Here is a 56746-nt window from a genome sequence, read left to right as displayed (position 1 = left end):
TCCTCGTCCAGCCACCAGCCAAATCCGCGCGCATCCAAGCCCTGGAAGCGCCACCGGCGCAACTCGCCACTGCACAGGCGGATGACATAGGTGCTGCCGCTGACGGGTTCCATGCTGTCGAAGTCCTCGCAATCGCCAGGCCCGCGCGGATGGCGCGCCCTGAACGAATGATAGCCGCGGACGTCCGCCACGTCAGCGCGGCGCCCCTGCAGAAGACCATCGAGGCGCCGCGTCGCACCTGCAGGTGCTTTCCCAGGCGCGGCGGACGTCGGTGGAAGCGATACACGTCGCGCCCCCAAAGGGGGAATCGCACGGCTTGACTATATAGTACCTTTTCAGTACTCTTAATCACGACACCTCCCCAGCGAGCACGCTCCCATGCTGCGCATCAGCAAACTCACCGACTACGGCACCCTGATCCTGACCCACATGGCCGGACACCCGGATCGCCTGCACAGCGCCGCCGGCCTGGCCGAAGCGCTCGGGCTCGGACTGCCCACGGTCAGCAAGGTGCTCAAGACCCTCGGCCGCCACGAGCTGGTGAGCAGCCAGCGCGGTGCGCATGGCGGCTATGCGCTCGCCCGCTCGGCAGACCACATCACCGTGGCGGACGTGATCGACGCCCTCGAGGAGCAGGCCTTCGGGCTCACCGAATGCAGCTCGAGCAGCGGCGTCTGCGCGATCGAGTCCGACTGCCGCATCCGCGAGAACTGGATGCGCATCAATATCGTGGTGCGCCAGGCGCTGCAGGCGGTCAACATCGCCGACATGGTGCACCCCGGCCACGGCCCCGCCTTCCCCGCCCCGCACGCCACCGAACACCGCATGCATGGCCCAGCGCGCAGCACCGCGGCCTGCCTTCCTGCCGCGCGCGCAGACGAACAGGAGACTTGAAGATGAACGCCCCCACCCCAGCCACCGCCACCTTCCCAGCCGCCGCCCCCTCCCCGGCCAGCCGCAGCGACGCCATTGGCGCCTTCCTGGAACAGGACTACGCCGCCGGCTTCGTCACCACGCTCGAGACCGACACCGTGCCCAAGGGCCTGTCGGAAGACGTCATCCGCGCGATTTCGGCGCGCAAGGGCGAGCCCGACTGGCTGCTCGACTGGCGCCTGCAGGCCTACCGCCACTGGCTGACGATGACGCCACCGAAGTGGGCCGCGGTGGAGTTTCCCGCGATCGACTTCCAGGACATCGTCTATTACTCCGCGCCCAAGTCGAAGAAGGACGGTCCCAAGAGCCTGGACGAGGTCGACCCCGAACTGCTGCGCACCTTCGAGAAGCTCGGCGTGCCACTGCACGAGCGCGCCCGCCTGGCCGGCGTGGCGGTGGATGCGGTGTTCGACTCGGTGAGCGTGGCCACCACCTTCAAGAAGGAGCTGGGCGAGCACGGCGTGATCTTCTGTTCGTTCTCCGAGGCGGTGAAGGAACACCCGGAACTGGTGCGCCAGTACCTCGGCACGGTGGTGCCGCCGGGCGACAACTTCTACGCAGCGTTGAATTCCGCGGTGTTCTCCGACGGCTCCTTCGTCTTCATCCCCAAGGGCGTGAAGTGCCCGATGGAGCTGTCCACCTACTTCCGTATCAACGCCCGCGACACCGGCCAGTTCGAGCGCACGCTGATCATCGCCGAGGAAGGCGCATCGGTCAGTTATCTGGAGGGCTGTACCGCGCCGATGCGCGACGAGAACCAGCTCCACGCCGCGGTGGTGGAACTGATCGCGCTCGACGACGCCAAGATCAAGTATTCCACCGTGCAGAACTGGTACCCGGGCGACAAGGACGGCAAGGGCGGCATCTACAACTTCGTCACCAAACGTGGCGACTGCCGCGGCGCGCGTTCGCACATCTCCTGGACGCAGGTCGAGACCGGCTCGGCGATCACCTGGAAATACCCGAGCGTGATCCTGCGCGGCGACGACTCGGTGGGCGACTTCCACTCGGTGGCGCTGACCAACAACCTGCAGCAGGCCGACACCGGCACCAAGATGATCCACATGGGGCGCAACACGCGCAGCACCATCCTCAGCAAGGGCATCTCCGCCGGACGCGGCAGCAACACCTTCCGCGGCCTGGTCAAGGTCACGCCCAAGGCCGAGGGTGCGCGCAACTACACCCAGTGCGACTCGCTGCTGATCGGCGACCGCTGCGCGGCGCACACCTTCCCCACCATCGAGGTGCGCCACCCGGGCGCCCACGTCGAGCACGAGGCGACCACGTCGCGCATCGGCGAGGATCAGCTCTTCTACGCGATGCAGCGCGGCATCAGCGCCGAGGACGCGGTGTCGATGATCGTCAATGGCTTCTGCCGCGAGGTGTTCAAGGAACTACCGATGGAATTCGCGGTGGAAGCACAGAAATTGCTGGGCGTGAGCCTCGAAGGCAGCGTCGGCTAAGGACCCACAGGAGAATCGAGATGCTGAAAATCAATAACCTGCACGCCGCGATCGACGGCAAGGACATCCTCAAGGGCCTCAACCTCGAGGTCGCCGACGGCGAGGTGCACGCGATCATGGGCCCCAACGGCTCGGGCAAGAGCACGCTCGCCCAGGTGCTGGCCGGGCGCGACACCTTCACCGTCACCGACGGCAGCGTCGACTGGGACGGCACCGACCTGCTCGCCCTGCCCGCCGAGGAGCGCGCGCGCGCCGGGCTATTCCTCGCCTTCCAGTACCCGGTCGAGATCCCCGGCGTGTCGAACGCCTACTTCCTCAAGGCCGCGGTCAACGCGGTGCGCCGCCACCGCGGGCTGCCGGAATACGACGCCATGGACTTCCTCGCCAGGGTGAAAGGCGAGATGAAGGCGGTCGGCATGAAGGAAGAGTTCCTCTACCGCTCGGTGAATGAAGGCTTCTCCGGCGGCGAGAAGAAGCGCAACGAGGTACTCCAGATGGCGCTGCTCGAGCCCAGGCTCGCGGTGCTCGACGAGACCGATTCGGGGCTGGACATCGACGCGCTCAAGATCGTCGCCGAGGGCGTCAACCGCCTGCACTCGCCCGAGCGCTCGATGATCGTGATCACCCACTACCAGCGCCTGCTCGACTACATCGTGCCCGACAAGGTGCACGTGCTGTCACAGGGCCGCATCGTGCGCTCGGGCGGGCGCGAGCTCGCGCTCGAGCTGGAAGAGCACGGCTACGGCTGGATCGACGCGGCGCAGGGCGGCAAGGCCGGCGGCGCGTCCGCGGGAGCGCGGCCATGAGCGCGATCGATTTCTGGCTCGGACGCCATCGCGACACCGCCGCCGACCTGCCCGGCGCCGACCTGCCCTGGCTCGTCCGCCTGCGCGAGGACGCGATCGACCGCTTCGCCGACGAAGGCTGGCCGACGACGCGGCGCGAGAACTGGCGCCACACCTCGCTCGCCTTCATGGGGCAGCAGGCCCTGGCGGCCGAGGCGAGCGACAAACCCGAGGCGGTGCTGGCACGGCTGCGCGAACGTTATCGCACGGCGTCTCGCGGGCAAGCCGGCGCGCACGAAGGCGTCGCCAGCGTCGTGGGAGCGGGCTCGACCGCGAATGCTGCGGCCTCTGCCCCGCAGGACCTTGACCACTGGCTGGTCTTCGTCGATGGCAAGTTTGCCCCCGCGCTGTCGGCGATCGGCGGGCTGCCCGGCGGCGCGCGCATCGGCAGCCTCGCCGATGCGCTGAAGCAGAGCCCCGAGACGGTGGAAGCCGCCTTCGGCAACGCCAGCGATGGCGAAGCCCCCCAGGCGCTCAACGCCGCCTTGGTCACCGACGGCGCCTGGATCCGCCTCGGCCGCGGCATCGCAATCGAGCACCCGATCCACCTCGTCTTCATCGGTGCCACGGTCGCCGACCAGCACCTGCGCAACCTCGTCGTCGCCGAGGCCGGCGCGCAGGCGACCATCGTCGAGCACTACCCGGCCGCTGCCGCGGGCAGCACGCTGACCACCGCCGTCACCCGCGTGCTCGCCGCGCAGGACAGCCACATCACGCACCTCAAGCTGCAGCAGGAGGCCCCCGAGGCCACCCACCTGGCGACGATCGAGGCCGAGCAGGCGCGCGGCGCGGTGTTCGCCTCGCACTCGCTGTCCTTCGGCGCGCGCCTGGCACGCAACGACATCCGCACCCGGCTCGCCGGCGAGGGCGCCGAGGCGCTGTTGAACGGCCTCTATCACGCCGATGGCCGCCGCCACGTCGACCACCACACCCGCATCGACCACGCCCGCCCGCAGGGCACCAGCCGCGAGTTCTACCGCGGCCTGCTCGACGGCAGCGCGCGCGGCGTGTTCACCGGCCGCATCCTGGTCGCCCAGGACGCCCAGCGCACCGACGCCATGCAGCGCTGCGACAACCTGCTGCTGTCCCGCCTGGCCGAGGCCGACGCCCGCCCCGAGCTCGAGATCTATGCCGACGACGTCAAGTGCGCGCACGGCGCCACGGTCGGCCAACTCGACGAGGACGCCCTCTTCTATCTGCGCAGCCGCGGCGTCGATGCGGTGCACGCGCGCCAGCTGCTGACCTACGCCTTCGCCGCCGAGGTGCTCGAGCGCATCGCCCACGCGCCACTGCGCGCGCTCGGCCGCGCCGCGCTGCTCGAACGCCTGCCCGAGGGCGCCCGACTGGAGGAACTGCTGTGAACGCCCCGCGCGAACCCGGCGTGCAGACGCCCATCCTGGACCTCGCCGCCGACTTCCCCATCCTGGCGCGGCCGGTGCATGGCCGGCGCCTGGCCTACCTCGACAACGGCGCCACCACGCAGAAGCCGGCGGCGGTGATCGAGGCCGAGGCGCGCTTCTACCGCGAGTCCAACGCCAACATCCACCGCGGCGTGCATTGGCTGTCGCAGCACGCCACCGAGCTCTACGACGGCGCGCGCGCCACGGTGCAGCGCTTCCTCAACGCCGCGCGCGCCGACGAGATCGTGTTCACCCGCGGCACCACCGAGGCGATCAACCTGGTGGCGCAGAGCTGGGGCCGGCCGCGGCTGGCCGCGGGCGACGAGATCCTGCTCAGCACCATGGAGCACCACTCCAACATCGTGCCCTGGCAGCTCGTGTGCGAGCAGACCGGCGCGGTGCTCAAGGTGATCCCGGTGCTCGACAACGGTGAGCTCGACATGGCGGCCTTCGAGGGCCTGCTCGGCGAGCGCACCCGGCTGCTGGCGATCACCCATGTCTCGAACGCGCTCGGCACGGTCAATCCGGTGGCCGAGATGACGCGGCGCGCGCACGCGGTCGGCGCGGTCGTGCTGGTCGATGGCGCCCAGGCCGTCGCCCACCAGGCGGTGGATGTGCAGGCGATCGGCTGCGACTTCTACGCCTTCTCCGGCCACAAGCTCTACGGCCCCACCGGCATCGGCGCGCTCTACGGCCGCGCCGAGCTGCTGCGCCACATGCCGCCGTGGCAGGGCGGTGGCGACATGATCCGCACCGTCGCCTTCGACAACACCACCTTCGCGCCGCCGCCGCAGCGCTTCGAGGCCGGCACGCCCAACATCGCCGGCGCGATCGCGCTCGCGGCGGCGATCGACTACGTCCAGGGCGTGGGCCTGGGCCGCATCCACGCCCACGAGCAGGCGCTGCTCGACTACGGCACGCGCGCGCTGCAGGACATCCCCGGCGTGCGCCTGGTCGGCACCGCGCAGGACAAGGCGGGCATCCTGTCCTTCCTGGTCGACGGCATCCACCCGCACGACCTCGGCACCATCCTCGACACCGAAGGGGTGGCGATCCGCGCCGGCCACCACTGCGCGATGCCGCTGATGACGCGCTTCGGCATCCCCGGCACCGCGCGCGCCTCGCTCGGCCTGTACAACGGGCTGGCCGACCTCGACGCGCTGGTGGCGGCCATCCACAAGGCGCAGGCGCTGTTCGGCACGCGCGGCGGCACCGCGCCCGGCAAAGGGAGCGCGGCATGACCGACATGCAGGATTCGCTGCGCGAGCTGTACCAGGAGGTGATCTTCGATCACAACCGCAACCCGCGGAACTACCGCCCGCTGCCGGCCGCCAGCCATCACGCCGACGGCCACAACCCGCTGTGCGGCGACCAGCTCACGGTGTACCTGCAGGTCGCGGACGGCGTCGTGCGCGAGGCGAGCTTCGTCGGCCACGGCTGCGCCATCTCCACCGCCTCGGCCTCGCTGATGACCGAAGCGGTGAAGGGCAAGCCGGTCGCGGAGGTGGAGGCCCTGTTCCGCGACGTGCACGCGCTGCTCACCGAAGGCCGCGAGGCCGCCGACCCGGCGCGCGACTTTGGCAAGCTGGAGGTGCTCTCCGGCGTCAAGGAGTTCCCCGCACGGGTCAAGTGCGCCACGCTCGCCTGGCACACCCTGCACAACGCGCTCGTCGGCGAGCACGAGACCGCACACACCGAATAGGACCTCGAGGAGCAAGACATCATGGGCGACCACTACGGCGAAACCGATTCACGCGTGCTGCAGCGCGACTGCGCGGCGGTGAGCGTGCCCTGGGGCAAGGCGGAGACGCTCCCCGAGGGCGCCTACGCGCTGGTGACCCAGCGCCTGGGCGGCTCGATCACGGTGATGTGTGGCGGCAACCTGTATCGCATCGACGAGCGCAACGCCGACGCGCTCGGCCTCGAGCCGCAGCTCGCCGCCCCCCCGCCAGCCGCTGCGGACGGCGAGCAGACCGCCGAGAGCATCGAACAGGCAGCCTGGGCGCAGCTCGGCACCTGCTACGACCCCGAGATCCCGATCGACATCGTCAATCTGGGCCTGGTGTATGCGTGCACCGCCGAGCCGCTGCCGGACGGCAAGTTCCGCATCGCCGCCGCGATGACCCTGACCGCGCCCGGCTGCGGCATGGGCACCCTGATTGCGGACGAGGCGCGCGACAAGCTGCTGCAGATTCCCGCCGTGGCCGAAGCCGAGGTCACGCTGGTGTGGGATCCGCCGTGGAGCCGCGAGATGATGAGCGAGGCGGCGCGGCTGGAGATGGGCATGTTCTGAGCCGCTCGATGCGGCACCACATTGCGGGCGCGGGCGCTGGATCGCACGCGAGAATGTCCGTGCGCCAGGTTCCGCGTCAACGCAGCGAGAACTGCACCTGCCCGGCCTCGCCGCCCGCCTCCACCTTCGGTTCGAGCACGAATACACGCTCGCCCGGCACGCCGCCCTCGCCCACCAGCCATTCGCGCACAGCCTGGGCGCGCTGCTGCGCGAGCGCGCGCAGTTCGGCATCGCCCGCCTTGACGTTCTCGCGCATGAGGGCTTCCATCTCTGCGACGGGAATATCCTTGGCCAAGCCGATGAAGTTGCGCGGTTTCTTGAAGTCGGCCGCCTTGTAGGCCTTCTTCAGCAACTCGGGATACTCGTCACCACTGACTTCGATGTCCTCGAGCGAGGGCGCCTCTTCGCCGCGGGCGAGCATGGCCTTGAGCTTCTGCGCGCGCACGGCCTGGTCGAGTGCCACCTGTCGCAGCCCGTCAAGATCGCTCGCGGGGTCTGCACGGCCGACGATGTCGAGCTTGAGCGAGGGACGGTCGATCAAGGCCTTCGCAAGTGTACTCAGCTTCTCCTGCTGCGCCTCGCCCGGACGGGCCGTGCCCGGCGCCAGCGTGAGCTGCGACAGTTCCTCCCCCCCGCCCAGCGCGGCGCCGAGCAGCGCGAAGGGCGAGGTGATCGCCTTGCCAATAAGATTGACGAACATCTTCAGCACCAGGCCGAAGATGCTGAACTGGGGATCGTCGAGCGTGCCGCTCACCGGAAGATGCAGGTCGATCTCGCCGCGGCTGTTCTTGAGCAGCGACACCGCGAGTTGCACCGGCAGATTTACCGCATCCGGGCTATCGACCTTGTCGCCGAAGGTCAGTTGGTCGAGGAAGATCTGGTTGGTCGCGGAAAGCTTGCGCTCCTCGATCCGGTAATTGAGCTCAGCCGAGAGCTTGCCGCGCGCAATGCCGTAGCCCACGTACTTGCCCGAATAGGACGACAGCCCGGTGAGTTCGAAATCCTGCACCTTGGCGAGAATGTCCAGGTGCGCGTCCTGGCGGAAGGGGTTGAGCTCGCCGGTGATGCTGAGCGGCGCGGTCTTGTCCACCTTGCCCTGCAGATCCAGCTTGGCGATCGTGTCCTGCGCGGTGGAGAAGCCGATCAGGGTGCCGGCCAGATCCGTGAGGTTGGCGTCGTAGTTGGGGCGCACGAAGCGGTCGCTGAAGGCGACGTTGCCGCGCTTGATCTCCACGCGGTCGACGCGGATGGGCGGCGGCGGGGCCGAGGGGGCGGCGATCTCCGCACTGTTCGCAGCAGCCGGGGCCGCCCCCTCGGCAGGCACCGGAATCGCCGCGGGAGCCGCGACTTTCACTGTGGCGGGCGTGCTCTTCCCGGTACCCGTGCCACCAATCTCACGCACGTTCAGCCGCCCTTCCTCATCCAGGATCAGGCGGGTATAGAAGTCGTCGAGCAGCACACGCTTCACGCCGAGCGAGAACGGCTCGAGGCGCGCATCGATGCCCCCCACCCGCAGGGTGCGAAGACGCACGAAATCGGTGGCGTTCAGCCGGTCCACGGAGGCGAAATTGGACACCGCGACATCGCCGGTGAAGCGGCCAAGCAGTTGCCCACGCCGTCCGGTGGAGAGGTTCAGCCGCCCTTGGGTACTGAGGTTGCCGCGCGAGATCGCGATCTTGGTCTGCGCCAGCACATAGGGTTGCAGCGGCAGCAGATCGACGGTGCGCAGGTCGAGGCGCAGATCCGCCTTCAGCGGCGCGAGCGTGAGCGGCCCGCTCGCAGCGACCTTTCCACGCTTGTTGAGCCGGGAGTCGAGCTTGAACTGCAGCACCGTCCCCTTCTCGGTGCTGAAACCCTCGAGCTCGAAATCGATGTCATCGACCGCGGTCACCACCGGACGGCCCACGCTGCGGTCCTCGAAGCGCATGGAGGCGCCCTTGAGCGCGAGCTTGTCCACCGTGACCACCCACTCAGGTCCGTCCGGCGCCGGCGCCGTCTTGCGCCCCTTCGTCGACGCAGCAGGCGGAAGCAAGGACGCGAGCAGGTCGACGTCTCCGTTCTTCAGGCGCACCAGCGAGACCGCCGCCCCGGTGGCCTCGACACCACCGACACTCACCCGCTGCGTGCCGAGATCGACCGTCGCCGCGCGCAGGTCGAGCGCCGGCACCTTCACCGCAGGGGACTCGCCCCCCTTGAGCAGCAAGGCAAAATCGCGCAGGGCCAGCGCATCCGCATCCACCTGCACGGCCGGCACGCCCTGCTCATCCAGCACCACGCGGTAGTGTGCGCTCCCGCTCAGCGTCCCCTCGCTGATCCGTCCGCCCGGCAGGGCCGCAGCAAGATAGGGCGCGTAGCGCGGCAGCCGGATGGCATCGAACTGGAGCGTACCCTTGTATTCGAAGGGTGCGAGACGCAGCACGTCCTCGTGGGCAAATTTTTCGCCGGCTTCACTTACGTAATCGAGGCGGATCTCCGCAGGCAGCTCACCGACGGTTGCGAGGTCACGCATGTCGAGGTTGATCGCCTCGACGCGCGTACTGAAGGGCTCCGCCAAACTGTGGTCCTCGAAGCGGATCACGCCATCCTGGATGCGCATCAGCGCAAGCAGGAAATCCACCCCCATCTGCTTCGACTGCGCCGGATCCGACGCCCCCGCCCCGCTTCCCGCGGCCTCCCGCGCAGCAGGCGCATCGCTGACCGCTGCTGCAGGCGGTTTCGGCTTGCGTTGCTCGACTGCCGCCGGCTGCGTTTCGGCAGGCGGCAGCAGCCCCAGCACGTTGAGCGAGCCGTCCTGGAGCCGCACCAGGTCGAGTTCCGGACGCGCAAGGCGCAAGCGGGTGAACTGCCACCGCCCAATGAGCGGCTGCACGTCCGCGAACTCGAGCTCGGCCTCGGCGACGCTCAGCACCTGCGCCCCGTCCCGGTCCTGCAACACCAGGCCGTCGACTTGCACCGGGCCGCGCACCGCTAGAACCGGCGCAGCGCCGGGCTGCTGGCTGAAGGAGATCTCGAGGTTCGTGGTCAGGAAGGCCGAGGGCAGGCGGAAGCGCTGTTCAACCGGCACATAGGCCAGCCAGGGTGTGAGATCGAAGCCGCGCAGCGCGAGGTCGAGGATGGTTTCCTGCGATTCGATGAAGGGCTTTGAGCGCGCGTTCAGCAGGATGGGGTCGCCGTTGATCTTCGCCGAGAGCGAAGGCTGCACGAAGACATCCACGCGCACCGGGAGATTGGACAGGAAGGGCACGCCCAGGCCGACCTCGCTGATCTCATGCCGAAGTCCGCGCGGCCGATCGTCCACCGAGAACTGGCCATCGGTAACGCGGATGTTGCCGATTGAAAACGGCAGCGGCGCCGCCTGCTCGTCAGGGGCCTTGTCGCGCGCCAATGCGGCAAGGCGGTCGACGACGTCCTGCCAGCTGTGTCGCCCATCCTCACCCAACACCACGCTCACCCGCGGCCGGGTCAGCGCAAGCTCGTGCAGCACCACGCCCTTGCGCACCACCGACTCGAGTTCGAGGTTGGCGCGCAACACATCGAAGGCGAGCGCCTCAGTGCGACCATCGGCGTCCATTACGCGCAGGCCACCGACCTCGGCGGTCAGCCGGAAGGGGTTGATCAGCACGCGCTCGATGCTGACCTCGCGCCCCAGCGTCTCGGCCAGCATCTGCTGTGCGTAGTGTCGTGCCACCGGCGGCACCGCAAGGTAGGCGGCCGCCGACAGCGCAAGCAGGATCCCCGTGCCCCACAAGGCACCACGCCCCACCCGCCTCCGGGGTGCTTGCGCGGTGCTCGAGTCGGTCGCGGTTTCAGGCATGGAATACTCCGTCGCGCGGCGCATGTTTACAATGGGCGAGCTGTCGCCGCAAGCACAGTCCGCCGCAATTACCGCATTGCGGCAAAGGTCCCGAAACCGTATTCTGCGCCGCTTTCACCCGCACAGGTAAGGCCGTGACGCAAGCATCCATCTCCGCCACGTCGGGCGGCGACGCTCACTTCGACGTCATCGTCCTCGGCGCGGGCGCTGCGGGCATGATATGCGCCGCCACTGCGGGGCAGCGCGGTCGGCGCGTACTGCTGATCGACCACGCGACGCGCCTCGCCGAAAAGATCCGGATTTCGGGGGGCGGCCGGTGCAACTTCACCAACCTGCGTGTCGGCCCGGAGAACTATCTGAGCCGTAACCCGCATTTCGTGCGCTCGGCACTTTCCCGTTACACCCCGGGCGACTTCATCGAACTGGTCCAGCACCACGGCGTCCGCTTCCACGAGCGCGAGTGGGGCCAGCTCTTCTGCGACGACTCTGCGCAGCAGATCATCGACCTGCTGCGCGCCGAGTGTGAGGACGGCGGCGTGGAGTGGGCGATGCCGGCCACCGTGCACGAGATCGGCCATGCGCCGGAGGCCGCACCGGCCCGCTTTCAGGTAGATACCGATCGCGGTCGCTTTCACGCGCCTTCGCTGGTCATCGCCACCGGCGGGCTGGCTGTCCCCAAGATCGGTGCCACGGCCTTCGGCTACCGCATCGCCGGGCAGTTCGGGCTGCCGGTCGTTCCGCCGCTTCCGGCGCTGGTTCCGCTCACGCTGTCGCCCGAAACCCTCGAACGCCTCGCGCCCCTGGCAGGCATCTCACTGGAGGTCGAAGCGCACTGCGCCGGACCGGTGTTCCGCGAAGCCGCCCTGGTTACCCACCGCGGTCTGTCCGGTCCCGCGATCCTGCAGGTGTCGAGCTACTGGCAAGCACAGACCTACGTGCAGGGCGAGCGCGAGCCGCTGAGCCTGAACCTGCTACCCGGCTGCGACGCACAGGCATGGCTGCTGTCGAATGCACAGGCGCGCAGCCTGCTCCCGAACCTGCTCGCGGAACGGCTGCCGCGCCGCTTCGCCCAAGCATGGTGCGAGTTGCACGGCTGGACGAAGCCCATGAACCAGTATCGACACACCGAACTGCGTACCATCGCCGACCGGCTGGCGAACTGGCAGCTGAACCCGTCCGGCACACAGGGCCACGCCAAGGCGGAGGTCACGCTGGGCGGCGTGGACACGCATGCCCTGTCGTCCCGGACGATGGAAGCACGCGGGGTACCGGGCTTGTACTTCGTCGGTGAAGTGATGGACGTCACCGGTCACCTGGGTGGCTACAACTTCCAGTGGGCGTGGTCCTCGGGCGTAGCCTGCGGGCGTGCGGCGTGAGCGTGGCGGACCGCCATCTCAAGCACTGGAACTGCGCCGCGCCCCCGGAAACAGGAGCGGCACATAGGCAAGGACCTGGAGCGCGAGCAGCCCCGCAAAGCTGAGCTGCAGCGCCTCCGTCATCGCGTGGCCGCGCGCACCCAGCGCATCGAGTCCAAAACCCAGGCCCCACTGCAGTGCGAAAGCGCCCGCAAAGGCCATCAGGTTCAGCGCCGTACTGACCCGGCCGAACAGCGCAGGCTCGAAGCCCCGCGAAGCAGCCAGATAGCTCTGCGAGTTCACCGCGGAGAAGAAACCGAACAGGAACCACAGCAACGAAACCGGCCCGAACGCTTTCAGGATCGCGAGCTGCACGAGCATCAGTGCGACATAGCCCGAACGCAGCAGCGTGAGCGGTTCGACGCCACGGCGCGCGAGTTGCACGCCCAGCAAGCCGATCGACAGCTGCCCCGCGAAGCTACCGAGGTTGAGCACCACCAGCATGCCGGCCGCCTGTGCGAGCCCGAGCCCATTCACATGCATCATCCACGGCACCGCCCACAGGCTTTGCAGGGCCATGAAGCTGCCAATGAAGGCGGCTGACGAGGCGGCAAGGCGAAGAAATGCGGGCGAGGTGTAGATCCCACCCAACGCACGCATCGCATCGGCCAGCCCGCCGCGCGGGCTATCGGCCGGCACGTCCGGCAGGCTGCGCAGCAACACCGCCGCAGCTACCACCGACACCGCGGCGACGATCCAGAACGCTCCGCGCCAGCCCAGCACAGGCAGCACGGCCTCGAGCGGCGTACTCGCCGTCAGTGCCCCGAGCGCCCCCGCCGCCATGATGTAACCGGTCATCGAGCTCTGCCGCTCGCGCGGGTACCACAGCGCAAATCCCTTGAGCGCCGCCATCAGGCATGCGGACACGCCTAGCCCGATGAGGGCCCGCGCCACGCCCAGCGTGTGCAGGCCGTCCCCGAGCGCAAACAGGGCTGCGCCGAGCGCCGTGACGAGCAGCAGCGTGGCCTCGACCCGACGCGGGCCAAAGCGGTCGAGCGCAATGCCCACTGGAATCTGCGCCAGGCCAAAGGCAAGGAAGTAGGTGCTGGTCAGCAACCCGAGGCTTGCCGCGGTGAGGCCGAGATCGGCGGTCAGGGCGGGAGAGATCACCGCATTGACCGTACGCAGCAAGTAGGACAGGTAATAGCCCAGCGCAAAGGGCAGAAAGATCCGCCCCCACGCGCTCGGCACGGCACTCGACTGCATCCTGGGAAACTCCGTGGCGGAGAAAGGCCGCATTCTGCCTGCGCCGCGCCGCCGCGGCGAGCCCGCACAGGGCGCAAGAATCGATGCCGACGGGGTCGTCGTCGGAGTCGACTTGACTCGCATCAATGCCTTCGCGCACGCGATCCGGAATATTCACGGGACTCACCGCTGGAGCGAAAAATGACTTCGATCGCAGAACTGATGACGCACGATCACCGCAGTTGCGACCACGACTTTGCCCGGGCCGAAACCCTCGTCAACAAGAAGGACTGGGAAGGTGCGGTCGAGGCCTTCGAAGCGTTCGCCGAAGGGGTTGAAGCGCATTTCCGCGCCGAAGAGGAAGAACTCTTCCCGCGCTTCGAGGCCGCCACGGGCATGACGCAGGGCCCGACCCAGGTGATGCGCGGGGAGCATGCCGAAATGCGCAACTCGTTCGCACAACTGCGTGCCGCCCTGCGCAGCCGCGACGCGGAAGAGTTTGCCGGCGAGGCCGAGACCCTGCTGATCATGATGCAGCAGCACAACATGAAGGAAGAGAACATCCTTTACCCGATGTGCGACATGCGCCTCGGCGACCAGCGCGAGGCGCTCGTCGAAACGCTTGGGCAACGAATCACCCACGAGTACGCCGCATGAATCCCCGGACTGTAGATGCCCGCGGCCTGGAGCCGCCCGAACCGTTTGAACGCGCAATGGAAGCCATCATGACCCTGCAGGGCGGCGACAGCTTCACCCTCCTTCTGGACCGCATGCCACATCCGCTCCTGCGCGTACTCGACCGTGACGGTTATCTGCATGACGAGCGTTTCCGCGAAGACGGCTGTGTCGAGATCCTGATCTCTCGCCCATGAGCAGTGCGAATCCCGGGCTCGCGTACGAGGACACGCCTCCGCTCTCCGCTCCGCTGCGTTTCTTCCTGACTGCGCCGCTTTTCGGCATTGCGGCGGGCTTCCTGCTGCTCGCGGATGCGGACCTCCTCGTTTCGCGCTGGACGCCCGGCGCCCTGGCCGCCGTTCACCTCTTCGCCGCCGGCTTCATGCTCCAGGTAATGCTCGGCGCGCTGCTGCAGATCCTGCCCGTGGCCGTGGGTGCGAGTTTTCCTGCCCCGCTTCCGGTCGCCACCGTCACGCACGCACTAGTCGGCGCCGGTGCGGCAAGCCTGGCCTACGGTCTGGGCGCGGGCTCACCCAACGCCATCATCGCGGGTGGCGTGCTGCTCGCGGGCGGGCTGGTCACGTTCCTCGCCGCGAGCCTGCTGGCGCTTCTGCGCGCTGCACCTGCGCACGGAGCCAGTCGGACTCCGCGCGACCTGCGCCTCGCCCTCGTCGCGCTGACCCTGACCACGGTGCTCGGCGTGGTGCTCGCGTTTGCGCTCGTACGCGGTCTGCCCGTGCCCTTCCCGCTGCCCACGCTGGTCGACCTGCATGCGGTATGGGCCTGGCTGGGCTGGGGAGGGCTGCTGCTCGCCGCCACGAGCTGGGTCGTGGTGCCGATGTTCCAGATCACGCCCGCCTACCCTGCACGCTTCACCCGGCTCTGGGCGCCGCTCACGCTCTCCGTGCTCTCACTGTGGTCGGCTGGCCTGCTCGCAGACCTCGACCTCACCGTGACGGTACTCGGCAGCCTGCTGCTCGTGCTCGCGGGTGGATTCGCCTTTCAGACACTCAGGCTGCAGCGCAACACGCGCCGCAGCACGCCCGACGCGCCCTTCCGTGCCTTCCGGCTGTCGATGTTCGCGCTGATCGGCAGCCTCGTGGCGCTGCTGCTATCCCTGTTCCACGATGCGCAACAATGGCCGGTGCTCGCCGGCGTGCTCGTCCTTCACGGTACCTTCGCCGGGGCGATCACCGCCATGCTGTACAAGATCGTTCCCTTCCTTACCTGGCTTCACCTCACCCAGGCGCGGGTCCGCGCCCCGAACATGAAGAAGCTGCTCCCCGACAACCTGATCCGGGGCCAGATCGTGGTGCACAAGTTTGCGCTGGGCGTCCTCTTCCTCGCCGTGTTCGTACCCGTATTGACCCCGCTTGCAGGCATCCTGGTGGTGATCGAATTCGGCTGGCTGCTGCTCAACCTGCTGCATGCCGTACGCGAATGGCATCGCGCCGTGCATGCGTAAAAAACGCGCAGAATCCGTTTGACGCATCGATGTGGAGTCTGTATAGTTCGCGGCTCTCGGGGTGTAGCGCAGTCCGGTAGCGCGCTTGCTTTGGGAGCAAGATGTCGGGGGTTCGAATCCCTCCACCCCGACCAGCTCACACCTCGAATGCCCGCGGGAATCTGCCCGTAGCTCAATTGGATAGAGCACCGGCCTTCTAAGCCGGGGGTTGCAGGTTCGATCCCTGCCGGGCAGGCCAGGACGGTTTTCAGGGTTTCGGCTTGACCGGAATCTGGTAGTGGCGGCATTAGCTCAGTTGGTAGAGCGTTGGATTGTGGCTCCAAAGGTCACCGGTTCGAAACCGGTATGTCGCCCCAAAAATTCGGTGTGTTACCTCCCGTACAAGCGGATGGTGAAACTAGCACACGAATGAAAGAACCCACCCTTCGCGGTGGGTTCTTTCATTTTCGCCCACCATCAACGCCGCTTCACCAGCCAGTCCAGCAGCGGCTTCCACTGCAGCCGATCGACCGGATCGATGTTGCTCGCATCGAAAAGCGTCACCCCGGACTCGACCGCGTGAACATAGCGCTGCGCCTGGCGGATGCAGGTTACCAGCGGCAGGTCGAACTGCTGCAGAAACTCCACCAGCTGCTTCGATGCGTTGGTTCGTGGATCGACCCGCATGCCGATGATCCCGATATCGACCTTGTCCTTGCGTACGGCCTTCGTGCCAGAGAGCTCCTCGAAGAATTCGCGGCTAGCCATCATGTCGAAGCGCGACGGAGAAACCGGCACGACCACCTTGTCCATCTCGTTCAGCAAGGCCTTAAGGCGTTTTCCGTGCAGTCCTGCGGGGCTGTCCAGCACCGCGACCGTGCACTCCTTGGGTGCTGCCGGCAACTCATCGCCGGACACATCCCAATGGCGTATGGGAGCGAGGTGCTGCAGGCGTTCACTCAGCCAGTACCGAGTGGACTGCTGTCGATCGAGATCGCCCAGGCAGACGATCTCGTCGTTCCTGGCAAACCAGCTTGCCAGATGCACCGCCAGCGTCGACTTCCCACTGCCCCCCTTCGGATTGGCCACCATGATCTTGCGCATCGTGCTTGCTCCCGGGCGTCAGGGCCCTGTAATGGTGTTGTCCGGAATCCCCTTCAAGCCCTCGTCCGGGTCCGCGCAAGCGGGCGGCAGGACCTTGCCCGGATTCATCAGCGCACGCGGGTCGAGCGCCTGCTTGATGCTGCGCATGAGCTCAAGCTCCAGTGGAGATTTGTAGCGCGCAATTTCCTCGCGCTTGAGCTGGCCAAGGCCATGTTCGGCCGAGATCGAGCCGCCAAGTGTATGCACCAGATCGTGCACCACGCGATTGACCTCGGGGGTGCTGGCGATGAAGCTGGCGTTGTCACCGGCCTCGGGCTTAGAAAGGTTGTAGTGCAGGTTGCCATCGCCGATGTGCCCGAACGCCACGATGCGCACATCGGGCCAGCGCTGGCGCAGCGCAGCGCCTGCGCACTCCAGGAACTCGGGAATGCGGCTCACCGGCACCGAGACGTCGTGCTTGATGCTGACACCCTCTATGCGCTGCGCCTCGGAGATGTTCTCGCGCAGCGCCCACAATGCCTGCGCCTGCGACCCGCTGGCCGCGATCGCCGCGTCGGTCACCAAGCCCAGGTCAGCAGCCGTGGCGAGCGCCTCTTCGAGTTGCTCCGCCAGCGGCGCACCGAGCCCAGGATCGCCGAGCTCCACCAGCACCGCCCAGGGCGCAGCATCCGCGAGCGGATCGCGAGCCCCGGGAATATGGCGCAACACGAGATCGAGCGCCGCACGGCCAACGATCTCGAACGCGCTCACACGGTCGCCGCATTCGGCCCGCAGCCGCCCCAGCAGGCGCACTGCCGCCTGAGGGTCGGGTACTGCAGCCCAGGCCGTGGCGCGTGAGCGAATGGCCGGAAACAGCTTGAGCACGGCTGCGGTGATGATGCCCAGGGTCCCTTCGGCGCCGATGAAGAGCTGCTTGAGATCGTAGCCGGTGTTGTCCTTGCGCAGCCCGCGCAGTCCGTCCCAGACCCGCCCGTCAGCAAGCACAACCTCCAGGCCGAGTACCAGATCGCGCGTGTTGCCGTAACGCAGGACCTGGACGCCTCCGGCATTGGTCGAGAGATTGCCGCCGATCATACAGCTGCCCTCGGAGGCGAGTGCAAGTGGAAAGAGCCGATCTGCCGCTACTGCGGCTGCCTGCACCTGGGCCAGCGTGCATCCGGCTTCGACCGTCAGGGTGTCGTTCTCTGCGTCGAGCGCGCGGATGCGCTGCATGCGCGTCAGACTCACCACCACCGCACGGCCGTCGCCCAGGGGAGTCGCACCGCCACACAGGCTGGTGTTGCCGCCCTGCGGCACCATGGCCACACCTGCAGCCGCACAGGCAGCGACCACCGCGGATACCTCGGCCGTGTCACCCGGACGAACCACGGCCAGTGCCTCGCCGTGATAGCGCCCCCGCCAGTCGCTCAGATGGGCCGCCATATCCTGTGCCGAGTCCAGCACATTGGCCGGGCCAACGATGGCGCGCAACCGCGCGCGCAACGCAGACGGATCCGGCCTCATTGACTTCCCTGCCCCGCCTGCGGGACCGGGTCGGCGTCCTCACCGGTGCCCAGTAGTTCGCGCAGCAAGGGGCGCGCACGCCCCACCGCTGCAACACCTTCCGCGATGGCTTCGTCTGCGCGGTGATAGTCCATCAGCCCGAGTTGCCCGACGCGGGGCGAGATCAGCACGTCCGCCGGCTCGCCCGCGAGGCGGCTGCGCGCAATGCGCACCTGCATGATGTTGATGCTCGAACTGATCACCGAGACCAGCGAAGGCAGGTTGTCCGCGTCGGCTGCCGCACTCGCGGCAGCGCCATCGGCACTCAGGCCCATGCTGGCAAACAGGCGCTGGCTCCAGCCCACATCCCCCTGGCGCCCCTGCCTGGCCCCCGTCGCGGTCGCCGGCTCATCGCCCGTCATGCCAAAGCGCGCCAGCAGCCGCTCGGTCCAGCCGGCTTCGGTCTCTTCTTCTGGCGCAGGCTCCACCGCAGCACGGCGGAATGCGCGCCCGACCATGTCCGAGCCGAGATCGACGGCAATCACCACGTCTGCCCCCATGGCGCGGCACAGCGACACCGGCACCGGGTTGACCAACCCGCCGTCGATCAGCAGACGCCCCTGATGGCGCACCGGCGTCATCAGCCCGGGCAGTGCAATCGATGCCCGCACCGCAGCGGCCACACTGCCATCGTGCAGCCAGATCTCGCGGCCCGAGGACAACTCGGTGGCGACACAGGCAAAGCGGGCGTCCAGTTCAGAGAAGTCGCGATCGACGAAGTTGCGCTCGAAGAAGTCGATCAGCTTCTGCCCCTTGATCAGGCCGCCACGCAGGGAGACGTCGAGCAGCGAGACCACGTCCTGCCATTTGAGCGCCTCGGCCCAGCGCACGAGCCGGTCAAGATCGCCCGAAGCCGCTGCCGCGCCAACGAAGGCGCCAATCGAGCAACCGGTGATGATCTGCGGCTGTATGCCTTCGCGCGCAAGCTCCTGCAGCACCCCCAGGTGCGCCCAGCCGCGTGCCGCGCCGCTGCCGAGGGCGAGACCGATCACCGGCCCGCCCGTTGCATCGGGCACCCCCATGCGGAGCGCACCCAGAGCACCCGCGCCGGTCATGGGAGGTTGCTCCGCATGCGCGCCGGGCTCATCGGGTTCAGTCCAGCCGTTCGGCGTAGAGGTCGTGCACGTCGCAGTCGGTGATGCGCACGCGCACGAAGTCGCCGGGGGCGAGGCCCTCGGCATCGGGGATGATGACCAGGCCGTCGATCTCGGGCGCATCGCCTGATGAGCGCGCCAGTGCGCCTTCCTCATCGACCTCGTCCACCAGCACGGTCATCTCGCGGTCGATCTTGGCCTCGAGGCGCTGGGTGGAGATGTCTTCCTGGAAGTCCATCAGCTGCGCACGGCGCTCCTCGCGCACCTCGTCCGGCACCGCACCAGGCAGATCGTTGGCCGCCGCACCCTCGACCGGCGAGTATGCGAAGGCCCCTACTCGGTCGAGCTGGGCTTCCTCGAGGAAGTTGAGCAGCATCTCGAAGTCTTCCTCGGTCTCGCCGGGGAAGCCGGTGATGAAGGTCGAGCGGATGGTGAGCTCGGGGCAGATGCTGCGCCACTTGCGCACGCGCTCGAGCACGTTCTCGGCGTTGGCCGGGCGCTTCATGGCCTTGAGGATGCGCGGGCTGGCGTGCTGGAAGGGCACGTCGAGGTAGGGCAGGATCTTGCCCTCGGCCATGAGCGGTATCAGGTCGTCGACGCTCGGGTACGGATACACGTAGTGCATGCGGATCCAGATGCCAAGCTCGCCGAGCGCCCTGGCAAGATCAAGCAGGCGTGTCTTGATCGGACGCCCGCCCCAGAAGCCGGTGCGGTACTTGACGTCCACGCCGTAGGCCGAGGTGTCCTGCGAAATCACCAGCAACTCCTTGACGCCCGCATCGGCGAGCGCCTCGGCCTCGCGCATGACCTCGTGGATCGGACGGCTGACGAGGTCGCCGCGCATCGACGGGATGATGCAGAAGGTACAGCGGTGGTTGCAGCCCTCGGAGATCTTGAGATAGGCGTAGTGCTGCGGCGTCAGGCGGATGCCCTGTGGCGGCACGAGGTCGGTGAAGGGGTCGTGCGGCTTGGGCAGATGCCTGTGCACCGCGTGCATCACCTCTTCGGTGGCGTGCGGGCCGGTGACCGCGAGCACCTGCGGGTGCGCGGCGAGGATCACGTCGTCCTTGGCACCGAGGCAGCCGGTGACGATGACCTTGCCGTTCTCGGCAAGCGCCTCGCCGATCGCGTCGAGCGACTCCTCGACCGCGGCATCGATGAAGCCACAGGTGTTGACCACCACCAGGTCGGCATCGTCATAGCTGCCCGAAATGCTGTAACCCTCTGCGCGCAGGCGGGTGAGGATGTGCTCGGAGTCGACGGTGGCCTTGGGGCAGCCGAGGGAAACGAAGCCGACGCGCGGCAGGTCCGGGGTCTTGAAGGTGGTCATGCGTGGGAAGCCTGTCGGGTCGGGGCACCTGCACCGGAAGGCGCCGCAATGCGGCACCCCGGCAAGGCGCTCATTTCTGGTTCGGGTCCTTGCGTCCGGCGCCCTGGGCGTCGTCTTCGGACGGCTGATAACCTGGAAACTGGAAACCGCTGAACATGTTGCGGGTCTGGCTTTCGAGCTGGCCCTGCATCTGCTCGAACATCTTCTTGGACTGATCCACGTAGGCGCCCATCATGCTCTGCAGCGCGGGCCCCTGGAAGTTGAGAAACTGCGCCCACAGATCCTGGCCGACCGGGCTGTTCTCACCGTAGATCGCGCGGGCCTGATCCTGCAACTTGCCCTGCATGTCGGTGAAGGCCTTGATGTTGTTCTCGAGATACTTGCCCATCATGCCCTGCATCGCGTTGCCGTAGAAGCGGATCATGTGCGCGAGCAGATCGCTGGTGAACATCGGCGCGCCACCCGCCTCCTCCTCTAGGATGATCTGCAGCAGGATGCTGCGCGTGAGGTCCTCGCCGGTCTTCGCATCGACGACCTGGAACTGCTCGTGTCCCAGCACGAGATCCTTCACGTCGTTGAGGGTGATGTAGGAACTCGTCCGCGTGTCGTACAGGCGGCGGTTGGGATACTTCTTGATCAGGCGCTGCTGTTCCGGCATTTCTGGGTCTCCTCGGCGGCTCCGCATCCGCTTGCTTTACCGTCGGATTATATCGTGCTACACAATGCGAAAAACCGCGAAACCCCGCCAGCGGACGGGGTTTCGCGGCATTGTTCACATGCGCGGGTACATCAGCACATGTGCAGGCCACCGTTGATGTTGATGGTGGCGCCGGTGATGTAGGCTGCCTTGTCGGAAGCGAGGTAGGCGCACAGGTCGCCGATCTCGTCCGGACGGCCGAGGCGCTTCATCGGCACGGTGTCGACGATGCCCTGGCGGATGTCCTCACGGATGGCCATGACCATCTCGGTGCCGATGTAGCCCGGCGCGACGGCGTTGACCGTGACCCCTTTGTTGGCCAGCTCGGCGGCGAGCGCCTTGGTGAAGCCGAGCACGCCGGCCTTGGCGGCCGAGTAGTTGGTCTGGCCGGCCTGGCCCTTGACGCCGTTGACCGAGGAGATGTTGATGATGCGGCCCCAGCCACGCTCGGCCATCTTGGCGGAGATGTGGTGGGTGACGTTGAACAGGCTGTTCAGGTTGGTGCTGATGACCGCGTCCCACTGTCCCTTCTCCATCTTCGGGAAGAACTTGTCGCGGGTGATGCCGGCGTTATTCACCAGCACGTCGATCGGGCCGACCTCTGCCTCGATCTTCTCGACCATGGCCTTGCACGACTCATAATCGGAGACGTCACCTTCTGCCGCGACGAACTCGAAACCCAGTTCGCGCTGGCCGGACAGCCAGGCGCCTTTCGGCTCGAAGTTGGGCAGGCAGTTGGCAACGACCTTGTAGCCGTCCTTCGCGAGCGACTGGCAGATCGCCGTGCCGAGACCGCCCATGGCGCCGGTGACGAGAGCGATTTTCTGGGACATCTTGGAATCCTTGTGGAGCAGTTGTCGAAACCGAGAACCCGCCGGTACACAAGACACGGCCCGGATTCCGGCATGAGTTGCGGCAGCGCATCAGCCGCCTCGCCGAGGCATTATATCGACTGTTGAGCGGCTTTGCTGCAACGCAATACCCCTGCGAATGGTTCTGCACGCACAGGAAAACGGGCGCACCCCTCGCGGAGTGCGCCCGTCGCGGTCCTCGCAGCCTTTCGGCCGGAGAGGAATCAGAACATGTGCTGACCGCCGTTGATCGAGATGTTGGCTCCGGTCACGAAAGCGGCCTCGTCCGACGCCAGGTAGGCAACCAGGCCGGCGATCTCTTCCGGCTTGCCCAGACGGGACACCGGGATCTGCGGCAGGATCTTGGAATCGAGGATCTCCTGCGGGATCGCCATCACCATCTTGGTGCCGATGTAACCCGGCGAGATCGTGTTGACGGTCACGCCGTTGCGCGCCACCTCCAGCGCCAGCGCCTTGGTGAAGCCGTGCATGCCGGCCTTGGCAGCGGAATAGTTGGTCTGCCCGAAGGCGCCCTTCTGACCGTTCACCGAGGACACGTTGATCACGCGGCCCCACTTGCGCTCGAGCATCCCGTCCATGACCTGCTTGGTCATGTTGAACACCGAATCGAGGTTGGTCTCGATGACCGCATCCCAATCGGCCTTGGTCATCTTCTTGAACGTCATGTCACGGGTGATCCCCGCGTTGTTGACCAGAACGTCGACCGGCCCGACTTCCTTGCTCACCTGCTCCACGCAGGCCTTGCAGGAATCGAAGTCCGACACGTCGCACGGGTACGCCTTGAAGCCATATCCCATGTTGTTCATGGCCTGCAGCCACTCCTGGGCCTTGCTGTTGCCCGGAGAGTGCGTAGTGACGACCTTATAGCCAAGCGCAGCAAGCTTGATGCAGATCGCTTCACCGAGACCACCCATGCCACCGGTTACCAGTGCAACTCTTGCCATAGTCTTCTCCTCTCCCTGAACGGGTTCTCTTCTGCTGGACGGGAATCGATGCTCCGGCAGCGACCGTCCGATCCGCTGCCGTCGCCGAACCGGTAATGGCCCTCAGGCACGCTCCTTGACGTAGCGGCCGGGAGCCGGTTCGATCGGTTCGTATTTCGTGCTACCGAGGCGACCGCGCGCCGCCACCTGCTTGCCGCCGTACGCGCGCAGCCACTCGGCCCAATGCAGCCACCAGCTGCCCTTGTGTTCCTCGGCGCCTTCGAACCACTCGTCGGGATCGGCCGGATGCGCTCCCGAGACCCAGTAGCTGCGCCGGTTCTTCGAAGCGGGGTTGATCGCGCCGGCGATATGGCCGCTCGCGCCCAGCACGAAGGTCGTATCGCCCCCCAGCAGGTTGCGCGCCAGGTATGCACTCTTCCACGGCACGATGTGGTCCTCGCGCGCCGCCAGCAGATAGGCCGGCATGTTCACTTTGCCGAGATCGATCTTCTGCCCGAGCATCCTGAGCTTGCCCGGCACGCGCAGGTTGTTCTCGAGATACATGTTGCGCAGATACCAGGTGAGGAAGGGCCCCGGCAGGTTGGTCGAATCGGAGTTCCAGTACAGCAGGTCGAAGGCGGCCGGCTTGTTGCCCTTCAGGTAGTTGCCCACCACGTACTGCCACACCAGGTCGTTGGCGCGCAGGAAGGAGAACACGTTGGCCAGTTCCTGCCCCTTGAGCACGCCGCCCTTGCCGATTGCGGCTTCGCGCGCAGCCACCCCGGCCTCGTCGACCAGGCAGCCGAGTTCGCCCGGGTCGGCGAAGTCGAGCAGCGTGGTCATCAAGGTCAGGCTGGAAACCGGATCCTCACCACGCGCACGCGCGACCGCCAGCGCCGAAGTCAGGATGGTGCCACCCACGCAAAAGCCGAGCACGTTGGGCTTCTTGTTGCGGGTGATCGAGCGCACGACCTCGAGCGCGGCCAACGGCCCCTGCTCGAGATAGTCGTCCCAGGTGAAGTGCCCACCGCTGTCCGGACGCGGGTTGCGCCACGACACCAGGAACACCGTGTTGCCCTGCTCGACGGCAAAGCGCACGAGCGAGTTCTCGGGCTGCAGGTCCATGATGTAGAACTTGTTGATGCAGGGCGGCACGATCAGCAGGGGCACCTGCGCCACCTTTTCGGTGAGCGGCGCGTACTGGATGAGTTGCATCAACTCGTTCTCGAACACCACCGAGCCCGGCGACAAAGCGAGGTTGCGGCCGATCTCGAAGGCTGAATCGTCAGTCATCGAGATGCGCCCCTTCTCGAGGTCGCCCAGCAGATTCTGGATGCCCCGGGAGATGCTCTCGCCCTTGGTCTCGACCGCGGTCTTGATGAACTCGGGGTTGGTGGCGGCGAAGTTGCTCGGTGCCAGCGCGTCGATGTACTGCCGCGTCAGGAACTGGATGCGCGCCTTGGCGCGGCCGTCGGCGATCGGCATGGCCTCGGCCATCTGCCGCAGGTATCCCGCATTGAGCAGGTAGGCTTGGCGAACGTAGTCGAACACCGGGCTCTCGGACCATTCCGGGGCATTGAAGCGCTTGTCGCCGGGCTCGACCTGCACAACCGGCTCACCCGCCTCGCCGCCCTTGCGCGCGAGCATCGCGGACCACAACGCGGCGTGCTTCTCCGCAAACGCCTTCTGCATCGCCCCGAGCGCCTCGGCCTCGGGCAGCGGCAGCTTCTGCGCCGCGAGACCGGAGGAATCCTGCATCGCTGCATGCTGGCGTGCGAGCGCCTCGAAGAAGCCCTGCGCCATCGCCTGACCCGCAGCGTACATCGCCTGCATGCCCGGGGGTGTCTGCTTGCCCGTTGAATCCGTCATCCACGTATCTCCTGACCCTGTTTTGCTGCCGTGCGCAACGGACGCACGCGCCGAACCCGATTGCGGACCCTCACGCGATGGCACGCGCTAGAATCCGCTCATGTACCTCGTTCCCATCGCCTGGCTTTACGTCGTTATCCTCGTCGCTGCAGCAGAGGACACGATTGTCGCAGCCGTCCTCACCTTCGTGTTCTGGGGCCTCGCACCGCTGGCCTTGTTTCTGTGGCTGTTCGGCACGCCCGCGCGTCGCCGGCGCCGGCTGGTGCGCGAGGCCGAGCAGGAAGCCCTTGACCGCAACGATAGAGCCGAAACGGGCGCCGATCAATAGCGCCAGCCGTCGAACGCCTCATGCAGTGAGGATGCCTGGCCGGCACATCCCAGTCACCCGCGCAATCCGGCCGGTTCAGCGCGCCCGGTCGTCTTCCAGCCAGATCAGCGACGCAAAGCGCCCGGTGCGCCCGTCGCGGCGATAGGAGAAGAAGTCATCGGTGCGGGACACCGTGCATAGGCCGCCCCCTGCGACACCGCGAATGCCTGCTCGCGCGAGCCTGCGGCGTGCGAGCGCGAACAGATCGGCCGTCCATTTGCCCGCTGCCAGGCCAGGCGCAAAGGCCGATGCGGCCCCAGGGTCATCCGCGACAAACACCGCCCGCACCTCGTCGCCAACTTCGAAGGCCTGCGGCCCGATCGCCGGCCCCAGCCAGGCTTGTACCCGCGCAGGCGGAACGTTCATCGCCATCACGGTGCGCTCGAGCACGCCCGCAGCAAGCCCGCGCCAGCCCGCATGGGCTGCTGCAACCACCGAGGCATCGTCCGCACAGAACAGCACCGGCAGGCAGTCGGCGGTCATCACCGCGCACGCACGGCGACCGGTGCGCGCCAGAACGGCGTCGGCCTCCGGGCATCCCTGCGCGCGGTCAGCGTCGGCCACGACAACCCCATGGACCTGCGACAACCACAGCGGCGCAACGCGCAGTGCGGCCTGCAGGCGCGCCCGATTGGCGCGCACTGCGGCCGGATCGTCGCCAACATGGTCCCCGAGATTGAACGAAGCATACGGCGCACGGCTGACGCCGCCCGCCCGCGTGGTCACACATGCCTGCACCCCGGCGGGCAGCACCCAGTCCGGCCGCATCAGCCCGGGCGAGACCTCGACGAGCCCAGGCAGGATCGTCGCCTGGGGCACGGTCATCGCCTTTCCGGCTCCAGGGCGGCGAGCAGCGCCGCAAGGTCGGCCGCCATCGGCACCTCCCACAGCATCGCCTCGCCACTGTGCGGATGCACGAGCCCGAGCCGAAACGCGTGCAAGGCCTGACGGCCGAAGTCATCCAGGCGCGGATCGCCGCAGCGGCGAGCCCCGTACGCGGGGTCGCCCACCAGCGGATGGCCGAGGTGCGCCATGTGCACACGAATCTGATGCGTGCGCCCGGTTTCGAGCCTGCATTCCACCAAGGTCGTGCGTGCGTATCGTGCCGTAACCAGGTAGTGGGTGAGCGCCGGCCGCCCGTTGCCGACCACCGCCATGCGCGTGCGCTGCGTCGGATGCCGGCCGATGGGCGCATCGACCGTGCCGCCAGCGCGTACGTCGCCCAGCACCAGCGCCCGGTAATGGCGCCTGACCGTGCGCGCCTGCAGCTGGCGCACCAGCTCCGTCTGCGCCGCGAGCGTCTTCGCAACGACCATCAGACCGGTGGTGTCCTTGTCCAGCCGGTGCACGATGCCGGCGCGCGGCACGGCGGCCAGCGCAGGGTCATGGTGAAGCAGCGCATTGAGCAGCGTTCCGCTCCAGTTGCCACTGCCCGGATGCACGACCAGTCCGGCGGGCTTGTCGACGACGAGCAGATGCTCGTCCTCGAACACGATACCGAGCGGGATGTCCTCCGGCAGCTCGGCCGCGATCTCGGGTGGGGGCGGCGCATCGACTTCTACGGACTCGCCACCGCAAACCTTTCGCCGCGCATCGGGCCTGGCGCCATCGACGCGGATGAAGCCATCCTTGAGCCAGCCCTGCAGGCGGCTCCGCGAGTGCTGGGGAAAGAGCCTGGCCAGCGCCAGATCGAGGCGCAGGCCGCCGAGCGCTGCAGGAATCGTCACTGCATCGCACGAGTCCGCGTCGTCGGCTGGGATATAATCTTCGGGTTCATTCACGCGAGTGCTTTCGATGGCCAGGTTCACCCCCGGAAGTTTAACGGCAAAAGCCGCCCTCATTGGCGCACTGCTGCTTGGCGGCTGCGGATTGCTGCCCGAACAGATCGACGAGACAGCAGGATGGAACGCCCAGAAGCTCTACTCCGAGGCCAAGACCTCGATGTCCGAGGGCGGCTACGACCGGGCGATCCAGCTGTTCGAAAAGCTCGAGGCGCGCTATCCCTATGGGCGCTTCGCACAGCAGGCCCAGCTTGAATCTGCCTACGCCTACTACAAGCAGGGCGAGCAGGCGCTTGCGCTGGCCGCGGCAGACCGCTTCATCAAGCTGCACCCCAACCACCAGAACGTCGATTACGCCTATTACCTCAAGGGCCTCGTCAACTTCAACGAAGACCTCGGCCTGCTCGCAAATCTCTCGCGCCAGGACCTCTCCGAGCGCGACCCCAAGGGTGCGCGCGAGGCTTTCGACAGCTTCCGCGAACTGGTGGAGCGCTTCCCCGAGAGCCGCTATGCGGACGATTCCCGGGCGCGCATGCAGTATCTGGTGAACTCGCTCGCCAAGCATGAGGTTCATGTGGCGCGTTACTACTATAACCGCGGCGCCTACGTGGCGGCGGTCAACCGCGCACAGACGGCGGTCGCCAACTTCCCCGACGCGCCTGCGATCGAGGAAGCGCTGTTCCTGCTCGTGAAGAGCTACGACGTCATGGGCATGCCCCAGCTGCGCGACGACGCCGACCGGGTGATGCACGCCAACTTCCCCGACAGCGTGTATTTCCGCGGCGGACCGGAAGACGACCGCCCCTGGTGGCAGCTCTGGTAAGACGCTGAAGCGCACCCGCGAGCGATCCGCTGCGGGTGCGTGCGCTCCACAAAACGAAGAAAGGCCGTGCCCGCGAAAGCTTGCGGGCACGGCCTTTTTGATGCGGGTCTGCGAAGCGGTCAGGCGCCGATCTTCGCCTTGAACTGCTGGCGGTAGCGGTGCAGCAGCGGCTCGGTGTAGCCGCTGGGCTGGGCGCAGCCCTCGAAGATCAGCGCACGCGCGGCCTGGTAGGCCACCGAGGCGTCGAAGTTCGGCGCCATCGGACGATAGAGCGGATCCCCCGCGTTCTGGCCATCGACCACCGCGGCCATGCGCTGCAGCGTCGCCTCGACCTGTTCGGCTGGCACCACGCCATGGCGCAGCCAGTTGGCGATGTGCTGGCTGGAGATGCGCAGGGTGGCGCGGTCTTCCATCAGGCCGATGTCGTTGATGTCCGGGACCTTGGAGCACCCCACGCCCTGCTCCACCCAACGCACCACGTAGCCGAGGATGCCCTGGCAGTTGTTGTCGAGCTCCTGCTGGCGCTCTTCGGCGCTCCACTCGGCTTTCGCCACCACCGGGATGGTGAGCAGATCGTCGAGCAGGGCCTCGGCCTCCTTGTCCAGATCGAGCTTCTCGATCTCCTGCTGCACCGCCGACACATTCACCTGATGGTAATGCAGCGCGTGCAGGGTGGCGGCGGTCGGCGACGGCACCCAGGCGGTGTTGGCGCCGGACTTGGGATGGCCGATCTTCTGCTCGAGCATTGCAGCCATCAGGTCGGGCATGGCCCACATGCCCTTGCCGATCTGGGCGCGGCCGCGCAGGCCGGCGGCCAGACCGATCAGCACGTTGCGGCGCTCATAGGCGGCGATCCACTTGCTGTTCTTGATGTCGCCCTTGCGCATCACCGGGCCCGCCTCCATCGAGGTGTGCATCTCGTCGCCGGTACGGTCGAGGAAACCGGTGTTGATGAAGGCCACGCGCGCCGGTGCGGCGGCGATGCAGGCGCGCAGGTTCACGCTGGTGCGGCGCTCCTCGTCCATGATGCCGAGCTTGACGGTGTTGGCCGGCAGCCCTAGCAGTTGCTCCACACGGGTAAACAGTTCGTCGGCGAAACCGACCTCCGCCGGGCCGTGCATCTTGGGCTTGACGATGTAGATGCTGCCCTTGCGGGAATTGCCCTTGCGCTCGAGATCACGCTTCGAGATCAGCGTCGTCACCACCGCATCCAGGATGCCTTCGGGGATTTCCTTGCCCTCGCCCCACAGGATGGCGGGGTTGGTCATCAGATGGCCGACGTTGCGCACGAAGAGCAGCGCGCGCCCATGCAGCCTGACCGCCTGGCCGTCGGCACCGGTGTATTCACGGTCCGCGTTGAGTCGGCGCGTCGTCGGCTTGCCAGCCTTTTCGAAGGTGTCTTCCAGCGAGCCGGTCATCAGGCCGAGCCAGTTGCGGTACACCACCACCTTGTCGTCTGCGTCCACCGCAGCGACCGAGTCCTCGCAATCCATGATGGTCGACAGCGCGGCTTCCATCAGCAGATCGTTCACACCCGCGGCGTCGCTCTTGCCGATCGCGCCATTCCGGTCGATCTGCACCTCGATATGCAGGCCATTGTTCTTCAGCAGCACCGCACGGGGTTCTGCGGCGTCCCCCTGGAAGCCGACGAACTGCCCGGGCTGCTGCAGGCCGGCGGTGGCACCACCCTTGAGCGTGACCACCAGCTTACCGCCGGAAACCGCGTACGCGGTCGCATCCGCATGCGAGGCGCCCGCGAGCGGTGCTGCCTGGTCGAGCACCTTGCGACCGAAGGCGATGACCTTCTCGCCGCGCACCGGGTTGTAGCCCTTGGTCAGCTCGGCGCCACCCTGCTGCGGAATGGCGTCGGTGCCGTAGAGCGCGTCGTAGAGCGAACCCCAGCGCGCATTGGCGGCGTTGAGGGCGTAACGGGCGTTCATCACCGGCACCACCAGTTGCGGCCCCGCCTGGACGGCGAGTTCGTCGTCCACGTTCGCGGTACTCACCTTGGCGCCGGCAGGCACCGGCAGCAGATAGCCGATGGATTGCAGGAAGGCCTTGTAGGCGGCCATGTCCTGGATCGGACCAGGGTTGGCGCGGTGCCAGGCGTCAACCTCGGACTGGATGCGGTCGCGCTCCGCGAGCAGCGCTGCGTTCTTCGGCGCGAGATCATGTACCAGCGCATCGAAACCCGACCAGAACGCGGCGACCTCCACGCCGCTGCCCGGCAGGGCTTCTTCTTCAATGAAACGCTTCAGGTTGGCCGCCACTTCGAGGCGCTGGCACTTCACTCGTTCGGTCATGTTTCTGGCTCTCTGGCTAGGTATCGACAAGCGCCACCTCGGCGGCAGCGCATCACCGGCAGAGCATGTGACCTGGGGAGCGGGCACGTCAATGCCGGGGGACAAAAGTCCTCTATAAGATACAACAGATAAGCCCCCGTTTGCACTGCAACATCGCGCTACCAAGGCGCGTGCTGAAGGCGGTGCCGAGCCCTGCGCGAACCCAGCCTCCCGGCGCAGTCGTGCGTACGGACATCACGTCAGATGCGCCCCCGGCCAACGAGACCCACACACTCAGCCGCGATCTGGCGAGCCCGGCGAGGGTTCCACCTTCTCGAGCGCTGAGAGGAAGGACTCGGGCTCTGGCAGTTGCGTACTGGGCACCGACATGTCGCAAGGGCAGATCTGCTCGGTAAAGCCGTCGAGCGAGCCCATGGAGCGGCAGTCGCGCCGGGCCACCGGCTCGCTCGCTACGTAGGCAACCACCAGCCGCGTGAGTGCTTCGAGCGCATCACGATGGGAGCGCTCCTGCGCGTGCGAGGCGTCGGCACCGAAGCCGATCAGCGCGGTACGGATGTCATTGCCGGCCTCCACCGCAGCCGCGGAATCCGAGCGGTAGTAGCGGAAGATGTCGCGCCGATGCGGGATGCCGTGCTCCTTCGCAAGCGCGATCAGCTTGTGCGTGAGGTGGTAGTCGAAAGGCCCCGACATGTCCTGCATGCAGACCGTCGCCGCGTGCTCGGAGGTGTTCTGCCCGGGGGCTGCGATCGAGATGTCCAGGCTCACCATCTCGGCGATCTCGCCGTGCAGCGCAGCCGACGCACCCGAGCCGATCTCCTCGGTGATGGTCAATAGCGGATGCACGTCCACCGGCAGCACCAGCCCGTGATCGCGTACGGCCTTGCAGGCGGTAAGCAGCGCCGCCACCGCAGCCTTGTCGTCAAGGTAGCGCGAGTTGATGTAACCGTCGGGCTGGATCTCGGGCTGGGGGTCAAAGGCGATCCAGTCCCCCACCTCGATCCCCGCCGCGGACAGCGCGGCACGGTCCTCCACCGGCAGATCCACCCGCACCTCGACGTACTCCCAGCCCACCGGCTGGGTGTCGATCTCGCCGCCGAAGGCGTGGCCCGAGGTCTTCAGGGGCAGACAGGTGCCACGCACCTGGCCGTGATCGGTGAAGATGGTGAGCCGCCCGCCCTCGGCGAAACGCGCCGACCAGTGTCCAATGGGCACGATCTCGAGCCGTCCGTTGGGCTTGAGCGACTTGACCATCGCCCCCAGGGTGTCGAGGTGGGCCACCACTGCGCGCGCCGGCTGCGCGGCCTGCCCCTTGAGCGTGGCGCGGATCGCGCCACGACGGGTGATCTCGTAGGGGATGCCGAGCGCCTCGAACCGGCCTGCGGTGTAGCGCACCACGGCATCGGTCAGCCCCACCGGGCTGGGGATGGCGAGCAACTGCAGCATCGTCTCTTCCAGATAGGCATAGTCGATCGGGGGAAGCGACTCCCGGAGGCGGGGGATGTTCATGGTCTCGTTCTCCTTTCGGTATGGGGCGGAACACCCTTGCCGCCGAATGCAGGCGTGAGGCCAGCCGGACGGCGCAGTGCGCGAACGCGGTCCCGCGCGCAGTACCGCCCCTGGTTGCGAATATCGCGCATTCAGCCCGCGACGGCGCGCGTGCGCGGAAACAGCAGGTCGATGAAGCGCTCCGCGGTGGGCTGAGGCTCATGGTTGGCCAATCCGGGGCGCTCATTGGCCTCGATGATCACGTAGTCCGCCCCATCGACCGCCGGCACCAGAAAGTCCAGCCCCGTCACCGGGATGTCGAGCGTGCGCGCCGCCGCCTCTGCCGCCTCGCGCAGCGCCGGGTGCAGCACCGCCGTCACGTCGTGGATGGTGCCGCCCGTGTGCAGGTTGGCGGCTTTGCGCACCTGCAGCCGGCAATCGGGCGGCAGCACGCTGTCGAGCGCATGGCCCTGCGCGGCCACGCAGCGGAGGGTTTCCGCATCCAGCGGAATGCGCGACTCGCCTCCCGTCGCCGCGGCCCGCCGCCGGCTCTGGCGCTCGACAAGCTCGCGCACCGTGCTGCGCCCGTCGCCCACCACGACCGGCGGTCGTCGCACCGCAGCCGCCACCACCTGCTGGTCGATGACGACGATACGCAGATCCTCGCCCTCGCAGAACTGCTCGACGATCACGCGATCGCAGAACTGCCGCGCACGCGCGATGGCTTCACGCACCTCCTCGCCCGAGCGCAGATCCACACTGATCCCCTTGCCCTGCTCGCCCTCGACCGGCTTGACGACCACCGCCCGACAGGTCGCGAGCAGCGCCTGCCAGCCGGCTTCATCCTCGGCGCTCACCTGGCGTGGCACGGACAAGCCCGCGCCGGCCAGCAGCTTCAGCGTGACACGCTTGTCCTGGCATCGGCTCATCGCCACCGCAGTGGTCAGCTCCGAGAGCGATTCGCGGCACACGATGCTGCGTCCGCCCAGGGTGAGGCGGAAATAGCCATTCTCGGCATCGATCACTTCGGCATGGATGCCGCGCCGGATAGCCTCGTCGACCAGCAGCCGCGCGTAGGGGTTGAGGTCCTGCAGCGCCTCGCCGCTGCCGGTGAACAGCGGCTCGTTGATCGCGTTGCGGCGCTTGACCGCGAACGCGGGGATGCGGTGAAAGCCTAGCTTGTCGTAGAGCGCGATCGCCTGCTCGTTGTCGTGCAGCACGGAGACATCCATCCATTCGCGCCCGCGTGCCTGGTAGTGCTCGGCCAGATAGCGCACCAGTGCCTCACCCACGCCCGGGTGCGCAGCCTGCGGCGCCACCGCCAGCGCCCACAGGCTGGCGCCGTGCTGCGGGTCGGCAAAGGCCTCGACGTGGTCCAGGCCCATCGCCACGCCGATCACCTCGCCGCTGGCGCGATCCTCGGCGAGCGCGTAGGTGATCGCCCGGCTGGCACGCGCCTTCCATACCGCCTGGGCATCGACCGGCACCATGCGGCGCGCACGGTAAAGCACGTTGATCGCCGCCACATCGGCGCGCGTGCGCAGCCGGCGCAGCGTGAAACCGCTGCGCCCCGCGCGCTGCGAGGGAATGCGGTACGTGGCGAGGTTGAGGCGAAAGGCCTCGGATGGATCGAGGAAGAGCTGCTGCGGAGCATGCGCCACGACCACGTGCGGCTTCTCGACGTAGAAGGCGATGTCGCGCTGGCCCGGACGCTCGGCCAGCAGCGCCTCGGCCAGACCGGCAGCTTCACGCCAGGTCTGTGCTGGCAGCAAGCGCCCCCAGCCGCACTCGATGACGACATCGGTACGCGCCCCCTCCCGCTCAGGCTGCCCGGCGGGACGGTGCACCGCGAGGTGCGCGCTGCGCTGCTCGGCCCGCAGTGCGCGGGCGATGTGCTTGCGGATCATGGCGCGCGATCCTCAGGCCACATGCGTCTGCAGCCACCACTCCAGCAGCCCCAGCTGCCAGAGCTTGGAGCCGCGCAGCGGCGTGATGTGGGCGGACGGGTCGGCGAGCAGCGTGTCGACGTAGTCCTTGCGGAACAGCCCGCGCTCGCGCGCCGACTGGCTGGACAGCGCGTCGCGCACGCGCTCGAGCACCGGCCCCTGCAGGTACTTGAGCGCCGGCACCGGGAAGTAGCCCTTGGGGCGGTCGATGACCGCGTCGGGGATCAGCTTGCGCGCGGCCTCCTTCAGCACGCCCTTGCCGCCGTGCGCGAGCTTGTGGCGCGCCGGGATGCGCGCGGCGAGCTCGACCAGCTCGTGATCGAGGAAGGGTACGCGCGCCTCCAGGCCGAAGGCCATGGTCATGTTATCCACGCGCTTCACGGGGTCGTCGACCAGCATCACCGTGGTGTCCAGGCGCAGCGCCTTCTCCACCGGGTCGTCCGCGCCCGGGGCGTTGAAGCTCGCCGCGACGAAGGCCGCGCTCGCATCCACGCCGTGCCACCGCGGGTTCACCGTGGCGAGGTATTCGTCGTAGTCGCGGTCACGGAAGGCGGCAAGGTAGTCCGCCACCGGGTCGGCGCTGCCGGCGAGCTTCGGGTACCAGTGGTAGCCACCGAAGACCTCGTCCGCGCCCTGCCCGCTCTGCACCACCTTGCTGTGGCGCGACACCGCCTCGGAGAGCAGGTAGAAGCCGATGCAGTCGTGGCTCACCATCGGCTCGTTCATCGCCGCCACCGCCTCGGGCAGGCGGGTGAGCAGTTCCTGCTCGGGCACGAAGATGCGCTCGTGCACCGTGCCGAACTCGCGCGCGACGATGTCGGCGTACTCGAACTCGTTGCCCTTCTCGCCGCCGACATCGGCGAAGCCGACGTTGTAGGTGCGCAGCTCCTTCACGCCCGCCTCGGCCATCAGGCCGACGATGAGGCTGGAATCGACCCCGCCCGAGAGCAGCGCGCCGACCGGCACGTCCGCCACCAGGCGGCGCCTGACCGCGGCGCGCAGGCCGTCGAGCAGGATCTCGGTCCAGTCTTCGAAGCTGCGTGACTCATCGGCGGCGTCGCGGGCATAGTCCAGCGCCCAGAAGCTGCGCTCGCTGCGCCGGCCGTCGGGCTCGATGCGCATCAGCGCGCCCGGAGCGAGCTTGCGCACGCCGGCCAGCAGCGTATGCGGCGCCGGCACCACGGCGTGGAAGGAGAGGTAATGGTTGAGCGCCGCCGGGTCGATCGAGGTGTCCACCCCGCCCGCCGCGAGCAGCGCCGGCAAGGCGGAGGCAAAGCGCAGCCCGCCCGCGATCGGCGCGTAATACAGCGGCTTGATGCCCAGGCGGTCGCGGCCGAGCAGCACACGGCCGCTGTCGCGCTCCCAGATCGCGAAGGCGAACATGCCGTTGAGCCGCGTGACGAAACCCTCGCCCCAGGCATGGTAGGCCTTGAGCAGCACCTCGGTGTCACCGTGCGAATAGAAGGCATAGCCCTTGGCCTCGAGCTCACGGCGAAGTTCGGGGTGGTTGTAGATGGCGCCGTTGAACACGATACCCAGGCCGAGCGCGGGGTCGAACATCGGCTGCTGCGCCGACTCGGACAGGTCCATGATCTTCAGCCGGCGATGGCCCCAGGCCTGCGCACCCTGCGCGAACACGCCGCCGCTGTCCGGCCCGCGCGCCTGCTGCTGCGCGTTCATCCGCGCCAGCGCCGCGAGATCGGGGGTGTTGCCGTCGAATCTCAACTCACCTGCAATTCCGCACATTGAACTTCCTGTCTGGTTAGCGAGCTCCTATTCTAGCAAATTGGTTTTGGACAAATTTTTTACACCGAGGGGCGGCGCATGGTGAGCACGATCCCTCCCAGTACCAGCGCCATGCCGGCGTAGTGATACCAGGCAGGGCGCTCGCCCAGTAGCAGAGTGGACAGGATCCCAGCGAAGACCGGCATCAGGTGGATGAACAGGGAGCCCACCGAAGGCCCGACCGCTGCCACCCCCATGTTGAAGCAAAGGAAACCGAGAAAGGCCGCCATCACGCCGGCATAGAGGATGCCCAGGACTGATCCCGTATGCACATGGATCGAGGCACCGGCAGCAATCTCCCACACGTACACTGGCGCCAGCATGATCAGGCCCACAAGGATGAAAGCGGCCAGTTGCAGCATCGGATGCACCGCTTGCGGACGCCACTGCAGGCCCACGGTGTAGATGCTCCACGACAGCACGGCGACCAGCATCCACATGTCGCCTGCGTTGAGCTCCAGCCCGAGCAGGGTGTCCACGCGCCCGCGTGCGATCAGCAACAGCACGCCCGCAAGCGAAACCGTAACGCCCAGCGCTTCGGCGCGGCTCAGGCGCTTGCCGAGGAACACGAAGGCGAGCGCAATCGTCGCCACCGGAATGAAGGAGTTGAGCAGCGAGGCGCTTGTCGCCGTGGTGTGCTGAACCGCTGCGTAGGCGAGCGTGTTGTACAGGCCCACCCCGAACACACCCAGGAACACCACCTGCTTCCAAGCCGCACGCAGCAGGGGCCACTGCGCACGCAGGTGTGGCAATGCCAGCGGCAGCACGCACAGGAACGCCACCACCCAGCGCCAGAATGCCAGCCCCACGGGCGGCAGATCGGCACGCAGGCCGCGCCCCATCACCATGTTCCCGGCCCAGAACAGCGAAGCCAATGTCAGCAGCAGATACGGATTCAGATGCAGTCTTCTCATCGGCCGGAGTTTGACAGGTTTGCCCCGACCCTTGCATCCACACGTCGCGCGCTCAGGCGCTCTCCAGTGCCCTCGTGGCCGCAGTGCGTCAACCAGGCCACCGCAAGCGCATTGAATCTCTCGGACGCAGCCTCACGTCATCAGCCCGCCACGGCCATCAGCATCGGCGCATGTTCATGAGGCGCCACGTTCATGCCACTCCCCGACAGCTTGGCATCCTTTTTCGCCGCTGCAGCGGCCGAAGCAACCTCTTCCGGACTGTGGAACAGTCCTGCGCTGACACGGACGACGCCGACCGCAATGGTGGTGAGCGGAAAGAATGCACGGAAGCCGCGGCGGTCCTCGCTCTCGAAGCCGTTGCGGGCGAGCTCGCTGGCATCGAAGAGGTCGCGCACGGCCAGATTGAAAGCGTGCACGATGCGCTCGCACCGCAGCCGCCAGTCATCGCTCTGGAACAGCACGACGAAATCATCGCCCCCGACATGGCCGACGAAGTCCTGCGACTGATCGGCATTCGCCAGGATCAGCTGGGCAGCGAGCTTGATCATCTCGTCACCCCGCCAGTAGCCGTACAAGTCGTTGTAGGGCTTGAAATTGTTCAGGTCGAAATAGGCTGCGGCGTACTCCACCCCGGCATCGAGCAAGCGGCGGATGTGTTCGGTGATGGGGATGTTGCCCGGCAGGAAGGTGAGCGGGTTGGCATGGCGCGCAGCCTCGATGCGCCGCTCCGTGACCGCGCGCACGAGGCTCTCGCCGGTCGCCAGCCCCGCATAGCGGCCGCCCTCCGTGATGATGAACCCCTCGTGCAGATAGCGCTGATCGTCTCCGGTGAGTACGGCCGCGAGCGAATCGATCGTCGCGCCGGCCTCGACCCGCAAGGGCGTGGGGTTCATGAACAGCGTGCACGAGCGGCGCCCATAGAGCTCGCGCGAATAGGGTTGGGCGAACTTGTCCACGAAGTCACGCCGGTTCACCAGGCCGATGGGGTAGTTCCGATCGACCACGGCCACGGCATGCAGGCGCGGATGCCCCGTGAAGAGCTGCATCAGTTCACCGTTGGACGCCGCCACCTCGATTGTGGGCGCCTCGATCCTCAAGCGCCCGATGGTCTCCGCCAGGTCGGGGCGGGGCGCCGAATTCGGCAGCACCGAAATCTTGGAGGAGTTGAGCACCTCGCACGCTGCCGCCGCCACTGCGGTCTCCGGATGTGCCGCGGGCCGACCGAACAGGTAGCCCTGGCCGAAGTGGCATCCGAGGTCGCGCAGCACGGCGAGTTCTTCCACGCCCTCGACCCCTTCGGCTACCAGGGGCGTACCAAAGGCAGCGCACAGCCTGAGTATGGCACGCACCACCTCGACGTTGCGGCTGTCACGATGGATCTGGCGAACGAAGAACTTGTCCAGCTTGACCATTTGCGGCTTGAGCTGCGCCCACAAGCGCAGGCTGGAGCGACCATCACCGAAATCATCGAGCGCCAGCCCCACGCCCTGCCCGGCAAGGGCAGCGAACGCGGCCTGCAGGCAGTCGACGTCCTCCACACGCTCATGCTCGGTGAGTTCCAGGATCAGGCGCGAGGGTGCAAGGCCCGCATCCACCGCGCACCGGATGAGGCCCCCGCCGCCCTCGCGCCCGAAGTCGGTGATCAGCGGTGCGCTGAGATTGATGAAGAGCTTTCCCTGCAACTGAAGCGCGGCGAACGCCTCGATGGCGCCCTTGGCGGCATCGACCTCGAGCGTGCTCGCCAACCCGCACTGCTTTGCGATACGGAGCAGGTCGTCCGGCTTCTCGAGCGGCGTACCCGCGGGGCCGCGCATCAGGGCCTCGTAGCCGAAGAGGGTCGAGCGCGAGAGATCGACGATGGGCTGAAAAACGAACGCCAACTGGCGCCGCTCGAGCACGTGACGCAGCCCTGCCTCGCATTCCTGACTGAAGGACATGTGACACCCGGTCAACAAAAAATCTGCGGGAGTGTGACCGAGCCTCGTTAAGCACTGATGACCGGCCTCACCCGCGCTTGCCATCGCCAAAAATAGCGAGCGCCCTGCACGCAGACGCTCTGGCGATCGACGCGTTGCTTATCTGCGCGGGAGCACGCCGCCGCGGGGACGTGCGCGATCGAGACGGAAGTCCTCGACCGGGCAAGCGGGAGCACGACCGGCGATCAGGTCGGCGAGCACCTGCGCGCTACCGGCCGCGAGGGTGAAACCCAGCGCGCCATGGCCGACGTTGAGCCACAGGTTATCGGCACCGGCACAGTCGATGATCGGACGACCCGTCGGGGTGGCGGGGCGCAAACCTGACCAGGACGTGACCGCGTGGGGGTCGAACCCATCGCCGAAGCAGGCCTGCGTCTCGGCCAAAAGGGTCGCAATGCGGTCGCGCGCAACACGATCATCATGACCGACGATGTCGGCCATGCCCGCCACGCGCAAATGCTTGCCGAGCCGGGCGTAGACGATCTTGCGCTGAAAGTCGGTCACGCTGATCGCGGGCACGCGCACGCCAGCGCCCACCGGAACAGTGATGCTGTAGCCCTTCACCGGGTAGATCGGCAGGCGGACGCCAAGTGGGCGCACCAAAGCCGCAGCGGCCGTCCCGGCAGCGAGCACGCAGGCATCGCAATCGATGCTCCCGCCATCGGTCAGCACCCCGGCGATGCGCCCGCCTGCACGCTGAAAGCCGAGCACGGTACGACCGAGTTCGAACTGCACCGGGTTCGCAGTCCGGGCCATGTGCTCGCTCAACGCACGACACAGTTTCAGGCAGTCCCCCGCATCCTCGGTAGGCGTATGGATGCCCCCGTGGATGCGTCCGCGCAGCCGCTCGATGGCGGGCTCGATTGCGAAGCAGGCATCGGCGTCCAGCGCTTGCTGCACCGCACCGAGCGCCGGTGTGGACGCGAGCGCGCGCTTTGCCGATGCGAAGCTGCCCGCATCGCGATGCACGACCAGTTTGCCGTTGGGGACGAAGTCGAAGTCGAACCCCTGCCTGTCCACCCACGCATGCATCAACGCCCTGCTGTGCAACGCCAGCGGCAGCAGGCTAGCAATCGAGCGCACCTTGTCGTAACGATTGCAGCTCTCCAGGAAGCGCATCAACCAGCCCCACTGCTGCGGGTCGAAGCGCGGACGGAAGCGCACCGGCGCATCGCGCCGCAGCATCCAGCCCGGGATCTTCGCGAGCACCTCGGGGTCGGCCAGCGGCGCGACATAGCGATAGCTAAGTTGCCCCCCGTTGGCATGGCTGGCCCCCATGCCGACCCCATCCGCGCGGTCCACCAGCGTGACGCGATGACCGTCCTGATGCAGATACCAGGCCGTGCTCAGGCCTACGATGCCTCCCCCGATGACCACGATGTGCATGAATCCGCTGCTCCGATGCAGGGCCGGAGAAAGTACGGCCCACTCGCACCCACTGTAGGTCTTGCAGACAAGGGTCGATATTCGGATCATGGCTTCAGATATGCACTGGAGACATGGTTGCGATGAGACTGCGCCAGATCGAGGTATTTCGGGCAGTGATGATCGCGGGGTCCGTCAGTGGGGCCGCGCGCATGCTGCACGTCTCGCAGCCGGTCGTCTCACGCGTGCTGCAGCATGCCGAGGTCGGCCTGGGGTTCGAGCTCTTCGAGCGCAGACGCGGCCGTCTCGTGCCGACCCCGGAGGCGCAGGCGCTGTTCTCACAGGTTCAGCGCGCCTGGAGCGAGATCGAGCGTGTCGACGCCTTGTCGGCCAATCTGCGCCACGGCGCATCCGGATTGCTGCGGGTCGCAGCCACCCCGTCACTGGCAGGAAGCGTGCTCCCCGCTGCGCTCGCAGCCATGCGCGCAGCACACCCCGCGGTCGAGTGCGATCTGTGGGCGAGCCACACGCACGAAATCCAGGCCCATCTGCTTGCCTACGAGATCGAGGTCGGCATCGCGATCGAGGCCCCCGCACACGTCGCACTGGCACGCACGGCCTTTGCGCAGGGTGAGATGGTGCTGGCCACGCCGCGCACCTGGCTGGTCGACGCCGTGCGCCCGGGGCACCGGACATGGCTGGCGGGGCGCCCTTTCATCGCACTGGCCGAGCACACTCCGCTGGGCGAGCGCCTGGCCATGCGCTTGGATCAGGTCGGCTGGGTACCGCAACGCGCCTTCCAGGTCCAGACCTACGCGCTCGCCGCAACGCTGGTGGAGCACGGCCTGGGCTACGCTTTCATCGACAGCCTGACGGCTGCCAGCCTCGCCCCCGAGCGCGTCGCCGTACTGCGACTCTCGCCGGCAATGCCGTTCGATGTCCATCTCCTGCGTCACGGCAACGCACCCGCCTCCGTGCTCAGCCGTCGACTCGAGGCTTGCCTGGGCACCGCCGCCGGGCAGCTCGCGCGTGCGCTGGCCGATCGCAGCCTCCCGGAGCGCCTCGCCCTCCCCCTCCCCCACATGCCCTGCATGCCTCAGCGGCCGGGCCAGTCGGAGGCGGTGAGGGCGAACTTGTAGGCGAAGGCGCTCCAGGGGTCGCCACGGCGCAGGGCGTCGATGAATCCTGCCCGATCGGTGATCCAGCTGCCGCCCATCAGGGTGACCCCGCGCGCGAAGAGCGGGTCGGGGACGCAGCCTGCGCTGGGACCGATGAGGACGATGCGCTCGGCGCCCCGACACTGGGCAAGCATGTCGTCGACGGTGTGGTTGAGCAGGATGGTGCTGGTCGAGAGCACCTTGTTGCAACCCTGGAGTTCGGCCGCATCCAGGGTGACGTGGTAGCCGTCGTATTGGCCGGCATAGTCCGGGTTGAGCTCGACCACCGTGAGGCGCGCACCCGCTGCAGTCACCTGTTTGAGCAGCGGCGAAAACAGGCCAACCATACCGACGTGATCCCCCGCCTGCGGGGCGATGCCGCCGATGGAGTCGGTGGCACGCGGCGGGGCGAAGCCCATGCGGTCCATGACCGTACGCGACAGCGCGTTGCACGCGGCAAAGCCCAGCGTGCGGCGCAGCTCCTGCGCAGGATCCTGCGACGCCGTGTGCGCGCGGCCCGACGGCGCCGCAAACGCCCGCGCCAGTTCCAGCGCCTCCATGCCGACGAGCCCCTCCCCGCCACCCGACTGGATCAGCCGCTGCAAGGTGTGATCGAGCAGCACGTACGAGAGCCCCAGCGCACCATCGTCCAGCTCGAGCGCGCAGAACTCGCCGCTCTTCGAGGCCGCAGCCTCGGCCGGTGGCAGATGCAGGGCACGCACCCGCGGCACCGGCTGGCCGGCGGTCGCGTGTTCGAGCTGGGCAACGAGGTCGGCGGCAAAACTCATGAGGGATCTCCTCGGTGAAGGCCGGCACGCACTGCGGCAGCTGCGGCCTGGGGGCTCACGGTGCGCGCGCGGTTCTCGGGGCTGCGCAGCGCACCGGGGAAGTAGCGCGCGGTCAGCTGTTGCGAATGTACCGGCGAGCTGCCCGCCTTGGCGCCTTCGCCTCGCACGGTCGCCTCGGAGCGGCCGTAACGACGCCAGTCACGCACCCAATGGATGTCATCGGCAAGCTCGAGCAGACCGATGGTTTCGCGGTCGCCGATCAGGATGCCCTGCACGCGCAGCCCGTGTTCGCGGCGCACGGCGTGCAGACGCTCGGCCAGCATCGGCGTGGCGCCGAACTCGCCATCGGAGGCGATGAGCAGGTCGGCCTGGCGCCAGCTTGTGTCCTCCATACGAGCGATGGCTCGCTCGAGCGGGCCGCAGATGTCGGTCCCGCCGCCGAAGCCTTGGGCAAGGAAGGCCGCGAGCCGGCGCACGCCCTCATAATCGATCCCCACGGCCAGCTCCACGACCTCGTCCGGCCCGCCAAAGGCGAAGATGTGGCAGGCGCGCCCCTGAGCATGCGCGCTACGCACTGCTTCCAGCACGACGGCCTTGGCCACGGACTCCGCGCCGCCCTGCATGGATCCGGAGGTGTCGACGCAGATCAGCATCGGCCCCATCTCCAGCCGCGTTGCCGGAGCCGGGCGCGGACTCGGACGCTGCGCCGGCGTCGGCCCCTGACGCAGCGCCGGCAAGGTATCGTCGTCCTCGTAGACCAGCAGCGTGCGCTCGGCGCGACGCGCGTGCCACACCAGACGCAGTTGCGGGTGGCCGAGCAGCATCGCCTCGGCAGGCAGCATGCGGGCGATGCGCCCGGAGCGCCGCACACCGCGCGTGGCCCCCGGCATCTCCGGCACACGCACGCTGTGCGAGGTGGCGCGCAGCGCCTGCGCCGGCTCGAGCGCCTCCTCCAGTGCGTGATGGGCGTCGCCGGGTGCGTCGGTCGGCAGCGCCCGCCCCAGACCACGGAGGATGCGCACAAGCTCGGGCAGGCGCTCGATGAGCGCACGGATACGCACCACTTCTGGCCATTCGCGGCTGCGCAGCAGACCGCGCAGCGCATCCCAGCGGGTGTTCTTGAGCAGGTCCCCCAGCTCACCGAACGCGCCGATCAGCGCATCCACCTCGCCGCAGCGCTCGGCCCAGTCCGCAGAGAAGGCCGCCACCGCCATCGCGCGCGCCTCCGCCTCGCTTGCACCACGGTCGCGGTAGTCCACGATCAGGTCGAGATGAAAGAGCAGCCCCTGCAGTACGGTATCGGTGAGCGCTTCATCGCCGCGGCAGTAGGTGGCCAGGCGCAGTTGCTCGAAGCAGGCACACACGGCCTGCGCAAGCGGAAAAGCGGGCCACTCAGGCACGGGCGCCGGAAGCACGCCCTGGAGCAGCGCCGTCCGCCAGATCTCGAGTGCCTGCAGACGGTCATCGAGCCCCCCGGCTGCATGCGTCAGTCCACCCAGCCAAAGCCCCCTTGGCAAACGGTCGAGCGCCTCCAGCGGCGCCTCGAGGGATTCGAACAGCACCGGCCGCACACTTTGGGGCGGCTGATCGGCGCGGTGGTGGTCGGCCATCGGGGCCTTACTCCGCCAGCGGCAGGTGTTCGACCGGCGCCGGGGCCACGCCATCGGTGTCCAGGCGCGGCAGCGACTCGAAGCCGAGCCGGGTCGCTCGCGCACGCGCCTCCAGCCCTTCCAGCGCCTCTCGGACAGCGGCAAGCTGGGCGCCCGAAGCCGCCACGAAGCCCGGATCGACCCACAAGGACTGGGCGGCCCAGGCCTCCAGCTCGCTGCAGCGTTCGTCCAGTTCCGCCCGGTAACGCGCGATACGCCCGATCAGGGCGTCGATCTGGCCGGTGCGTGCGGCGACATGCAGCGCGCCATAGCGCCGCTTGTGCGCGTAGGTCATGCGCAGCGCCGCCGCGCCGCCCTTGGCATCGCCGATCTCCTGTGCAAGCTGGCGCGACATTTCCCCCGCCAGTTCGGCCGCGTGCGCAGTTGCAGAGAAGCGCAAACGGCCCGACGCGTCGTAATCGAGGTCATTGGCCTCGCGTTCGGCCTTGAGCTGGGCCTCGAAGGCCTCCACCACCCGCGCCACGCGTGGCGGCGAGCTCGCCTCCCGCACACCCAGGCGCGCCGCGAGCCAGTCCGCCACGGTGCGCCTCGACGCCGCGTCGAAGGCGACGCAGGACGGCAGCAAGGCCAGATCCCACTCCACCACCCGGTCGCGGCCCTCGCTCGCCGCTGCGGTGCGCAGCAGGTGCGCGATCTTCACCCAGCGCCGGTCGGACACGTAGCGGCCGTGCTCGACCAGCCACGCGCGCAACTCGGCCAGGCGCGCCAGCACGGCCGGCGACAGCGGCGTTGCAACTGCCGCACGCGACAGGGCTGAACGCTCGGCCTCGCCAAGCCGCAAGGCCGCCGGCACATTTGGCCACGGCTCCTCTCCGACGCGGTCTTCACCGAGCAAGGCACCGAAGCCCCCGGCCGTCACCGGCTCCACCACGAGGCGGAGCAGGAAGCGGTCGAAGAAGGCCTCTGCCACCTCATCCTCGGGCACGGTATTGGTCGCCCCGAGCACGCTGATCAGGGGGCAATGCACGCGCCCCGCACCATTGTCGAACTCGCGCTCGTTGAGCAGCGTGAGCAGCGCATTGAGGATCGCGCTGTTGGCCTTGAAGACCTCGTCGATGAAGGCGATCGACGCTTCCGGCAGGAAACCGGCGGTATGGCGTTCGTAGCGGTCCTGCTCCAGCCCGCGGATGGACAGCGGCCCGAACAGCTCCTCGGGCACGGTGAAACGGGTGAGGAGGCGCTCGAAGTACTGCGCGCCGGCAAAGGCGAGATGGATGCGCCGCGCAAGCGCGCTCTTGGCCGTCCCCGGCGGACCGATCAGCAGGGTGTGCTCGCCGGCCAGTGCGGCCAGCAGACTCAGGCGCAGCGCCTCGCCGCGCTCGACCAGGCCCGTTTCCAGCACCGCGAGCAGGCGCGCCAGCGCATCCCGCATCGTCCACCGCGCCTCGCTCACGCCTCCGGCCCCTGCATGGCGCCGTAAGCGTGCGTCTTGAGCGTCCCCAGATCGACGACGCGCAAGGCCGCCTCGTGCGTTGCCTCAAGGACGACTGGCGGCGCCACTCCGGCATCGAGCGCCTCCTTCCAGCGCAGTGCGCAAAGGCACCAGCGGTCCCCCGCCCTCAGCCCTGCGAAGCGGTGCTCCGGGCGCGGCGTCGACAGGTCGTTGCCCACGCTGCGCGAGAAGTCCAGAAACGCATCGGTCACGCGCACGCAGATGATGTGACGGCCGAGGTCGTCCGGTCCCGTCTCGCAGCAGCCGGTGCGGTAGAAGCCCGTCAGGGGGGCATAGCTGCATGCCAGCAGGGGCCCGCCCAGCACATTTCTCGATGAACGCATGCTCACGGTCTATTCTCCTCCTTACGATGGATGCCGCGCTGGCGCGGCCTTGTGACAGCGCGGCGCTCCTGCATTCTAGCTGCGCGCCAGGCTCCCGGTCTGCGCTGCGGCCGGCTTCCGTAAACCGCCGCCGAGCATGATCGAACTCATTTTCACTTAGCAGACAAGCCTTGTTTCTGCTATTTTCTGCTTTTTCCTGCGAATCGAAGATTCACCATGGCTTCCAACATCGACACCGGCCGCGAATTCATCAGCACTGCTCAAGCCGCAAAACAGCTGGGTCTCTCGCTGGGTGCGGTCCAGCAGATGGTCGAGAGCGGCACCCTCGCCGGATGGAAGACCGCGGGTGGACACCGCCGCATACGACAGGATTCCGTGGATGCCCTGCTTGCGCGCGCGCGCGGCCCCGGCGTCACCCAGCGCCGCAGCGGTGGCCGCCTGCGCGTGCTCGTGGTGGAGGATGATCGCCTGCTGCAGAACGTCTACCGGCAGAATTTCTCCACCTGGAGCCTGCCCATGGACGTCCGCTACATGGAGCACGGGCTGGATGCCCTGGTCGAGGTCGGGCGCGAGCCACCCGACCTGCTGATCGCCGATCTGCGCATTCCGGGCATCGACGGCTTCGAGATGATCCGCCGCCTGCGCGACAATCCGCTCGCAAGCGAGGTCGCGATCGTCGTCGTGTCGGCGCTCTCGGAGAAGGAGATCGAGGTGGAAGGCGGCCTTCCCGACGATGTGACGGTGTATCGCAAACCGATCCCCTTCCACGAGCTGCGCGGCTACATCCAGGCCCTCATCGCCCAATGCCTGCGTAGCCGCAAGCAAGCCTGAGCGTTCCGCCCACCGCCGCGCCGGGCGCGCCGATGCCCGCCTCTTCGCTGCCGCACTTCGCCGAGATGAGCCTGCGGGCCAGGCTGATCGCGATCTTCATTGCGATCAAGGTGCTGCCCTTGCTGCTGCTCGCACTCTTCGCCTGGCAGGCGGCCACCGATCTGGGCAGGCTCGTCACCCTGCGCGCGGTGAGCATGGCCGACGTCATGCTCGACACCCAACGGCGCACCGGCGCCACGGCGATTGGTGACGCCATCGAGGCGCTCGATGACCGCGCTCGCGAAGCGATCGAAGCGCTCACCACCGATGTGGCACGCGAAGTCGCGCGCTTCCTGTACGACCGCGACCAGGACATCCTGCGCGCAGCCGGGATCCCACCCGCAGCGGACGCCTACCGTCGCTTCCTGGATACCCACCTGCGCCTGCTCGAGGAGCACGCGCCGTACGCGCTGGACGTCGACGGCACGCGCTGGGTCGAAGCCGATCCCGCACCGCACAGGCCAGCGCTGGTCCGCACCCCGCTCCCCGACAACGCGGGCAGCTTCCACTACCGCACGCCGGATCCGCGCACCCACCAGACCTTACGCCCGCTCTTCCTGGAGATGAGTTTCATCGACCTGGATGGCCACGAGCGCATCAAGGTGCACAGTGACCGCGCCCTCGGCCTGCTTGACCCGGCGCTACGCGACATCCGCGATCCCGCACACACTTTCGTGCGCGCCGAAACCTACTGGCCCGCGCTGCAAAAGCTCGTCCCCGGCGAGATCCACGTATCCCGCGTCATCGGCGCCCAGGTGCATACACACTGGATTGGTGAGTACACTCCGCACGAGGCACGAAGGCAAGGCAAGCCCTTCGCGCCCGAGGCATCGGGTTACGCCGGCCTGGAGAATCCGGTGGGCGTCCGCTTCCGTGGTCTGGTTCGCTGGGCCACACCGGTCGTGCGCGATGGACAGATCACGGGCTATGTGACGCTTGCGCTCGACCACGCCCACATCATGGCCTTCACCGACACCCTGCGCCCCACCCCCGAGCGCCACGCACCGATCGCCGATCCGGCCTCGGGCAACTACGCCTTCATGTGGGATGACGAAGGGCACAACATCTCGCACGCGCGAGACTACTTCATCCACGGCTTCGACCCCGCCACCGGCCAGCACGCCGTGCCTTGGCTGGACACAGAGCTCTTCAATGCCTGGCAGGCGAGCGGGCTGGAGTGGACGCATTTCGCAGCAACCGTCCCGGCCTATCGCGACCAGCGCCTCAGCCGCGAACCCCATCCTGAATCGACTGCCTCCGGACAGGTGGGCCTGGACTGTCGTTACCTGAGCTTTTCCCCTCAATGCCTGGGCTGGCACGACATGACCGAGCACGGCGGTTCGGGCTCCTTTGTCATCGAGTTCAGCGGCCTGCGCAAACTCACCACGGTCGCGGCCATCCCCTACCACACCGGCCCCTACGCTCGCTCGGAGCGCGGTTTCGGCTATGTGACGATCGGGGCGAACATCGACGAGTTCCACCGCGCCGCCACCGAATCCGGGCGCCGCATCGGCCAGATGATCGACGCCGCAGACCTGCAGACCCGCCAAGCCCGCGACAAACTCGTCTCGGACATCCGCCGCACCCTGCGCCAGACCTCGGCCGGGCTCGCCGTCTCCACCCTGATCATGGCAGTCGCCGTGATCCTGATCGCGATCTGGATGGCGAACCTGCTCTCGCGGCGCATCACCGACGTCGTCGACGGTATCCATCGTTTCGAGAAGGGCGAGCTCGACCACCGTCTCACCCCGCATGGCCGCGACGAACTCGCGGAACTCGCGCGCTCCTTCAATCGCATGGCCGACACCGTGCGCACCTCGATCCTCGACATGGACCACGCGCGCGTCAGTGCGGAGCAGTCGAACCGAATGAAGAGCGAGTTCCTTGCCAACATGTCGCACGAACTGCGCACCCCACTCAACGGCATCATCGGCTTCGCAGACCTGCTGGCGGCCGAACTCGAAAGCCCGGAGCACCGTCATTTCGCCGACACCATCGGACACAGCAGCCGCCACCTGCTGGCCGTGCTCAACGACGTGCTCGACCTCGCCAAGGTCGAAGCCAACCGCATGCGCATCCACCCCGAGACCTTTGACCTCTGCGCGCTGCTCAGATCGGTTGCGGCACTGCATCAGGTCAGCGCCGAGGCCAAGCGGATCAGCCTCGCCACCCGGTTGCCCGAGGCGCCCTGCCGCATCACCGCCGATCCGGTGCGCGTCCGCCAGATCGTGGAGAACCTCGTTTCCAATGCGATCAAGTTCACGCTCGAAGGCGGCGTCGAGATCACGCTGACACCGGGCCCCGAGGCCGTGCGGCTCACTGTCTCCGACACCGGCATCGGCATCACTGCGGAAGAGCTCGAGCGGATCTTCGACCCCTTCTATCAGGCACGCCCCTTCCTCAACCGGACCCACGGCGGCACCGGGCTGGGGCTCACCCTGTCGCGTCGCCTGGCAACGATGATGGGCGGCGAGATCCACGCCATCAGCACCCCGGGGCACGGAGCACGCTTCGACCTGCACCTGCCCTGCCAGCCTCCCCCGCACCTCCCGGAGGAAAACACATGAACACGCTCGCATTCGTCGTCGACGACAGCCCCGTCAACCTCAACATCGCAGCCGTGCTGCTGCAGCGCACCGGGTGGGCGGTGGAGTCCTTCGCAAGCGCCCTGCCCATGCTCGAACGCCTGGACGCACAGCAGCCCTTCGTCATCCTGCTCGACATCTCGATGCCCGGCATGAGCGGAGAGGAAGCCTGCCGCCGTATCCGCGCAAACCCTGCGCTCGACGCCATCCGCCTCGTCGCCTACACCGCTCATGCACACGACGAGGACCACAGGCGGTATATCGCCTGCGGTTTCGACGCGGTCCTCACGAAACCGATCACGCCGTCCTCGGTGGTCGAAACCATCGGCACTGCCGCAAGCCCGGTGCCGCGCACATCATGATCTCCCCGCCGAAGGCCACCCCGATGCAATCCCCACAGCCCACCATCCCGCCCTGCCACTTCTCACCCGAAGCACTGCGCGAAGACCTGTTCGGCAGCCAGTCCGCCCTCGACGCTGTGCTGCAGACCGTATCGCCCTGGCTGACCGAAATGCGCGAGCGTCTGCTGGAGGCCGCTGCAGCGCAAGACGTTGCCAAGCTGGCCCGCCACGCCCACACCCTGCGCGGCGCCCTCATGCAACTTCACGCCGACACCGCCGTGGCGCTCACGCGTACGCTCGAAGCTACCTGCAAACAAGCCGACGACGTGCCGGGCGCCCCGCAAGTCCACGCGCATCTCTCCGCGCTCCTCACCGAACTCGAGTCCCTTCACGCCGAGGTCGACCAGCTCCTCTCGGCGCAGCAGCGCTGACACCCAACGGCGCGCACTACCCACGCCACCGTTACCCGCACGGCTGCGAGTTGCTTGACGCCCCCAAGGCCGCCTGAAAGCAATTGGCGGGCGCGCATTTGAGTGGAAAACCCTTCCCTGAGCGCCACCTTGCCGCTATACTCTCGGGCTCGTCACGGACAGGTGGATGAGTGGTTTAAGTCGCACGCCTGGAAAGCGTGTTTGGGATAATATCCCAACGCGGGTTCGAATCCCGCCCTGTCCGCCAGAACACCAGCAAAAACGCGCCTTTCGGCGCGTTTTTGCTTTCCAAGCCATCACTGCAGCTTCACTTCGTGGGGGTCGTGGCTCTTTAAGTGGCACGGTCGAGACCTTGTGCAGTCGGACGTGACGGCAGAGACGCTCCACCGTAACGGCGGGCTGGACATGCCTGAGACGCGGTCAGCGGCTGCGCACAGGTCGCCGCACCGTCCGCCCTCGTCATCGAGCTCCAACCTAGCAGCGAACACAAGCCCCCGTCAGCGCGAAAGCTCCACCAGAACACCCGCCAGGACGCGAGCGCCCTCGATCAGGTCGGCCTCGTCCGTATCTTCAGCGGCGTTATGACTGACGCCTCCGTGGCTGGGTACGAACAGCATTGCAGACGGGCAATGGTCGGCCAGGTGCATTGCATCATGGAAGGCGCCCGAAACGATTCGACAGTACGGTTCACCCGAGGCGAAAACGGCTGCCTCGACGATCGACACAACTTCATTGGCAAATACCGTCGGCGCACGCTGCATAAGACACCGCACTTCGGCGACGCAACTGCCGGCGCCTTGGCTCACGATCTCCCGAATACGGCTTTCGCATTCACTCAATGTCGTTTCGTCCGGATGGCGCAAATCGATGGTGAACGTTGCACGCTCAGCAACCGTGTTGATGGCCCCTTGAGCCACATCGAAGCGCCCCACTGTCAAGCGCAGCGCAGGGTCCTCGAGCAAAGCAGCCATTTCACCGATACGAGCGACCGTCGTTGCTGCGGTCATCAAGGCGTCACGACGACTGTCTAGCGGTGCCGTCCCTGCATGCGCACTGCTCCCGCGCACAGTGATCTCGAACCAACGCACGCCTTGGATCCCGGTGACGACGCCCAACTTGAGACCAGAAGCTTCCAGAATAGGGCCCTGCTCGATGTGCGCCTCCACATAGGCCTTCAGCGGACGAGCGAGCGGCACCTCACCGGCCTCAGGTAACGCTGCGGAGGTAGCATCACGCTCCGACTCGAAGCGGACCCCATCGACATCGGCGCTATCCAGGAAAGCCGCCAGAGACGCCGGCTCGACAAATGCGCTAGAGCCCATCGCGCCCGGACTGAAGCGTGAGCCCTCCTCATTGGTCCAGACGGCCAACTCGATTGGATGCTGCGTCTGAATTCCCGCCGAATCGAGCGCCAACAAGGCTTCGAGCCCCGCGATGACCCCATAGGCCCCGTCCAGCCAGCCTCCAACGGGTTGCGTGTCAATGTGGCTACCTGTCATGACCGGTGGCAGGCTGTCATCGGTGCCGGCGCGGCGAAGGAAAAGATTGGCCGCCGCATCGATGTGCCAGCTGTAGCGTTGACCTGTCACTTGCTGGATGAGCCAGCGCCGGGCCTCGCGCTCGGCGGCGGTCAGCGCCTCGCGCGCCACGCCGCCGTCCGCGCGACCGCCGAAGCTTGCCAGCGCGCGCTGCATGCCGATCAGCCGCCTGCCGTCCACATGGGCCATGGCCTGGCGCGCATCTTCGCTCAGCGATGGGAGGGGTGTTGTCGCACTCATCGCAGTGCGCCTCAAGTCCGGTTCAGTGCGGCGGTGACGGCCCTGCCCATCTCCGTCGTATCCGCTGACCCACCGAGATCGGGCGTGCGCGGGCCGTGTTCCAGCACGTGCTCGATGGCGACGACAAGCTCACGTGCTGCCGCAAGGCATGCGGGCTGTTGCTCGCCGAGGAACTCGAGCATCAGTGCGGCCGACCAGATCATCCCCACGGGATTGGCGATGTTTCGGCCATAGATGTCGGGCGCGGAGCCATGCACAGGCTCGAACAGCGAGGGGAAGCGACGCTCCGGGTTAAGGTTCGCCGAGGGCGCGATGCCGATGGTGCCTGCGCATGCGGGCCCGAGGTCGGAAAGGATGTCGCCGAAAAGATTGGAAGCGACAACCACGTCGAAGCGCTCGGGCGAGAGCACGAAGCGGGCGGCAAGGATATCGATGTGGTACTTGTCCCATCGGACGTCAGGGAACCGCTCGGCAGCCACTTCGAGGCGCTCATCCCAGTAAGGCATGCTGATTGCGATGCCGTTCGACTTGGTCGCCGAAGTCAGGTGTTTGCGCTCACGCCGGGACGCCAGCTTGAACGCATAGTCGATCACGCGATCGACGCCGTGACGTGAGAACACTGCCTCCTGCAGCACCACTTCGCGCTCGGTACCGCCAAAGATCTTGCCGCCGAGGTTGGTGTACTCCCCCTCGGTGTTCTCCCGCACGACAAGGAAGTCGATATCGCCGGGCTTCTTCCCTGCGAGCGGGCAAGGCACGCCGGGCATGAGCCGGACCGGACGCAGGTTGATGTACTGGTCGAACTCGCGTCGGAACTTCAGTAGCGAGCCCCACAGGGAGATGTGATCGGGTACGACTTCGGGCCAACCAACGGCCCCAAAGAGGATTGCATCAAAGCCCTTCAGACGCTCGAACCAGTCTGCAGGGAGCATGTCGCCGTGTGCCTGGTAATACTCGGCGCAAGCCCAGTCAAAGTGTTCGTACTCAAGGGCGAGCCCGTGCCGCTCTCCAAGCGCGGCAAGCGCACGCAGGGCTTCGGGCATGACTTCCTTGCCGATCCCGTCACCCGGGATAACGGCGATTCTGGATGCAGACATATTTTTCCTCGTTGAAGGCTTCAGTAGCGGTTGGGCTGCCAGTCGAAGGCGGCTCGGATTGCTTGCGGGACAGATACCCCATTGGCCAGCAGCAAGGCCAGTCGGATGCGGGCCTTGCGCGCGCTCAGGTGCCGCACACCGACGGCTCCGGCTTCTTCCAGCTCGTGCAGGGCGCCGGGAAACTGATAGCTCTGATGAGTCGCGCCGTGCAGGGTGGAGCTGCAGATAAGCGTTGGGAGGCCACGGTCCATCGCCGCGCGCAGTACTGGCATCCAGTCGGGGGGCACGTGACCGCGTCCGACGCCATCGATGACGATGCCGGCCGGGGCGCTTGCGAGCACAGCTTCCAGGAATGCGGCCGACGCACCTGCATACACGGGCAGAACATCGACCCGGGGGAGCGCAGAAGGCCGGACAAGGCGTCGCTGCCGCATGGGGCGCTGCAGGATCTGAACCTCGCCGTTATCGATGAAACCCAGGCAGCCCAGGCCCGGCGCGTCGAACCCATCGAGGCGGAAACTGCTGACCTTGCGCACGAAATTGGCGCTGTACAGCGATTCGTTGAACGCCACCATTACGCCCATGCCGTGTGAGCACCCTGATGCGGCAGCCTCAATCGCGCGTCTCAGATTGGCATGCGCGTCACTGCCCAGCGCATGTGGCACGCGCTGCGACCCGGTGATGATGACGGGCACGTCCGAGGTATCGAGCACGCATTCGAGGAAATACGCGGTGTCCTCGAGCGTGTCCGTTCCATGCGTGATCACGATTCCATCCGCCAGGCCATCGGCCATGAGGGCTTCGCACCGGCGGGCAATCATCACCCAATCCGCGGCGTCAATGGCGTTGCTGGGTTTTTGCAGCACCGACTCGACCTCAACCCGGACATCGTCGGCCAGCGCCAGCGCCTGAACCAATGCCTCTCCCGGGAGTGCTCCGGAGACGTTGCGGCCGTTCTCGCCCGGGGCGCTGGCAATCGTGCCCCCCGTCGAAAGCAGGAAGATGCGCTTCATGATTATCAGTAAAGTGCGTTGGGAAGCAGCGTGCTGATCGCGGGGATGTAAGTGATCAGCAACAGGGCCACGACCATCAGGCAGATAGTGGGTAGTGCCGCGCGGAAGATCTCGTAAAGGGTCATCTTCGCCACACCCATCGCAACGAAGAGGTTCAGCCCGACCGGCGGTGTGAGCATGCCCACGGACAGGTTCACCAGCGTGATGATGCCGAAGTGGACCGGATCGACACCCACCTGAGCGGCGATGGGCTGCATCAGCGGCGCCAGGATGATGATGGCGGAGGCACTGTCGAGGAAGCAGCCGGCAATCAGCATGATCACGTTGAAAAGCAACATGATGAGGATCGGGGAGTCCGTGCTCGACAAGACTTCCGAGGCGATCTGGGTCGGCGTGCCCGTGCTCGCCAGTATCCAAGAGAATGCGGAAGCACCTGCCGTGATCAGCAGCAAGGTGCCCGACAGCAAACCCGTATTCCGAAGGATCTCAAGGAGCGCACGGAAACTGATGCTCCGGTACACCACGGCACCGACAAACCAGCCGTACAGACATGCGCTTGCTGCTGACTCGGTCGGCGTGAAGACGCCGCTATAGATTCCACCAAGAAGAATGACAGGCAGACCAAGTCCCCATGCGGAGCGCTTGAACGCCGCGCCGATCTGCTTCAGCGACGGGAAGGGGTCACGCGAGTAATTGTTCCGGATCGCGTACCAGGTGGTGTACGCGATGAGCAGTCCGCCAATGAGCAATGCGGGCAGCAGGCCGCCGGCAAAGAGCTTTCCAACCGAAGTACCAGTGACCGAACCATAGATGATGAGCGCGATGCTGGGCGGAACGATGGGACCAAGTGTCCCTGCCGTCGCGATCAGGCCGATGGAGAAATACTTGTTGTAGCCGGCAGCCACCATGGCCGGATACATGATCGTGCCGATCGCGATGACGGTTGCCGGACTCGAGCCGGAGATTGACCCGAAGAACAGACAAGCCAGAACGGTCGCAGCGGCCAACCCCCCGGGTAGCCAGCCGATGAGCGCCTTGGCGAGTTCGATGAGCCGGTCGGACAGCCCGCCGATGCGCATCAACTCGGCCGCGAGAATGAAGAACGGGATCGACATCAGGGAGAAGTTGTTCATCCCTGAGAACATCCGCATCGGCACCACCAGCGGATCGATCCCTCCAAAGAAATACAGCGCAGCCGTAACCGCCAGTGCAAGTGCTGCAAAGATCGGCAGACCGAAGAGCAGCAGGCTGAAGAAGATGGGGACCAGAGCGGAGATCATTGCGTGCCCTTCCTCAGGTCGCGCTCATGGTGGTCGCAAGGGGCTTGTAGTCCTTGCCAGCCACGAGGGTCTGAAAGATCAAAAGGTACCGGGCCAGCATGAAAGCGCCCGCCACGGGAATCGTCAGGTAGATGTAGGCCACGGGGATCTGCATTGCCGGCGAGAGCTGCCCCATGCTGGACGTGTTGATGAAGAGTCGTCCCCCGTAATAGACCAGCGTGGCGGCAAAGATGAACCCCAGGATCGTCGCCACGTACTTCAGGACGCGGGTGAGCCGGGGGCCGGCAAATGCGTACAACATTTCCACCGAGATGTGGGCGGCGTACCGCACTCCCATACTGGCGGCCAGGAAGCTCATCGTGATCAGTGAATACAGGATGAGCTCTTCGGACCAGTACAACGAGTTATTGAATACGTACCGTGCCACAACCTGCACGATGGCAACGACGGTGGCCACGAGCATCAGGACGACCACCATGATGTTCTCGACCCAGTCGATGAGTTTGTTGAGCGCGTGAATCATTGCCGTCCCCGGTCAGATCAGCGATTAGTTGCCAGCGGCTGCCTTCAGCGCCTTATCGAGCAGTTCAGGCGTAACCCGGGACTCGAACTCCTTGTAGATCGGCTTGGACTTCTCGATGAAAGCTGCACGGCCCTCAGGCGTCAGCTCCCGGATCTCGATCTTGTCCTTGATCTCGGCGATGATGCGCGCATCCTCTTCATCGGTGATCTGGCGGGCGTAGTCGCGGCCCACATCAAAGGCATCCGCCACGACCTTCTTGAGATCATCCGGCAGAGAATTCCACGCCGCCTTGTTCATCACGGCCGCATAGGTGTGATAAGCGTGGCGGGTCAGTGTCAGGTACTTCTGAACCTCATGGAAACGCATCGAATAGATGTTCGCGAACGGGTTCTCCTGGCCCTCGACGACGCCTTGCTGAAGGCCGTTGTACACCTCGGTGAAGGCCATCGCAGTGGGGTTTGCACCATAGGCACGATACGTGGCGAGAATCGCCGGCGCCTGCAGCGTGCGCATCTTGATGTTCTTGAGGTCATCCGGGTGCGTGATCGGGCGAACGTTGTTCGTCATCTGGCGGAAGCCTGCGCCCCAGAAGTTCACGCCGTAGAGGTTGCTCTTGTCGAGCGTGTCGAGCAGCTCACGACCCACTGCGCCATCAAGCACGCGCTTCATCGCGTCGTTGTCAGGCATCAGGAACGGCAGATCGAAGAGGTACATCTTCGGCTCGAAGTTCGCGAGGTTGCCCGTCGGCGGAATCGCGATGTGCACCAGGCCCATCTGGGTCTGTTCGATGATTTCCACGTCCCCGCCCAACTGCGCTGCCGGGCGGATGTTGATCTCGATGCGGCCGTTCGAGTTCTTCTCGACCTCTTCCTTGAACTTCACTGCAGCCTTTGCGTTGGGGGTGCTTTCAACGAGCACGTGCGCGAACGTGAAGTTGAACTCGGCGGCCTGAGCCGCGCCAGAGAACAGGGCTGCCAGCACGGAAGCGACAGCGATCTTTTTCCAGCTCTTCTTGGTTGTCATCTGAATCTCCTCCCTTTTCGGGGTTGGTTGAAATGCAGGAAAAATCAAGCCAGCGCGGGTGCGCGGCCGAGTACGTCGAACCCCCTGCCAATCAGGGACTCGATGTTCAGTGCAATGCCGATCAGGCGCTCTTCAGCCATTGCCGGCCCCATGAGTTGAACACCCACCGGCATGCGACTGGCGTCCAGACCCACAGGCAGGGTCAGCGCGCACCAGCCAAAGAGGTTGCTGATCACGGTGTTGCGCAATGCCATCATGTTGGCTTTGCCGTAGCTCGCTCCGTCGGTGATATCTGCGAGGCGCGGCGGCGTGATCGGCACCGTCGGGGACAGCAGGACATCCACTTCGTCATAGACCTGCGCAGCGCCTGCACCACAACGCTTGAGCACAGCCTTGCGACGCAGGTACTCGACCGAGGAAATCGCCTCGGCGCCTTGGACGCGGGCACGAACCACCGGGTCAAGCTGGTCGATCTTCTGCGGGAAGTGTTCGTTCAGATAAGCCGCCAGCTCGGGGGCGGCCAAACCGCCTTGGCGGAAGATCTCGTAGGCTTCCTCGCAATGGGGCAACTGCAGCCGGACAATGCGGGCCCCGGCCTGCGCGAGGCGGTCGACCGTCGCTTCAACGAGCGCGCCAATGCTCGGTTCGATATCCTCCCAGAAGAAGTTCTCGGTAAGCGCTCCACGAACCCCATTCTTACGTAGCCCCGTTTGAGCCCGCATGCTTCGGCTTCCGTTTTTCAGGGAGCACGAGCATGTCGGAGCGCAGTAC

49 protein-coding genes and 4 tRNA genes (1 of these 53 cut by a window edge) are annotated in these 56746 nt (G+C 66.8%); 22 read left to right on the top strand and 31 right to left on the bottom strand.

Annotation, left to right across the window (positions count from 1 at the left end):
• Positions 1-113, bottom strand: partial view of a hypothetical protein gene (locus tag ACPT9U_RS12730; protein ID WP_435751205.1) — the 5' portion only. Its footprint begins 73 nt before the window's first position; 113 of the gene's 186 nt are visible here — the first part of the coding sequence; it begins with the start codon at positions 111-113; the stop codon falls past the left edge of the window.
• A gap of 265 nt (positions 114-378) precedes the next feature.
• Between ACPT9U_RS12730 and ACPT9U_RS12725 the strand changes: the two genes are divergently transcribed.
• Genes ACPT9U_RS12725 through sufT form a run of 7 tightly spaced genes read left to right on the top strand, consistent with a single transcriptional unit; the run spans position 379 to position 6934 of the window.
• On the top strand, positions 379-894 hold the full coding sequence (locus ACPT9U_RS12725) for an SUF system Fe-S cluster assembly regulator (RefSeq protein WP_435751204.1): 516 nt from the start codon (positions 379-381) through the stop codon (positions 892-894).
• A 2-nt stretch (positions 895-896) separates the two neighbouring features.
• Positions 897-2396, top strand: coding sequence for a Fe-S cluster assembly protein SufB (gene sufB, locus ACPT9U_RS12720; RefSeq protein ID WP_435751203.1), 1500 nt, complete (start codon positions 897-899; stop codon positions 2394-2396).
• A gap of 20 nt (positions 2397-2416) precedes the next feature.
• The gene (gene sufC / locus ACPT9U_RS12715) at positions 2417-3202 is read left to right on the top strand and encodes a Fe-S cluster assembly ATPase SufC (RefSeq protein WP_435751202.1); all 786 of its coding nucleotides are present in this window, start codon (positions 2417-2419) and stop codon (positions 3200-3202) included.
• The gene (sufD, locus tag ACPT9U_RS12710) at positions 3199-4602 is read left to right on the top strand and encodes a Fe-S cluster assembly protein SufD (RefSeq protein ID WP_435751201.1); all 1404 of its coding nucleotides are present in this window, start codon (positions 3199-3201) and stop codon (positions 4600-4602) included. Before sufC ends, sufD begins: the two co-directional genes overlap by 4 nt.
• Positions 4599-5882 carry a cysteine desulfurase gene (locus tag ACPT9U_RS12705; protein WP_435751200.1) on the top strand — a complete coding sequence of 428 codons (1284 nt, stop codon included), beginning with the start codon at positions 4599-4601 and terminating at the stop codon, positions 5880-5882. Before sufD ends, ACPT9U_RS12705 begins: the two co-directional genes overlap by 4 nt.
• Positions 5879-6343 carry a Fe-S cluster assembly sulfur transfer protein SufU gene (gene sufU / locus ACPT9U_RS12700; protein ID WP_435751199.1) on the top strand — a complete coding sequence of 155 codons (465 nt, stop codon included), beginning with the start codon at positions 5879-5881 and terminating at the stop codon, positions 6341-6343. Before ACPT9U_RS12705 ends, sufU begins: the two co-directional genes overlap by 4 nt.
• Positions 6344-6364: 21 nt before the next feature.
• A complete protein-coding gene (sufT, locus tag ACPT9U_RS12695) occupies positions 6365-6934 on the top strand; it encodes a putative Fe-S cluster assembly protein SufT (RefSeq protein ID WP_435751198.1) in 570 nt (189 codons plus the stop codon).
• A 76-nt stretch (positions 6935-7010) separates the two neighbouring features.
• On the opposite strand, the gene ACPT9U_RS12690 is transcribed toward sufT, so the two are convergent.
• Complete coding sequence (locus ACPT9U_RS12690) at positions 7011-10748, bottom strand: DUF748 domain-containing protein (protein WP_435751197.1); 3738 nt, start codon at positions 10746-10748, stop codon at positions 7011-7013.
• A gap of 134 nt (positions 10749-10882) precedes the next feature.
• On the opposite strand from ACPT9U_RS12690, the gene ACPT9U_RS12685 reads away from it, so the two are divergent.
• Complete coding sequence (locus ACPT9U_RS12685) at positions 10883-12124, top strand: NAD(P)/FAD-dependent oxidoreductase (protein WP_435751196.1); 1242 nt, start codon at positions 10883-10885, stop codon at positions 12122-12124.
• Between the two features lie 18 nt (positions 12125-12142).
• Here ACPT9U_RS12685 and ACPT9U_RS12680 read toward each other — a convergent pair whose 3' ends face one another.
• Positions 12143-13369, bottom strand: coding sequence for an MFS transporter (locus tag ACPT9U_RS12680; RefSeq protein WP_435751195.1), 1227 nt, complete (start codon positions 13367-13369; stop codon positions 12143-12145).
• Positions 13370-13549: 180 nt separating this feature from the next.
• Here ACPT9U_RS12680 and ACPT9U_RS12675 point away from each other — a divergent pair, with 180 nt between their 5' ends.
• The 6 genes from ACPT9U_RS12675 to ACPT9U_RS12650 all read left to right on the top strand — a co-directional run bounded on the left by ACPT9U_RS12675 (position 13550) and on the right by ACPT9U_RS12650 (position 15844).
• The gene (locus tag ACPT9U_RS12675; protein WP_435751194.1) at positions 13550-14005 is read left to right on the top strand and encodes a hemerythrin domain-containing protein; all 456 of its coding nucleotides are present in this window, start codon (positions 13550-13552) and stop codon (positions 14003-14005) included.
• Positions 14002-14220 (top strand): DUF2249 domain-containing protein, encoded by a 219-nt coding sequence (locus ACPT9U_RS12670; RefSeq protein WP_435751193.1) that lies wholly within the window; start codon positions 14002-14004, stop codon positions 14218-14220. Before ACPT9U_RS12675 ends, ACPT9U_RS12670 begins: the two co-directional genes overlap by 4 nt.
• On the top strand, positions 14217-15488 hold the full coding sequence (locus ACPT9U_RS12665) for a hypothetical protein (RefSeq protein WP_435751192.1): 1272 nt from the start codon (positions 14217-14219) through the stop codon (positions 15486-15488). The genes ACPT9U_RS12670 and ACPT9U_RS12665 overlap by 4 nt, the downstream gene beginning before the upstream one ends.
• 57 nt (positions 15489-15545) lie before the next feature.
• Positions 15546-15622: transfer RNA gene (locus ACPT9U_RS12660), tRNA-Pro, on the top strand.
• 27 nt (positions 15623-15649) lie between these two features.
• Positions 15650-15726 (top strand) — tRNA-Arg (locus ACPT9U_RS12655).
• A 42-nt stretch (positions 15727-15768) separates the two neighbouring features.
• A tRNA-His gene (locus ACPT9U_RS12650) sits at positions 15769-15844 on the top strand.
• 100 nt (positions 15845-15944) lie between these two features.
• Here ACPT9U_RS12650 and ACPT9U_RS12645 read toward each other — a convergent pair.
• From ACPT9U_RS12645 to ACPT9U_RS12610, 8 genes are all read right to left on the bottom strand, one after another.
• Positions 15945-16559, bottom strand: coding sequence for a ParA family protein (locus tag ACPT9U_RS12645; RefSeq protein WP_435751191.1), 615 nt, complete (start codon positions 16557-16559; stop codon positions 15945-15947).
• Between the two features lie 30 nt (positions 16560-16589).
• Entirely contained in the window at positions 16590-18074 is a 1485-nt protein-coding gene (locus ACPT9U_RS12640; protein ID WP_435751190.1) for an FAD-binding oxidoreductase, read from the bottom strand.
• Positions 18071-19168, bottom strand: a complete 1098-nt coding sequence (locus ACPT9U_RS12635) for a patatin-like phospholipase family protein (RefSeq protein WP_435751189.1) — start codon at positions 19166-19168, stop codon at positions 18071-18073. The genes ACPT9U_RS12640 and ACPT9U_RS12635 overlap by 4 nt, the downstream gene beginning before the upstream one ends.
• 37 nt (positions 19169-19205) lie before the next feature.
• A complete protein-coding gene (gene rimO / locus ACPT9U_RS12630; protein ID WP_435751188.1) occupies positions 19206-20537 on the bottom strand; it encodes a 30S ribosomal protein S12 methylthiotransferase RimO in 1332 nt (443 codons plus the stop codon).
• 70 nt (positions 20538-20607) lie between these two features.
• On the bottom strand, positions 20608-21195 hold the full coding sequence (phaR, locus tag ACPT9U_RS12625) for a polyhydroxyalkanoate synthesis repressor PhaR (protein WP_418363116.1): 588 nt from the start codon (positions 21193-21195) through the stop codon (positions 20608-20610).
• 131 nt (positions 21196-21326) lie between these two features.
• Positions 21327-22067, bottom strand: coding sequence for a beta-ketoacyl-ACP reductase (locus ACPT9U_RS12620; RefSeq protein WP_418363117.1), 741 nt, complete (start codon positions 22065-22067; stop codon positions 21327-21329).
• Positions 22068-22309: 242 nt separating this feature from the next.
• Positions 22310-23050, bottom strand: a complete 741-nt coding sequence (locus ACPT9U_RS12615; protein ID WP_418363118.1) for a beta-ketoacyl-ACP reductase — start codon at positions 23048-23050, stop codon at positions 22310-22312.
• 102 nt (positions 23051-23152) lie between these two features.
• Complete coding sequence (locus ACPT9U_RS12610; protein WP_435751187.1) at positions 23153-24898, bottom strand: PHA/PHB synthase family protein; 1746 nt, start codon at positions 24896-24898, stop codon at positions 23153-23155.
• A 100-nt stretch (positions 24899-24998) separates the two neighbouring features.
• Here ACPT9U_RS12610 and ACPT9U_RS12605 point away from each other — a divergent pair, with 100 nt between their 5' ends.
• Complete coding sequence (locus tag ACPT9U_RS12605) at positions 24999-25226, top strand: hypothetical protein (RefSeq protein WP_435751186.1); 228 nt, start codon at positions 24999-25001, stop codon at positions 25224-25226.
• Between the two features lie 75 nt (positions 25227-25301).
• On the opposite strand, the gene pgeF is transcribed toward ACPT9U_RS12605, so the two are convergent.
• Positions 25302-26090, bottom strand: a complete 789-nt coding sequence (gene pgeF, locus ACPT9U_RS12600; protein WP_435751185.1) for a peptidoglycan editing factor PgeF — start codon at positions 26088-26090, stop codon at positions 25302-25304.
• Positions 26087-27046, bottom strand: coding sequence for a 23S rRNA pseudouridine(1911/1915/1917) synthase RluD (gene rluD, locus ACPT9U_RS12595; RefSeq protein WP_435751184.1), 960 nt, complete (start codon positions 27044-27046; stop codon positions 26087-26089). The genes pgeF and rluD overlap by 4 nt, the downstream gene beginning before the upstream one ends.
• A 13-nt stretch (positions 27047-27059) precedes the next feature.
• Here rluD and ACPT9U_RS12590 point away from each other — a divergent pair, with 13 nt between their 5' ends.
• Complete coding sequence (locus ACPT9U_RS12590; protein ID WP_418363123.1) at positions 27060-27869, top strand: outer membrane protein assembly factor BamD; 810 nt, start codon at positions 27060-27062, stop codon at positions 27867-27869.
• 119 nt (positions 27870-27988) lie between these two features.
• Here the strand turns inward: ACPT9U_RS12590 and ACPT9U_RS12585 are convergent, their stop codons facing one another.
• The 7 genes from ACPT9U_RS12585 to ACPT9U_RS12555 form a co-directional block, all read right to left on the bottom strand.
• Entirely contained in the window at positions 27989-30172 is a 2184-nt protein-coding gene (locus tag ACPT9U_RS12585) for a malate synthase G (RefSeq protein WP_435751183.1), read from the bottom strand.
• Between the two features lie 273 nt (positions 30173-30445).
• A complete protein-coding gene (locus ACPT9U_RS12580) occupies positions 30446-31678 on the bottom strand; it encodes an osmoprotectant NAGGN system M42 family peptidase (protein ID WP_435751182.1) in 1233 nt (410 codons plus the stop codon).
• 131 nt (positions 31679-31809) lie between these two features.
• Positions 31810-33564: an N-acetylglutaminylglutamine synthetase gene (gene ngg, locus ACPT9U_RS12575; protein WP_418363126.1), complete on the bottom strand. Its 1755-nt coding sequence runs from the start codon at positions 33562-33564 to the stop codon at positions 31810-31812.
• A 12-nt stretch (positions 33565-33576) separates the two neighbouring features.
• Positions 33577-35349, bottom strand: a complete 1773-nt coding sequence (locus ACPT9U_RS12570; protein ID WP_435751181.1) for an N-acetylglutaminylglutamine amidotransferase — start codon at positions 35347-35349, stop codon at positions 33577-33579.
• 59 nt (positions 35350-35408) lie between these two features.
• Positions 35409-36302, bottom strand: a complete 894-nt coding sequence (locus tag ACPT9U_RS12565; protein WP_435751180.1) for a DMT family transporter — start codon at positions 36300-36302, stop codon at positions 35409-35411.
• A gap of 140 nt (positions 36303-36442) precedes the next feature.
• Positions 36443-38239 (bottom strand): EAL domain-containing protein, encoded by a 1797-nt coding sequence (locus ACPT9U_RS12560; RefSeq protein WP_435751179.1) that lies wholly within the window; start codon positions 38237-38239, stop codon positions 36443-36445.
• 138 nt (positions 38240-38377) lie between these two features.
• Positions 38378-39664 carry a D-amino acid dehydrogenase gene (locus ACPT9U_RS12555; RefSeq protein WP_435751178.1) on the bottom strand — a complete coding sequence of 429 codons (1287 nt, stop codon included), beginning with the start codon at positions 39662-39664 and terminating at the stop codon, positions 38378-38380.
• Positions 39665-39786: 122 nt separating this feature from the next.
• On the opposite strand from ACPT9U_RS12555, the gene ACPT9U_RS12550 reads away from it, so the two are divergent.
• Complete coding sequence (locus ACPT9U_RS12550; protein WP_435751177.1) at positions 39787-40782, top strand: LysR family transcriptional regulator; 996 nt, start codon at positions 39787-39789, stop codon at positions 40780-40782.
• Here the strand turns inward: ACPT9U_RS12550 and ACPT9U_RS12545 are convergent.
• Genes ACPT9U_RS12545 through ACPT9U_RS12530 form a run of 4 tightly spaced genes read right to left on the bottom strand, consistent with a single transcriptional unit; the run spans position 40740 to position 45034 of the window.
• The gene (locus ACPT9U_RS12545; protein ID WP_435751176.1) at positions 40740-41588 is read right to left on the bottom strand and encodes a Rossmann-like domain-containing protein; all 849 of its coding nucleotides are present in this window, start codon (positions 41586-41588) and stop codon (positions 40740-40742) included. The two genes, ACPT9U_RS12550 and ACPT9U_RS12545, sit on opposite strands and share 43 nt — an antisense overlap.
• On the bottom strand, positions 41585-43198 hold the full coding sequence (locus tag ACPT9U_RS12540) for a VWA domain-containing protein (RefSeq protein ID WP_435751175.1): 1614 nt from the start codon (positions 43196-43198) through the stop codon (positions 41585-41587). Before ACPT9U_RS12540 ends, ACPT9U_RS12545 begins: the two co-directional genes overlap by 4 nt.
• A 7-nt stretch (positions 43199-43205) precedes the next feature.
• Positions 43206-44630: an AAA family ATPase gene (locus ACPT9U_RS12535; protein WP_435751209.1), complete on the bottom strand. Its 1425-nt coding sequence runs from the start codon at positions 44628-44630 to the stop codon at positions 43206-43208.
• 17 nt (positions 44631-44647) lie between these two features.
• Positions 44648-45034, bottom strand: coding sequence for a DUF2237 family protein (locus tag ACPT9U_RS12530; RefSeq protein ID WP_435751208.1), 387 nt, complete (start codon positions 45032-45034; stop codon positions 44648-44650).
• Between the two features lie 216 nt (positions 45035-45250).
• Here ACPT9U_RS12530 and ACPT9U_RS12525 point away from each other — a divergent pair, with 216 nt between their 5' ends.
• The 5 genes from ACPT9U_RS12525 (at position 45251) to ACPT9U_RS12505 (ending at position 49508) form a co-directional block, all read left to right on the top strand.
• The gene (locus tag ACPT9U_RS12525) at positions 45251-45865 is read left to right on the top strand and encodes a response regulator (protein WP_418363134.1); all 615 of its coding nucleotides are present in this window, start codon (positions 45251-45253) and stop codon (positions 45863-45865) included.
• A 32-nt stretch (positions 45866-45897) separates the two neighbouring features.
• On the top strand, positions 45898-48471 hold the full coding sequence (locus tag ACPT9U_RS12520; protein ID WP_435751174.1) for a sensor histidine kinase: 2574 nt from the start codon (positions 45898-45900) through the stop codon (positions 48469-48471).
• On the top strand, positions 48468-48851 hold the full coding sequence (locus tag ACPT9U_RS12515; protein WP_418363136.1) for a response regulator: 384 nt from the start codon (positions 48468-48470) through the stop codon (positions 48849-48851). Before ACPT9U_RS12520 ends, ACPT9U_RS12515 begins: the two co-directional genes overlap by 4 nt.
• A 23-nt stretch (positions 48852-48874) precedes the next feature.
• The gene (locus tag ACPT9U_RS12510) at positions 48875-49261 is read left to right on the top strand and encodes an Hpt domain-containing protein (protein WP_435751172.1); all 387 of its coding nucleotides are present in this window, start codon (positions 48875-48877) and stop codon (positions 49259-49261) included.
• A 156-nt stretch (positions 49262-49417) separates the two neighbouring features.
• Positions 49418-49508, top strand: a tRNA-Ser gene (locus ACPT9U_RS12505).
• A gap of 250 nt (positions 49509-49758) precedes the next feature.
• Here the strand turns inward: ACPT9U_RS12505 and ACPT9U_RS12500 are convergent.
• From ACPT9U_RS12500 to ACPT9U_RS12470, 7 genes are all read right to left on the bottom strand, one after another.
• The gene (locus ACPT9U_RS12500; RefSeq protein WP_435751171.1) at positions 49759-51039 is read right to left on the bottom strand and encodes a M20 family metallo-hydrolase; all 1281 of its coding nucleotides are present in this window, start codon (positions 51037-51039) and stop codon (positions 49759-49761) included.
• Between the two features lie 11 nt (positions 51040-51050).
• The gene (locus ACPT9U_RS12495) at positions 51051-52136 is read right to left on the bottom strand and encodes a tartrate dehydrogenase (RefSeq protein WP_435751170.1); all 1086 of its coding nucleotides are present in this window, start codon (positions 52134-52136) and stop codon (positions 51051-51053) included.
• Between the two features lie 20 nt (positions 52137-52156).
• Positions 52157-53149, bottom strand: a complete 993-nt coding sequence (locus tag ACPT9U_RS12490; RefSeq protein WP_435751169.1) for an asparaginase — start codon at positions 53147-53149, stop codon at positions 52157-52159.
• A gap of 5 nt (positions 53150-53154) precedes the next feature.
• A complete protein-coding gene (locus ACPT9U_RS12485) occupies positions 53155-54429 on the bottom strand; it encodes a TRAP transporter large permease (protein ID WP_435751168.1) in 1275 nt (424 codons plus the stop codon).
• A 13-nt stretch (positions 54430-54442) separates the two neighbouring features.
• Entirely contained in the window at positions 54443-54952 is a 510-nt protein-coding gene (locus ACPT9U_RS12480; protein ID WP_418363142.1) for a TRAP transporter small permease, read from the bottom strand.
• Positions 54953-54976: 24 nt separating this feature from the next.
• Positions 54977-55975 carry a TRAP transporter substrate-binding protein gene (locus tag ACPT9U_RS12475; RefSeq protein WP_435751167.1) on the bottom strand — a complete coding sequence of 333 codons (999 nt, stop codon included), beginning with the start codon at positions 55973-55975 and terminating at the stop codon, positions 54977-54979.
• 44 nt (positions 55976-56019) lie between these two features.
• A partial coding sequence (locus ACPT9U_RS12470) for an amidase family protein (protein WP_435751166.1) occupies positions 56020-56746 on the bottom strand: 727 nt, incomplete at its 5' end.

It is taken from the genome of Thauera sp. AutoDN2, from assembly GCF_051280715.1.
GTDB lineage: Bacteria > Pseudomonadota > Gammaproteobacteria > Burkholderiales > Rhodocyclaceae > Thauera.
The sequence above is the reverse complement of the archived record's forward strand: the minus strand, read 5'-3'. Positions and strand labels throughout refer to the sequence as shown.

Bases quoted from the DNA above. Each gene is read 5' to 3' on its own strand.
- sufC (WP_435751202.1), top strand. From the start codon at position 2,417: ATGCTGAAAATCAATAACCTGCACGCCGCGATCGACGGCAAGGACATC.
- rimO (WP_435751188.1), bottom strand. From the start codon at position 20,537: ATGACCACCTTCAAGACCCCGGACCTGCCGCGCGTCGGCTTCGTTTCC.
- ngg (WP_418363126.1), bottom strand. From the start codon at position 33,564: ATGATCCGCAAGCACATCGCCCGCGCACTGCGGGCCGAGCAGCGCAGC.
- ACPT9U_RS12480 (WP_418363142.1), bottom strand. From the start codon at position 54,952: ATGATTCACGCGCTCAACAAACTCATCGACTGGGTCGAGAACATCATG.
- ACPT9U_RS12585 (WP_435751183.1), bottom strand. From the start codon at position 30,172: ATGACCGAACGAGTGAAGTGCCAGCGCCTCGAAGTGGCGGCCAACCTG.
- phaR (WP_418363116.1), bottom strand. From the start codon at position 21,195: ATGCCGGAACAGCAGCGCCTGATCAAGAAGTATCCCAACCGCCGCCTG.
- ACPT9U_RS12500 (WP_435751171.1), bottom strand. From the start codon at position 51,039: ATGAGTGCGACAACACCCCTCCCATCGCTGAGCGAAGATGCGCGCCAG.
- ACPT9U_RS12605 (WP_435751186.1), top strand. From the start codon at position 24,999: ATGTACCTCGTTCCCATCGCCTGGCTTTACGTCGTTATCCTCGTCGCT.
- ACPT9U_RS12645 (WP_435751191.1), bottom strand. From the start codon at position 16,559: ATGGTGGCCAATCCGAAGGGGGGCAGTGGGAAGTCGACGCTGGCGGTG.
- ACPT9U_RS12690 (WP_435751197.1), bottom strand. From the start codon at position 10,748: ATGCCTGAAACCGCGACCGACTCGAGCACCGCGCAAGCACCCCGGAGG.
- ACPT9U_RS12635 (WP_435751189.1), bottom strand. From the start codon at position 19,168: ATGACCGGCGCGGGTGCTCTGGGTGCGCTCCGCATGGGGGTGCCCGAT.
- ACPT9U_RS12725 (WP_435751204.1), top strand. From the start codon at position 379: ATGCTGCGCATCAGCAAACTCACCGACTACGGCACCCTGATCCTGACC.
- sufB (WP_435751203.1), top strand. From the start codon at position 897: ATGAACGCCCCCACCCCAGCCACCGCCACCTTCCCAGCCGCCGCCCCC.
- ACPT9U_RS12570 (WP_435751181.1), bottom strand. From the start codon at position 35,349: ATGTGCGGAATTGCAGGTGAGTTGAGATTCGACGGCAACACCCCCGAT.
- ACPT9U_RS12535 (WP_435751209.1), bottom strand. From the start codon at position 44,630: ATGCGGGATGCGCTGGCGCGCCTGCTCGCGGTGCTGGAAACGGGCCTG.
- ACPT9U_RS12580 (WP_435751182.1), bottom strand. From the start codon at position 31,678: ATGAACATCCCCCGCCTCCGGGAGTCGCTTCCCCCGATCGACTATGCC.
- ACPT9U_RS12560 (WP_435751179.1), bottom strand. From the start codon at position 38,239: ATGTCCTTCAGTCAGGAATGCGAGGCAGGGCTGCGTCACGTGCTCGAG.
- ACPT9U_RS12665 (WP_435751192.1), top strand. From the start codon at position 14,217: ATGAGCAGTGCGAATCCCGGGCTCGCGTACGAGGACACGCCTCCGCTC.
- ACPT9U_RS12620 (WP_418363117.1), bottom strand. From the start codon at position 22,067: ATGTCCCAGAAAATCGCTCTCGTCACCGGCGCCATGGGCGGTCTCGGC.
- ACPT9U_RS12490 (WP_435751169.1), bottom strand. From the start codon at position 53,149: ATGAAGCGCATCTTCCTGCTTTCGACGGGGGGCACGATTGCCAGCGCC.
- ACPT9U_RS12530 (WP_435751208.1), bottom strand. From the start codon at position 45,034: ATGCGTTCATCGAGAAATGTGCTGGGCGGGCCCCTGCTGGCATGCAGC.
- ACPT9U_RS12590 (WP_418363123.1), top strand. From the start codon at position 27,060: ATGGCCAGGTTCACCCCCGGAAGTTTAACGGCAAAAGCCGCCCTCATT.
- ACPT9U_RS12680 (WP_435751195.1), bottom strand. From the start codon at position 13,369: ATGCAGTCGAGTGCCGTGCCGAGCGCGTGGGGGCGGATCTTTCTGCCC.
- sufU (WP_435751199.1), top strand. From the start codon at position 5,879: ATGACCGACATGCAGGATTCGCTGCGCGAGCTGTACCAGGAGGTGATC.
- ACPT9U_RS12640 (WP_435751190.1), bottom strand. From the start codon at position 18,074: ATGAGGCCGGATCCGTCTGCGTTGCGCGCGCGGTTGCGCGCCATCGTT.
- ACPT9U_RS12495 (WP_435751170.1), bottom strand. From the start codon at position 52,136: ATGTCTGCATCCAGAATCGCCGTTATCCCGGGTGACGGGATCGGCAAG.
- sufD (WP_435751201.1), top strand. From the start codon at position 3,199: ATGAGCGCGATCGATTTCTGGCTCGGACGCCATCGCGACACCGCCGCC.
- ACPT9U_RS12515 (WP_418363136.1), top strand. From the start codon at position 48,468: ATGAACACGCTCGCATTCGTCGTCGACGACAGCCCCGTCAACCTCAAC.
- ACPT9U_RS12675 (WP_435751194.1), top strand. From the start codon at position 13,550: ATGACTTCGATCGCAGAACTGATGACGCACGATCACCGCAGTTGCGAC.
- sufT (WP_435751198.1), top strand. From the start codon at position 6,365: ATGGGCGACCACTACGGCGAAACCGATTCACGCGTGCTGCAGCGCGAC.
- ACPT9U_RS12540 (WP_435751175.1), bottom strand. From the start codon at position 43,198: ATGGCCGACCACCACCGCGCCGATCAGCCGCCCCAAAGTGTGCGGCCG.
- ACPT9U_RS12520 (WP_435751174.1), top strand. From the start codon at position 45,898: ATGCCCGCCTCTTCGCTGCCGCACTTCGCCGAGATGAGCCTGCGGGCC.
- ACPT9U_RS12545 (WP_435751176.1), bottom strand. From the start codon at position 41,588: ATGAGTTTTGCCGCCGACCTCGTTGCCCAGCTCGAACACGCGACCGCC.
- ACPT9U_RS12475 (WP_435751167.1), bottom strand. From the start codon at position 55,975: ATGACAACCAAGAAGAGCTGGAAAAAGATCGCTGTCGCTTCCGTGCTG.
- ACPT9U_RS12615 (WP_418363118.1), bottom strand. From the start codon at position 23,050: ATGGCAAGAGTTGCACTGGTAACCGGTGGCATGGGTGGTCTCGGTGAA.
- ACPT9U_RS12550 (WP_435751177.1), top strand. From the start codon at position 39,787: ATGAGACTGCGCCAGATCGAGGTATTTCGGGCAGTGATGATCGCGGGG.
- ACPT9U_RS12510 (WP_435751172.1), top strand. From the start codon at position 48,875: ATGCAATCCCCACAGCCCACCATCCCGCCCTGCCACTTCTCACCCGAA.
- pgeF (WP_435751185.1), bottom strand. From the start codon at position 26,090: ATGACCGTGCCCCAGGCGACGATCCTGCCTGGGCTCGTCGAGGTCTCG.
- ACPT9U_RS12565 (WP_435751180.1), bottom strand. From the start codon at position 36,302: ATGAGAAGACTGCATCTGAATCCGTATCTGCTGCTGACATTGGCTTCG.
- ACPT9U_RS12670 (WP_435751193.1), top strand. From the start codon at position 14,002: ATGAATCCCCGGACTGTAGATGCCCGCGGCCTGGAGCCGCCCGAACCG.
- ACPT9U_RS12485 (WP_435751168.1), bottom strand. From the start codon at position 54,429: ATGATCTCCGCTCTGGTCCCCATCTTCTTCAGCCTGCTGCTCTTCGGT.
- ACPT9U_RS12555 (WP_435751178.1), bottom strand. From the start codon at position 39,664: ATGCACATCGTGGTCATCGGGGGAGGCATCGTAGGCCTGAGCACGGCC.
- ACPT9U_RS12525 (WP_418363134.1), top strand. From the start codon at position 45,251: ATGGCTTCCAACATCGACACCGGCCGCGAATTCATCAGCACTGCTCAA.
- ACPT9U_RS12610 (WP_435751187.1), bottom strand. From the start codon at position 24,898: ATGACGGATTCAACGGGCAAGCAGACACCCCCGGGCATGCAGGCGATG.